This is a genomic window from Bradyrhizobium lablabi (genome assembly GCF_018129385.1).
Classification (GTDB): Bacteria; Pseudomonadota; Alphaproteobacteria; order Rhizobiales; family Xanthobacteraceae; genus Bradyrhizobium; species Bradyrhizobium lablabi_C.
Genome location: NZ_JAFCLN010000002.1, coordinates 626363 through 683779, shown reverse-complemented (window position 1 = coordinate 683779; position 57417 = coordinate 626363). Strand labels below are relative to the sequence as shown.

The 57417-nt window shown below is 63.5% G+C and carries 51 protein-coding genes and 3 pseudogenes (2 of these 54 only partly in view); 39 read left to right on the top strand and 15 right to left on the bottom strand.

Going from position 1 to position 57417, the window contains the following annotated elements:
* From JQ628_RS06575 to JQ628_RS06555, 5 genes are all read left to right on the top strand, one after another.
* Window positions 1-443: the end of an IclR family transcriptional regulator gene (locus JQ628_RS06575; protein WP_212221000.1), read on the top strand. 451 nt of this gene lie to the left of the window's left edge; only the last 443 of its 894 coding nucleotides appear in the window; its start codon lies beyond the left edge, outside the window; its stop codon occupies window positions 441-443.
* 152 nt (window positions 444-595) lie between these two features.
* Window positions 596-1840, top strand: coding sequence for an ABC transporter substrate-binding protein (locus tag JQ628_RS06570; protein ID WP_212220997.1), 1245 nt, complete (start codon window positions 596-598; stop codon window positions 1838-1840).
* Window positions 1841-1913: 73 nt separating this feature from the next.
* A complete protein-coding gene (locus JQ628_RS06565; RefSeq protein ID WP_212220994.1) occupies window positions 1914-2789 on the top strand; it encodes a branched-chain amino acid ABC transporter permease in 876 nt (291 codons plus the stop codon).
* Window positions 2786-5323: a branched-chain amino acid ABC transporter ATP-binding protein/permease gene (locus JQ628_RS06560; RefSeq protein ID WP_212220991.1), complete on the top strand. Its 2538-nt coding sequence runs from the start codon at window positions 2786-2788 to the stop codon at window positions 5321-5323. The genes JQ628_RS06565 and JQ628_RS06560 overlap by 4 nt, the downstream gene beginning before the upstream one ends.
* 92 nt (window positions 5324-5415) lie before the next feature.
* The gene (locus JQ628_RS06555; protein ID WP_212220987.1) at window positions 5416-6150 is read left to right on the top strand and encodes a DUF3750 domain-containing protein; all 735 of its coding nucleotides are present in this window, start codon (window positions 5416-5418) and stop codon (window positions 6148-6150) included.
* On the opposite strand, the gene JQ628_RS06550 is transcribed toward JQ628_RS06555, so the two are convergent.
* Window positions 6147-7043 (bottom strand): ketopantoate reductase family protein, encoded by an 897-nt coding sequence (locus JQ628_RS06550; protein ID WP_212220984.1) that lies wholly within the window; start codon window positions 7041-7043, stop codon window positions 6147-6149. The genes JQ628_RS06555 and JQ628_RS06550 overlap by 4 nt on opposite strands.
* Window positions 7044-7239: 196 nt before the next feature.
* On the opposite strand from JQ628_RS06550, the gene JQ628_RS06545 reads away from it, so the two are divergent.
* Genes JQ628_RS06545 through JQ628_RS06535 form a run of 3 tightly spaced genes read left to right on the top strand, consistent with a single transcriptional unit; the run spans window position 7240 to window position 10192 of the window.
* Entirely contained in the window at window positions 7240-8208 is a 969-nt protein-coding gene (locus JQ628_RS06545; protein WP_212220981.1) for a Bug family tripartite tricarboxylate transporter substrate binding protein, read from the top strand.
* Window positions 8205-8693, top strand: coding sequence for a tripartite tricarboxylate transporter TctB family protein (locus tag JQ628_RS06540; RefSeq protein WP_212220979.1), 489 nt, complete (start codon window positions 8205-8207; stop codon window positions 8691-8693). Before JQ628_RS06545 ends, JQ628_RS06540 begins: the two co-directional genes overlap by 4 nt.
* A complete protein-coding gene (locus JQ628_RS06535; protein ID WP_212220976.1) occupies window positions 8693-10192 on the top strand; it encodes a tripartite tricarboxylate transporter permease in 1500 nt (499 codons plus the stop codon). The genes JQ628_RS06540 and JQ628_RS06535 overlap by 1 nt, the downstream gene beginning before the upstream one ends.
* Window positions 10193-10200: 8 nt before the next feature.
* Here JQ628_RS06535 and JQ628_RS06530 read toward each other — a convergent pair whose 3' ends face one another.
* Window positions 10201-11610 (bottom strand): PLP-dependent aminotransferase family protein, encoded by a 1410-nt coding sequence (locus JQ628_RS06530; RefSeq protein WP_212220973.1) that lies wholly within the window; start codon window positions 11608-11610, stop codon window positions 10201-10203.
* Window positions 11611-11697: 87 nt separating this feature from the next.
* On the opposite strand from JQ628_RS06530, the gene JQ628_RS06525 reads away from it, so the two are divergent.
* The 4 genes from JQ628_RS06525 to JQ628_RS06510 all read left to right on the top strand — a co-directional run bounded on the left by JQ628_RS06525 (window position 11698) and on the right by JQ628_RS06510 (window position 15202).
* Window positions 11698-12114: a cupin domain-containing protein gene (locus JQ628_RS06525; RefSeq protein ID WP_212220971.1), complete on the top strand. Its 417-nt coding sequence runs from the start codon at window positions 11698-11700 to the stop codon at window positions 12112-12114.
* A gap of 26 nt (window positions 12115-12140) precedes the next feature.
* On the top strand, window positions 12141-12608 hold the full coding sequence (locus JQ628_RS06520; RefSeq protein WP_212220968.1) for a carboxymuconolactone decarboxylase family protein: 468 nt from the start codon (window positions 12141-12143) through the stop codon (window positions 12606-12608).
* A 155-nt stretch (window positions 12609-12763) separates the two neighbouring features.
* The gene (locus JQ628_RS06515) at window positions 12764-14047 is read left to right on the top strand and encodes an MFS transporter (protein WP_212220965.1); all 1284 of its coding nucleotides are present in this window, start codon (window positions 12764-12766) and stop codon (window positions 14045-14047) included.
* A gap of 219 nt (window positions 14048-14266) precedes the next feature.
* Window positions 14267-15202, top strand: a complete 936-nt coding sequence (locus JQ628_RS06510) for a catalase (protein WP_212220962.1) — start codon at window positions 14267-14269, stop codon at window positions 15200-15202.
* Window position 15203: 1 nt separating this feature from the next.
* Here JQ628_RS06510 and JQ628_RS06505 read toward each other — a convergent pair whose 3' ends face one another.
* Complete coding sequence (locus JQ628_RS06505) at window positions 15204-16133, bottom strand: helix-turn-helix domain-containing protein (RefSeq protein WP_212221154.1); 930 nt, start codon at window positions 16131-16133, stop codon at window positions 15204-15206.
* Between the two features lie 479 nt (window positions 16134-16612).
* Between JQ628_RS06505 and JQ628_RS06500 the strand changes: the two genes are divergently transcribed.
* The 16 genes and pseudogenes from JQ628_RS06500 (at window position 16613) to JQ628_RS06430 (ending at window position 32532) form a co-directional block, all read left to right on the top strand.
* The gene (locus tag JQ628_RS06500; RefSeq protein ID WP_212220959.1) at window positions 16613-17263 is read left to right on the top strand and encodes a response regulator transcription factor; all 651 of its coding nucleotides are present in this window, start codon (window positions 16613-16615) and stop codon (window positions 17261-17263) included.
* Window positions 17264-17345: 82 nt separating this feature from the next.
* On the top strand, window positions 17346-17747 hold the full coding sequence (locus JQ628_RS06495; RefSeq protein ID WP_212220956.1) for a response regulator transcription factor: 402 nt from the start codon (window positions 17346-17348) through the stop codon (window positions 17745-17747).
* On the top strand, window positions 17747-19831 hold the full coding sequence (locus JQ628_RS06490; RefSeq protein ID WP_212220954.1) for a PAS domain-containing sensor histidine kinase: 2085 nt from the start codon (window positions 17747-17749) through the stop codon (window positions 19829-19831). The genes JQ628_RS06495 and JQ628_RS06490 overlap by 1 nt, the downstream gene beginning before the upstream one ends.
* 212 nt (window positions 19832-20043) lie before the next feature.
* Window positions 20044-20994 (top strand): helix-turn-helix transcriptional regulator, encoded by a 951-nt coding sequence (locus JQ628_RS06485; RefSeq protein WP_212220951.1) that lies wholly within the window; start codon window positions 20044-20046, stop codon window positions 20992-20994.
* Between the two features lie 270 nt (window positions 20995-21264).
* The gene (locus tag JQ628_RS06480; RefSeq protein WP_212220948.1) at window positions 21265-22215 is read left to right on the top strand and encodes a helix-turn-helix domain-containing protein; all 951 of its coding nucleotides are present in this window, start codon (window positions 21265-21267) and stop codon (window positions 22213-22215) included.
* A 99-nt stretch (window positions 22216-22314) separates the two neighbouring features.
* Window positions 22315-22605 carry a hypothetical protein gene (locus tag JQ628_RS06475; protein ID WP_212220945.1) on the top strand — a complete coding sequence of 97 codons (291 nt, stop codon included), beginning with the start codon at window positions 22315-22317 and terminating at the stop codon, window positions 22603-22605.
* Window positions 22606-22737: 132 nt separating this feature from the next.
* On the top strand, window positions 22738-23952 hold the full coding sequence (locus tag JQ628_RS06470) for an NAD(P)/FAD-dependent oxidoreductase (RefSeq protein WP_212220942.1): 1215 nt from the start codon (window positions 22738-22740) through the stop codon (window positions 23950-23952).
* 68 nt (window positions 23953-24020) lie between these two features.
* Window positions 24021-24962, top strand: coding sequence for an MBL fold metallo-hydrolase (locus JQ628_RS06465; RefSeq protein ID WP_212220939.1), 942 nt, complete (start codon window positions 24021-24023; stop codon window positions 24960-24962).
* 131 nt (window positions 24963-25093) lie between these two features.
* Window positions 25094-25888, top strand: coding sequence for an acetoacetate decarboxylase (locus tag JQ628_RS06460; RefSeq protein ID WP_212220936.1), 795 nt, complete (start codon window positions 25094-25096; stop codon window positions 25886-25888).
* Between the two features lie 31 nt (window positions 25889-25919).
* Entirely contained in the window at window positions 25920-27098 is a 1179-nt protein-coding gene (locus JQ628_RS06455; protein WP_212220932.1) for a DUF3734 domain-containing protein, read from the top strand.
* A 43-nt stretch (window positions 27099-27141) separates the two neighbouring features.
* Window positions 27142-27924, top strand: coding sequence for a 3-hydroxybutyrate dehydrogenase (locus tag JQ628_RS06450; RefSeq protein ID WP_212220929.1), 783 nt, complete (start codon window positions 27142-27144; stop codon window positions 27922-27924).
* A 15-nt stretch (window positions 27925-27939) separates the two neighbouring features.
* Window positions 27940-28968, top strand: coding sequence for an HlyD family secretion protein (locus JQ628_RS06445; protein ID WP_212220926.1), 1029 nt, complete (start codon window positions 27940-27942; stop codon window positions 28966-28968).
* Window positions 28965-30572, top strand: a pseudogene (locus JQ628_RS06440) (DHA2 family efflux MFS transporter permease subunit); the annotation flags it as partial. The gene JQ628_RS06445 and the pseudogene JQ628_RS06440, both read left to right, overlap by 4 nt.
* A 75-nt stretch (window positions 30573-30647) precedes the next feature.
* Entirely contained in the window at window positions 30648-31226 is a 579-nt protein-coding gene (locus JQ628_RS34690; RefSeq protein ID WP_433996113.1) for a TetR/AcrR family transcriptional regulator C-terminal domain-containing protein, read from the top strand.
* Window positions 31227-31331: 105 nt separating this feature from the next.
* Entirely contained in the window at window positions 31332-32078 is a 747-nt protein-coding gene (locus JQ628_RS06435; RefSeq protein WP_212220921.1) for an SDR family NAD(P)-dependent oxidoreductase, read from the top strand.
* A gap of 127 nt (window positions 32079-32205) precedes the next feature.
* On the top strand, window positions 32206-32532 hold the full coding sequence (locus JQ628_RS06430) for a hypothetical protein (RefSeq protein ID WP_212220918.1): 327 nt from the start codon (window positions 32206-32208) through the stop codon (window positions 32530-32532).
* Between the two features lie 24 nt (window positions 32533-32556).
* Here the strand turns inward: JQ628_RS06430 and JQ628_RS06425 are convergent, their stop codons facing one another.
* Window positions 32557-33624, bottom strand: a complete 1068-nt coding sequence (locus JQ628_RS06425; protein WP_212220915.1) for an AraC family transcriptional regulator — start codon at window positions 33622-33624, stop codon at window positions 32557-32559.
* Between the two features lie 130 nt (window positions 33625-33754).
* On the opposite strand from JQ628_RS06425, the gene JQ628_RS06420 reads away from it, so the two are divergent.
* Window positions 33755-34291 carry a carboxymuconolactone decarboxylase family protein gene (locus tag JQ628_RS06420; RefSeq protein WP_212220912.1) on the top strand — a complete coding sequence of 179 codons (537 nt, stop codon included), beginning with the start codon at window positions 33755-33757 and terminating at the stop codon, window positions 34289-34291.
* A 40-nt stretch (window positions 34292-34331) separates the two neighbouring features.
* Window positions 34332-34835: a YkgB family protein gene (locus JQ628_RS06415; protein ID WP_212220909.1), complete on the top strand. Its 504-nt coding sequence runs from the start codon at window positions 34332-34334 to the stop codon at window positions 34833-34835.
* Window positions 34836-34927: 92 nt separating this feature from the next.
* Here the strand turns inward: JQ628_RS06415 and JQ628_RS06410 are convergent, their stop codons facing one another.
* Window positions 34928-35734 (bottom strand): DUF2066 domain-containing protein, encoded by an 807-nt coding sequence (locus tag JQ628_RS06410; RefSeq protein WP_212220906.1) that lies wholly within the window; start codon window positions 35732-35734, stop codon window positions 34928-34930.
* A gap of 84 nt (window positions 35735-35818) precedes the next feature.
* On the opposite strand from JQ628_RS06410, the gene JQ628_RS06405 reads away from it, so the two are divergent.
* Window positions 35819-36907 carry a mandelate racemase/muconate lactonizing enzyme family protein gene (locus JQ628_RS06405; protein ID WP_212220903.1) on the top strand — a complete coding sequence of 363 codons (1089 nt, stop codon included), beginning with the start codon at window positions 35819-35821 and terminating at the stop codon, window positions 36905-36907.
* A 29-nt stretch (window positions 36908-36936) separates the two neighbouring features.
* On the opposite strand, the gene JQ628_RS06400 is transcribed toward JQ628_RS06405, so the two are convergent.
* The 3 genes from JQ628_RS06400 to JQ628_RS06390 form a co-directional block, all read right to left on the bottom strand.
* On the bottom strand, window positions 36937-37560 hold the full coding sequence (locus JQ628_RS06400) for a thioredoxin family protein (protein WP_212220900.1): 624 nt from the start codon (window positions 37558-37560) through the stop codon (window positions 36937-36939).
* 30 nt (window positions 37561-37590) lie between these two features.
* Window positions 37591-39573, bottom strand: coding sequence for a protein-disulfide reductase DsbD family protein (locus JQ628_RS06395; protein ID WP_249127508.1), 1983 nt, complete (start codon window positions 39571-39573; stop codon window positions 37591-37593).
* Between the two features lie 275 nt (window positions 39574-39848).
* Window positions 39849-40802, bottom strand: coding sequence for a cyclase family protein (locus JQ628_RS06390; RefSeq protein WP_212220894.1), 954 nt, complete (start codon window positions 40800-40802; stop codon window positions 39849-39851).
* A gap of 143 nt (window positions 40803-40945) precedes the next feature.
* On the opposite strand from JQ628_RS06390, the gene JQ628_RS06385 reads away from it, so the two are divergent.
* A complete protein-coding gene (locus JQ628_RS06385) occupies window positions 40946-41308 on the top strand; it encodes a hypothetical protein (RefSeq protein ID WP_212220891.1) in 363 nt (120 codons plus the stop codon).
* A gap of 17 nt (window positions 41309-41325) precedes the next feature.
* Here JQ628_RS06385 and dinB read toward each other — a convergent pair whose 3' ends face one another.
* Both dinB and JQ628_RS06375 read right to left on the bottom strand, forming a co-directional pair.
* Window positions 41326-42888, bottom strand: a complete 1563-nt coding sequence (gene dinB / locus JQ628_RS06380; protein WP_433996109.1) for a DNA polymerase IV — start codon at window positions 42886-42888, stop codon at window positions 41326-41328.
* 879 nt (window positions 42889-43767) lie between these two features.
* Window positions 43768-44238 carry a hypothetical protein gene (locus JQ628_RS06375; protein WP_212220887.1) on the bottom strand — a complete coding sequence of 157 codons (471 nt, stop codon included), beginning with the start codon at window positions 44236-44238 and terminating at the stop codon, window positions 43768-43770.
* Window positions 44239-44673: 435 nt separating this feature from the next.
* Here JQ628_RS06375 and JQ628_RS06370 point away from each other — a divergent pair, with 435 nt between their 5' ends.
* The gene (locus JQ628_RS06370; protein ID WP_212220885.1) at window positions 44674-45138 is read left to right on the top strand and encodes a hypothetical protein; all 465 of its coding nucleotides are present in this window, start codon (window positions 44674-44676) and stop codon (window positions 45136-45138) included.
* A gap of 25 nt (window positions 45139-45163) precedes the next feature.
* Here the strand turns inward: JQ628_RS06370 and JQ628_RS06365 are convergent, their stop codons facing one another.
* The 3 genes from JQ628_RS06365 to JQ628_RS06355 form a co-directional block, all read right to left on the bottom strand.
* Window positions 45164-46237, bottom strand: coding sequence for an AI-2E family transporter (locus tag JQ628_RS06365; RefSeq protein ID WP_212221151.1), 1074 nt, complete (start codon window positions 46235-46237; stop codon window positions 45164-45166).
* Window positions 46238-46548: 311 nt separating this feature from the next.
* On the bottom strand, window positions 46549-47520 hold the full coding sequence (locus JQ628_RS06360; RefSeq protein WP_212220882.1) for a helix-turn-helix domain-containing protein: 972 nt from the start codon (window positions 47518-47520) through the stop codon (window positions 46549-46551).
* 44 nt (window positions 47521-47564) lie between these two features.
* The gene (locus JQ628_RS06355; protein ID WP_212220879.1) at window positions 47565-47870 is read right to left on the bottom strand and encodes a hypothetical protein; all 306 of its coding nucleotides are present in this window, start codon (window positions 47868-47870) and stop codon (window positions 47565-47567) included.
* Between the two features lie 567 nt (window positions 47871-48437).
* On the opposite strand from JQ628_RS06355, the gene JQ628_RS06350 reads away from it, so the two are divergent.
* From JQ628_RS06350 to JQ628_RS06325, 6 genes and pseudogenes are all read left to right on the top strand, one after another.
* Entirely contained in the window at window positions 48438-49373 is a 936-nt protein-coding gene (locus tag JQ628_RS06350; protein ID WP_212221149.1) for a formylglycine-generating enzyme family protein, read from the top strand.
* Window positions 49374-49414: 41 nt separating this feature from the next.
* The gene (locus JQ628_RS06345; RefSeq protein ID WP_212220876.1) at window positions 49415-49723 is read left to right on the top strand and encodes a hypothetical protein; all 309 of its coding nucleotides are present in this window, start codon (window positions 49415-49417) and stop codon (window positions 49721-49723) included.
* Between the two features lie 86 nt (window positions 49724-49809).
* The gene (locus JQ628_RS06340) at window positions 49810-51600 is read left to right on the top strand and encodes an arylsulfatase (RefSeq protein ID WP_212220873.1); all 1791 of its coding nucleotides are present in this window, start codon (window positions 49810-49812) and stop codon (window positions 51598-51600) included.
* Between the two features lie 89 nt (window positions 51601-51689).
* Window positions 51690-51893: pseudogene (locus JQ628_RS06335) on the top strand (haloacid dehalogenase-like hydrolase); the annotation flags it as partial.
* 83 nt (window positions 51894-51976) lie between these two features.
* On the top strand, window positions 51977-54100 hold the full coding sequence (locus JQ628_RS06330) for an adenylate/guanylate cyclase domain-containing protein (protein WP_212220870.1): 2124 nt from the start codon (window positions 51977-51979) through the stop codon (window positions 54098-54100).
* Window positions 54097-55098 carry an ABC transporter substrate-binding protein gene (locus tag JQ628_RS06325; RefSeq protein ID WP_212220867.1) on the top strand — a complete coding sequence of 334 codons (1002 nt, stop codon included), beginning with the start codon at window positions 54097-54099 and terminating at the stop codon, window positions 55096-55098. Before JQ628_RS06330 ends, JQ628_RS06325 begins: the two co-directional genes overlap by 4 nt.
* A gap of 41 nt (window positions 55099-55139) precedes the next feature.
* Here the strand turns inward: JQ628_RS06325 and JQ628_RS06320 are convergent.
* Window positions 55140-55949, bottom strand: a pseudogene (locus JQ628_RS06320) (Mrp/NBP35 family ATP-binding protein); the annotation flags it as partial.
* A gap of 47 nt (window positions 55950-55996) precedes the next feature.
* A protein-coding gene (locus tag JQ628_RS06315; protein ID WP_433996112.1) for a 4Fe-4S binding protein crosses the window boundary here: on the bottom strand, window positions 55997-57417 show its 3' portion. It continues 568 nt past the right edge of the window; 1421 of the gene's 1989 nt are visible here — the last part of the coding sequence; its start codon lies off the right edge, out of view; its stop codon occupies window positions 55997-55999.

The following is a 57417-nucleotide window of genomic DNA, read 5'->3' as shown; positions in this document are numbered from 1 at the left end:
TCGTCATCGCCCGCACCAGCGGCTCCGGCGCATTCCAGCTCACCGACCGGGTCGGCGTGGTGCGGCCGGCGCATTGTACGGCGCTCGGCAAGATCATTCTGGCTTCGCTGCGCCCGGACCAGCTCAAGCGCTTTCTGGAACGCGTCGAGCTGAAGCCGTCGACCAAGAAATCAATCACCGACCCGAACGCGCTGCTCCGCGAGATCGCCGAGGTCCGGCGCAACGCCATCGCCATTGACGACGGCGAATTCAATCCGGAAGTCCGCTGCGTTGCGGTGCCGGTCTATAATTTCACCGGCGACGTGATCGGCGCGATGGGGATATCCGGCCCGATCTGGCGGATGACCGACCAGGTGCTGCAAAGCCGCGCGAAAAGCGTGCAGGCGGCGGCGAATCGCCTGTCCGCCGAGTTCGGCGCCAAAGGCGCCGCCAAGGTTTTCTGACGACAATCGACCTTCGCCTGCGGCGCATTTGGCGTTGACAGGACCCCTTGCGTCCGGAAATATCATCCAACAATAAAAAAACGTCTCTCACAATCTCGCATACTGGAGATCGGAGGCAGGACGTCGTGACGCGCGCCCAGGGAGGAGACACCATGACCCGCACCAGCCGACGTACGTTATTGAAAGCCGGCGCCGCCTTTGCCGGCGCCTCCGCCATCGGATTTCCCGCGATCGTCCGCGCGCAGCCTGCGCGGATCAAGATCGGCCACCTCGTGCCGCTGACCGGCTTCCTTGGCGCGATCGGCGGCTACGCCCAGCTCGGCATCAGGATGGCCGCTGAGGAGATCAACGCGGCCGGGGGGATTACGGGCAGACAGATCGACCTGATCTCGGAAGACTCGGTCAATCCCGCCACCGCCTCCACCAAGGCGCAGCGCATGATCGAGCAGGACGGCGCGGTGGTGCTGCTCGGCGAAATCTCGTCCGCGTCTTCGCTGACGATCATGCAGGTCGCCGAGCGCAACAAAAAGGTGTTCTTCTCGACCGGCGCCCGCTCCGACGCGCTGCGCGGCAAGAACTGCAACCGCTATTCCTTCCACTGCGACATCCCGAACACGGTGATGGTCAACGCGGTCGGCACCGCGCTCAATCAAAAGGGCATGGTCAAGGGCAAGAAATTCCACACGCTGACCGCCGATTACATCTTCGGCCATGACCTGTTGAAGGCGGCCAAATCCTTCTTCGATGCCAATGGCGCTACGCTGGCCGGCGACGAACTGATCGCGACCGACGTTACGGATTTCAGTCCCTATCTTCTGAAAGTGCGGCAATCCAAGCCTGATGTCGTCTGCTGCAATCTCGCCGGCAACCAGGTTACCAACCTCGTCAAGCAATATGCCGAGTTCGGCTTCCCCTATCCGCTGGTCGGTTTCAACCTCAACACCGGCGATGCCTGGGCGATGGGCGAAGGCAATCTCAGCGGCACCTGGCCGACGGTCTGGTATCACACGCTCGACAATCCGGCCTCGAAGGCCTTCGTCGAATCCTTCACCAGGAAATACGGCAAGCCGCCGGAAAACCACGCCTGGATCGAATACATCACGCTGAAGGCACTGGCCAAGGCCATTGAAGATACCAAGTCGACCGAGAGCGAGGCGCTGATCGCCTATTTCGAGAAGCAGACCGAGCTCGACATCATGAAGGCGCGCAAGGGCTATTTCCGTTCCTGGGACCACCAACTCGTGCAGGAGGCCTATCCCTTCACGGTCAAGGCCAAGGGCGAGATGAAGGACAAGTGGGACATGCTGGTGCTGGGCGATGCGGTGCCGGTGGCGGGCCAGCCGCTGGAAACGATCTACCCGACCAGGACGCAAAATCCCTGCGAGATGAAGGCATAGCATCAACACTCGCGCGCATGTGCGGCGCCGGCATCAATCGCCGGCGCCATTTTTGTAGAGATCGCGGCATCCCATGCAGTTCGCCTTCTTGCTGGAACAGGTGGTGAATGGCCTCGTGCTCGGAGGCTATTACCTTCTGATTGCGCTGGGGCTGTCGCTGATCTTCAGCGTCGGCGGCGTGGTCAATCTCGCCCATGGCGCCTTCTACGCGCTCGGTGCCTATCTCTCGGTCGAAGCTACAAAATATCTCGGCTTCGGCGCAGCGGTGGTGATTTCGCCGATCGCGGTCGCCTTGCTCGGAATCCTGTTCGAGCGCTTCATCCTGCGCCGCTTCTACACCGCCGACCCGATCCTGAGCCTGCTCGTGACCTTTGCGCTCGCGATGGTCGCCGAACAGGCGATCCGCATCATCTGGGGCTCGCCGCCGATCCCGGCCTCGATCGCTCCAGCTTTCCGCGGCTCGGTCATCATCGGCGATTTCCTGTTCTCGCGTTACCGCCTGCTGATCCTCGCCGTGGTCGCTGTCGTCCTGATCGGCGTCTGGCTGCTGCTGCACAAGACCTCGTTCGGCCGGGTGGTGCGCGCCGGCATCCAGCGGCCCGACATGGTGGCCGCGCTCGGCATCCGATTGCAGCCCTACATGACCGCGATCGTGATGCTCGGCGTCGGCATGGCCGCGCTCGCCGGCGTGTTCTTTGCGCCGATCTCGACCGTGCATCCGGCGATGGGATCGGAGATCATCACCATCGCCTTTGTCGTGGTCGTGATCGGCGGCCTCGGCAGTTTCTGGGGCGTGGTAATCGCGGCGCTGCTGGTCGGCGTTGTGCGCGGCATCACGATCCATTTCGAGCCGGCCGCGGGCGAAGCCTCGATCTACATGCTGATGTTCCTGGTGCTGCTGGTGCGCCCGCGCGGATTGCTCGGCGAACGGATCGAGAAATTCGAATGACGGTGTCATCGGGGACAAAATACCGGCCATTGTTGATCGCGACGCTCGCGGTGGTCCTGCTGCCGTTCGTGCTCTATGCGCTCGGGCTCTCCTACAACACCGGCACCATGATTGTGGCGCTGGCGGTGGCCGCGATGGGCCTCAATCTCTGCGTCGGCTATACCGGCCTCGTTTCGTTCGGCCACGGCACCTGGTTCGGCATCGGCGCCTATGCGGCGGGGCTGATCCAGCTCAACTGGTTCCGCGGCGAAATCTGGCTGCCGCTGCTGCTATCCATGGTGATCGTCGCCGCGGCGTCCGCCTTTGTCGGCGTCGTCATCCTGCGACGGCGCGGCGTATATTTTTCGCTGCTGACGCTGGCGCTCGCCGCGCTTGCCTACACCACAGCGTTCCGCTGGACCTCGCTCACCGGCGGCGAGGACGGCCTCGGCGGGCTGAAGCGCGGCAGCATCGGGCCGTTCAATCTGGATAACGCACTCAACTATTACATCGTGGTCGCGGTGATCTCGCTCGCGGTGCTTTACCTGCTGCTGCGGCTGGCGCGCTCGCCATTCGGCCACGTGCTGGTCGCGATCCGCGACAACCAGTTGCGCGCGACCTTTCAGGGCTATCCGGTCGAGCGCTACAAGCTCGCGGTGTTCGTCATCTCGGCTGTGGTAACGGGACTCGCGGGCGGACTGATCGGCTTCCAGAATTATCTGGTGTCGGCGGAATCCGTCTCGGTGCCCTTCTCCGGCGAACTGCTGGCAATTGTCGTGATCGGCGGCATGCGCAGCATGCTGGGGCCGGCGCTGGGCACGCTGTTCTTCATCCTGTTCCGCGAGCTGTTTTCGATCTGGACGCCGAACTGGCTGCTGTGGTTCGGGCTGATCTTCGTCGCCTTCATCCTGTATTCGCCGGGCGGTCTCGTCGGCATCTGGGCCACCGTCCGCCGCCGCTTCTGGCCACCGCCGGAAGAAGCCGCCGCGATGAGCAGGCGGAAAATCTACGAAGGCCTGCCACTGCCGGCTTTTTTGCGGCCCGAGGGGTTGAAGGGAACGGTGCTGGAGGTCGAAAGCATCTCGAAAAAATTTGGTGGCATCCGCGCTGTCAGCAATGCCAGCCTGACGGTCGGCGCCGGCGAAATCCACGCGTTGATCGGACCGAACGGTGCAGGCAAGACGACGCTCTTCAACCTCGTCTCCGGCCTCTACGCGCCCGACGGCGGCACCATCCGCCTCAACGGCAAGGAGATTCAGGGCACGCCGTCCGACCTGATCTGCCATCAGGGGCTGGCGCGCTCGTTCCAGATCACCAATTTGTTCCGCGAGCTCACCATCTACGAAAATCTGCGGCTGTCGCTACAGGCGCGCCATCCGATGCGCTTCAACATCTGGCGTGATATCGACTCTTATTCCGAGGTGCACGCTGAGGCCGCAGAACTGATCAAATTCCTCGGACTGGAAGGCATCGAGACAATCGAGGGCGGCGAGCTGTCCTATGGCGGGCAGCGGCTGGTTGATCTCGGCATCGCGCTCGGCTCCAAGCCGCAGGTGCTGCTGCTCGACGAGCCGCTGGCGGGCCTTGCGGCTGCCGAGCGCGAGCGGGTGTCGAACCTGATCAAGAATATCTCGCAAAATATTCCCGTGTTGATCGTCGAGCACGACATCGACCGCGTGCTCGGCTTCTCGCAACACGTCACCGTCATGAACCAGGGCGAAGTCCTGATGACGGGTTCGCCCGCCGCCGTGCGCAGCGACCGCCGCGTCCAGGAGATCTACACCGGCACCGGCATTCCCGAAGTCGAGCACAGCCGCAGCGATGCTGCAAAGGAGGAGGCTGCGCAGATCCTTCGCTTCGAGGGCGTCAACACCTTCTATGGCAAGAGCCATATCCTGCACGACGCCACGCTCGACGTGCGCGAAGGCGAGATCGTCGCCCTGCTCGGCCGCAACGGCGCCGGCAAGTCGACGCTGCTGAAGACGCTCGCCGGGCTGGTGCCGCCAGCTTCCGGCGCCATCGAATATCAGGGGCGCGCTATCGCCGGCCTGCCGGCGCCGGATATCGCTCGCATGGGCATCGGCTACGTGCCGCAGGGGCGCGGGCTGTTTGCCGGCATGACGGTGCGGGAAAACCTCGCACTCGGGCGGCTGGCGCGCAAGACTGACGGCAGCAGCGGCGTGGTATGGAGCGAGGAACGCATCCTCGAATATTTCCCGCGCCTCAAGGCGCGGATGGATGTCGCGGCGGATTATCTCTCCGGCGGCGAGCAGCAGATGGTGGCGGTGGCGCGCGCGATGTCGGGCAATGTCAAGCTGCTGCTGCTCGACGAACCGTTCGAGGGCCTGGCGCCGGCGGTGATCCTCGAACTGTTCAAGGTGTTCGATCTCCTTCGGCAACACGCCTCCATCGTTATTGTCGAACACAATCTCGACCTCGTGCTGGCGCTCGCCGACCGGGTCTTTGCGCTGGAGCGGGGCAAGGTATTTCACCAGGGACCGGCCGCCCCGCTGCTGACCGACCTGGAATACCGCAAGAAGATACTCTGGCTTTAGAAACGGCGCGGCGCCATGCCGCTGGCGCACGCGGCGGGCAGACCTATATTGAGCCGAGCATCCCGTTCCGACTGTCCCCCTTGAGAAAATTCGTGCTCATCTTCCTGCTTTTGGTATTCGTGCCGATCGGCGTATCGGCCGCGCAATATTTTTGGGCCGGTGACGCCAGGGGTAGCTGGCAGACGGCGGACCGTTCCAGCGCCGGACTATTGCCGCCGGCCACTGAGAACCCCGACGCCCTCATCCGCATCTATGCCGCGCGCACGCTGCGCTGGAAGAGCATCTTTGCGGTCCATAGCTGGATCGTCATCAAGGAAAAGGGCGCGAACCGCTATACGCGATACGACTACACCGCCTGGGGCGAGCCGATCCGCACCAACGGCTTTGCCGCCGATGCCCGCTGGTTCGGCGCAGCGCCCGAGACCGTGGTGGCCGTCGACGGCGAAAAAGCCGCCCTGCTCATTCCAAAAATCCGCCACGTCGTCGAGAACTACAAGTTCCGCGCCTATGGCGACTACAGCCCCTGGCCGGGACCGAATTCGAACACCTTTGTGCAGGCCGCGCTCAACGCCGTTCCCGAACTGAAGGCGGTGCTGCCGCCGACCGCGATCGGCAAGGATTTTCCTTATGACGGCGATTGGTTCGGGGTAACCGCATCCGGCACCGGCGTCTTTGCTACGCTCGGCGGCTATATCGGCCTCACCATCGGTTGGGTCGAAGGCTTTGAGATCAATTTCCTCGGAGCGGTGCTCGGCCTCGACATCCGCCGGCCGGCGCTGAAATTTCCGGGCATCGGCCGGCTCGGCATGACGGCTGGTCCCGCTTAGCCGGCAAGCTTGCGCTCGCGCAGCTTGACCATGACCTGTAGCGCCAGATTGGTCGGCGTTGATATGCCGAGGCTTAAACCCTTTCGCACCACATAGCCGTTGAGATAGTCGATCTCGGTGGTCTTGCCGCGCGCGAGATCCTGAGCCGTCGAGGAAGACTGGCTCGGCATGTTGCGCGCGACGGTCAGCACCCTCTGGACAATGTCATCCGGCACGGCGACGCCGCAGGCGCGCGCAACAGCGGCGCATTCCGTCACGGCGTTGCGCATGACGTCCCTTGCGCCCTCCACCTCCACCATCGCGCCGTAAGGAAGCTGCGAGACCGCCGACATCGCGTTGTAGGCGCAGTTGGTGATCAGCTTGTGCCAGAGGATTTCCGCTACGTTCGCGTCCACACGCGAGGGATGGCCGGCCTCCGATATCAGCGCAGCGAGCTTGTCGCTTTCCGGCCCGGCGCCGATCACGAGTTCGCCGGGACCGTGATGCCTGACATGTCCCGGCCCCGCCATTTCCGTGCCGACATACACCACCGTCGGCGTCACGGCGCGGCCGATGACCTCTGAAAGTCTTTCGGCGTTGTCGACGCCGTTCTGGAGGCTGAGCACGGTTGCGCCTGGCTTGAGATGCGAAGTCATCGACCGCCCGGCGCTCTCGGTATCCTGCGACTTGACGCTGAACAGGACGAGGTCTGCATCGGCGATCGCGGAAGCATCGGTGGAAGCGCGCGCGGGAAGATAATCGCGGAACGTTTTGGTTTCGAGCAGCAGACCATTTTTGTTGATGGCCTCGACATGGACGGGGCGTCCAATCAGGACGACGGAATGACCGGCGCGCGCCAACAGCGCTCCGAAGTAACAGCCGATGGCGCCGGCGCCCATGATCGCGACGTTCATGATCTCTCTCGTACTGTTCCGTTGCGGCCTCGATGACCCCTGTGGATTTCTATTACGCTTTCCGCATCGCCGTTTGGCACGACTGAGCGATGCGTCTGGACAGCGGAGGCTTTTCCGGCTGAAATGCGACGAATTGACGCGATGCGGCAGCTCATCGACAGCGGCCGCGCCGCCAAGGCTCTCGGAGGAAACCTCAATGATCCCAGTACCCAGGCGCCTGTTTGGCGCTGCAATCGCCTTCACCCTCGCGGTCGCCTCCCCGGCGCTCGCCCAGCAGCTCGAACTCAAGCTAATGGCGCCCGCGGCCCCCGGTGGCGGTTGGGATCAGACGGCACGCGCGATGCAGCAGGCGCTGGTCGCCGCCAAGATCGCCCGCAGCGTGCAGGTCACCAATGTGGCCGGCGCCGGCGGCAGCGTCGGCATTGCGCAGTTCGTCAACGGCGCCAAGGGCGACGGCAACCAGATGATGGTGAACGGCTTTGTCATGGTCGGCGCGCTCGCCATGAACAAGTCGCCGGTGACGCTCGAGCAGGTAACGCCGATCGCGCGCCTCACGGAAGAGATTCAGGTGATCGTCGTGCCCGCGAGTTCGCCGCTCAAGACGGCGCAGGATCTGGCCAATGCGCTGAAGGCCGACATCGCCAAGGTGACTTTCGCCGGCGGCTCGGCCGGGGGCGTCGACCACGTGATGGCGGCGCTGTTCGCTGGCGCGGTCGGCGCCGATGCCAAGAAGGTCAACTATGTCCCGTTCTCAGGCGGCGGCGAGTCGCTTGCCGCCATTCTCGGCGCCAAGGTCACGGCCGGCATTTCTGGCCTGAGCGAATATGAAGGCCAGATCAAGTCAGGCAAGCTGCGCGCGATCGGCGTAAGCTCGGAGAAGCGTATCCCGGGCTCTGATATTCCGACCTTCAAGGAGCAAGGCATCGACCTCGTGCTGGCCAACTGGCGCTCGGTGGTGGCGCCGCCCGGCATCACCGCCGAACAGCGCAAGACGCTGAACGACGCGGTGGAAAAGATGGTCAAATCAGACGCCTGGAAGGACATCCTCAAGCAAAAGGGCTGGGATGACGCCTATCTCTCCGGCGATGCCTTCCAGGATTTCCTGAAGAAGGAAATCGTGCGCGTCACCGACGTGCTGAAGTCGGTTGGCCTCGTCAAATCATGACCGATGGGACATCCAACAGGCCGGCGCCACGGCGCGTCGATCGCGCCGGCCTTGTCATTGCGCTGGCGCTCGCGGTGCTCGCCGCGGTGCTGGTGTGGGACGCGAGCCAGTTGCAGTCGGCGACGACCTACGGAATGGGCCCCGGCGCGATGCCTGTCGTCGTCGCGGTCGGGCTCGGCCTGCTCGCAATCGGCAACCTGATCGACGCGCTGCGCGGCAACCTGCCGCCGCGCGAGAGCGCCGATGTCAAGGCGGTGCTGCTGATCCTCATCGGGCTTGCGCTGCTGATCGCCATCATCGGCTTCGGCGGCGGCTTCATCCTTGCAACGTCGGCCTTGTTCGTCACCACGTCGGCGGCGTTCGGGCGGCGCGCGATCGTCACCGACATCGTGATCGCGCTGGTGCTGACCACGCTGATCTATCTCGCCTTCGACAAGCTGCTGACGCTGAGCCTGCCCTCCGGCCCGCTGGAAAGACTGCTGTAATGGAAACCTTTGCCGCGCTCGCCCATGGCATGGCCGTTGCCGTGCAGCCGATGAACCTGCTCTATGCGCTGATCGGCGTCTTCCTCGGCACCGCGGTAGGCGTGCTGCCCGGCATCGGCCCTGCTCTCACCGTCGCGCTGCTGCTGCCGGTGACCTACAAGCTCGATCCCGGCGGCTCGCTGATCATGTTCGCCGGCATCTATTACGGCGGCATGTATGGCGGATCGACCACCGCCATCCTGATCAACACGCCCGGCGAAAGCGCCTCGATGGCGACCGCGCTCGAAGGCAACAAGATGGCCAAGGCCGGCCGCGGCGGCCCGGCGTTGGCGACCGCCGCAATCGGCTCGTTCGTCGCGGGCACGCTCGCCACGATCGGTCTTGCCTTCCTTGCGCCGTGGCTGGTCGACGTCGCCGTGCGTTTCGGGCCTGAAGATTACTTTGCGCTGATGTGCGTCGCCTTCGTCACGGTATCCGCAACCTTCGGCGATTCACCGATCCGCGGTCTCACCAGCCTGTTCATCGGGCTGACGCTTGGCCTCGTCGGCATCGACAAGCTCACCGGCCAGCCGCGCCTTTCCTTCGGCGTGCCCGAACTGCTCGACGGCGTCGAGGTCACCACGCTCGCGGTCGGCCTGTTCGCGGTGGGCGAAGCGCTTTACGTCGTCTCGCGCCGCCATCATGCCGAGGAAAAGCTGGAACCGGTGCGCGGCTCGCTGTGGATGACGGCGCAGGACTGGAAACGCTCCTGGAAAGCATGGCTGCGCGGCACGATGTTCGGTTTCCCCATCGGCGCACTGCCCGCCGGCGGCGCCGAGATTCCGACCTTCCTGTCCTACTCGACCGAGCGGCGGCTCACCAATTACCCGCAAGAATTCGGCAAGGGCGCGATCGAAGGCGTCGCCGGGCCGGAAGCCGCCAACAACGCCTCCGCTGCCGGCACGCTGGTGCCGCTACTGACGCTCGGGCTTCCGACATCGGCGACCGCCGCGATGATGCTCGCCGGCTTTCAGCAATACGGGCTGAATCCTGGGCCGCTGCTGTTCGCCGAGCGGCCCGACCTGGTGTGGGGCCTGATTGCGAGCCTGTTCATCGCCAACGTCATGCTGCTGGTGCTCAACCTGCCGCTGGTGGGCCTGTGGGTGAAGCTGCTGGCGATCCCGCAGCCCTGGCTGTATGCGGGCATTTTGGTGTTCGCGACCATGGGCACGATCGCGGCGAAACCATCGGTGGTCGAGCTGTCGATGCTGGCGGGCTTTGGCGTGCTGGGCTTTTTGATGCGCCGGTTCGATTTCCCGATCGCGCCTGTTGTCGTCGGGCTCATTCTCGGCCCGATTGCCGAGAGCCAGCTTCGCCGCGCGCTACAGATCAGCCTCGGCGATCCCATGACGCTGCTGCAAAGCCCGATGTCGGCCACCCTGCTCGCGATCGCCTTGATTGCGCTGATCGCGCCGTTTGTGATGAAGGGACTTGGGCGGTTCAAGGCGAGCGAAGATTAGGGTCGGGTTCATCTAAAGCGATCGATGATCCCCCAAAGGCGGTCGCAGGCTCTCGCGAGATTCCTCTTCGGTACCGTCGCGACGCCCAGAAGAAGCCCCGATCGGCCGGCCGGACGCATGTACCAGGCTGACAGCGGAGGCGGCGCCAATCCAAACGCCAGGCATTCCCTCGCAATGGACGTGTCCGGCGAACCATCGGGCAAGCGCAGCAATACGCCCAGGCCCGCGGTTGTGATGGCTGCATCCTTTGCGTGCGGCAGCAACTGCTCCAGCAGCGCGTCACGCTGCGCCGAGTAGGCCCGCTTGGTGCGCCGCAGATGGCGCAGATAGTGGCCTTCGCGCATGAACTCGGCGACTGCGAGCTGCACGGATGGCCCGGGCGGCGGCGCCAGACATGCGGCGACCTCGGCGAAGCGCGACATCAGCGTAACAGGCGCGACGAGGAAGCCGAGCCGCAACGTCGGGCTGATGGTCTTGCTGAAGGAGCCGATGTGGATGACGCGCCCTTCGCGATCGAGCGAGGCAAGCGCCGGCGCCGCCCGCCCCTTCAACTGCAACTCGCTCAAATAATCGTCCTCGATCACCCAGACGCGCGCACTAGAGGCCCAGTCGAGCAGGCGCAAGCGCCGCTCCAGCGACATCGTCACACCGAGCGGCGCCTGCTGACCCGGCGTCACCACAACCATCTTCGCATCCGGAAAACGGCGAAGCCCATGATCGACGTCGATGCCGCTGGCGTCGACCGGTATCGGCGCAAGCGATAGTCTTGCGAGTTCGAGGCCCTTCCGGGTGAAGGGGAAGCCGGGCTCTTCCACCCAGGCCTTTTGTCCTTCGAGGCCGAGCACGCGCAGCGTCAGTCCGAGGCCACTGCTGTATCCGCCTGTGATGAAGACTTGCGAGGGCGAACATTCGATGCCACGCGCGATGGCGAGATAGGCGGCGATCTCGCGCCGCAATTCAAGTTCGCCGCGCGGGTCGGCATAGATCGGCGGCGCGGCGGTTTCCGCGCGAACCGCATGGGCGCGGATGCGCGCCAGCAGCGTAGCGGGAAATGTGTCCGTTGCAGGCACGCCCATCTGGAAGATGGCCGGGCCCTGCGTCAGCTCCTGGTACATCTCCATGAACGAGCCGGGATCGGGACGCCGTTCGGGCCGCCGCGCGGCGCGAGGCCGCTCCGCAACACGGGTCCCGGCCGAGCGCGATGCCACGATCAGTTGCGCCGCGGACAGCTTTTCATAGGCCGTGCGCACGGTGCCGCGCGCGACGCCAAGTTGTGCGGCGAGGTCCTGCCACGACGGCAGGCGCGCGCGCGGTGCGAGCACCCCGCTTTCGATCGCCGTGGCGAGCGCCCTTCGGATTTGCTCGGCCAGCGGCGTCTTCGCGGCCCGGTCGATCTTCAAATGAAGCGGTTTGGCCATACCGCCGTAGTACACGATTTCTGTCGGTTTTTGGTTCTTTTTTATAACCCACAAAAGGCGCATCTCTTGGCGAGAAGGAGAACAGCCATGAAGATGAAAACCTTTATCAGGGCGGCCTGGGCCGCCATTGCCCTCGCGACCATTACGCCGGCCTTCGGGCATGACACCGGCGACAAGGTCACGCAAAACTTCGAGCAGGCGATTCCGAACGTTCCTGGCAAGTCGCTGATCGCTTTTGTCGTCGACTATGCGCCGGGCGCAGCCTCCGCGCCGCACACCCACGCGAAATCGGCCTTCGTCTACGCCTATGTCATTTCCGGAGAGATCGAGTCGAAGGTGAATGACGGCACGACGCGCATCTACAAGGCCGGCGAGAGCTGGTCCGAGCCGCCCGGCGCCAGCCATCCCGTCAGCCGCAACGCGAGCAAGACCAAGCCGGCAAAGCTGCTCGCGGTTTTCGTCGCCGACACCGGCGACAAGCAACTGACCACCTACCTCAAATAACGACTGAACATTTACGGAGAACGATAATGACCAAACGTCTCGAATACGACCAGATCGCGCCGAATGGCGTAAAGGCGCTCGGCAGCGTGTACGGCTACATCATGCAGAGCGGCCTTCCCGGCGAGCTGGTGAATCTCGTCTATCTGCGCGTCTCGCAGATCAACAACTGCGCCTTTTGCCTCGACATGCACACCCGCGACCTCCTCAAGCAGGGCGTCAGGACCGAAAAGCTCGCGTTGCTACAGGCCTGGCACGAAGCCGGCGACCTCTTCAGCGAGCGCGAGCGGGCCGCGCTGGCCTGGGCCGAAACGGTGACGCGCGTCGCCGAGACCGGCGTGCCGGAGGAAGATTTCCAGGCCGCGCGCGCCGTCTTCTCGGAAAAGGAGCTGGCAGATTTGACGATCGCGATCGGGCTGATGAATACCTACAACCGGCTGGCCATCAGTTTCCGGAAAACGCCGCAGGCCGTGCTTCAGAACGCGCGCGCTGCGTAAACGGCCACGTGGCATCGTCATGAAATAGTTGCAGCGCACTATCGGTGGACCTCCGCCGGTGTACGCTGCTTGAATTGCTCAGCAAGCCCGCTTAGGCTCGGCAAAACCAGACCGCCACAGATCCTTCCCAACAAGAAGCGGGACATACCTCACCGATGCAGTCCTCCGAGCGGCGCCCTTTCCCCCTCCGCCGGGGCCTGATCATCGTCGCGACATTGGCCACCGCCTATGTCGGCAGCCATTTCTTCCGCGCCGCCAATGTCACCATCGGCCTCGACCTGATGCGCGACCTCGCGATCGGGCCGGAAGCCCTCGGCGCGCTGACGGGCGCGTTCTTCTTCGGCTTTGCCGCGATGCAGATTCCTTGCGGCCTCCTGTTCGACCATTTCGGCCCGCGCCTCACCGTGGTCGGCATGCTGATCCTCGCTACGACCGGTGCGGCGATTTTTGCGCTGGCACCGACGTGGCCCGTCCTGCTCACCGGCCGTGTGATGATGGGCGCAGGTTTCGGTGTGATGCTGATCGGCAGCATGGTGGTGATCTCGCGCTGGTTTCCGCCGGATCGTTTTTCCACGCTGACCGCGATGGTGCTGTCGATCGGCCTCGTCGGCAATCTCGTCGCCACCACCCCGCTGGCCTGGGCTTCTCAGGCGATCGGCTGGCGCGCAGCGTTCGGCGCCGTCGTCGTGTTCATTGCGTTTGCCACCATCGCCGTCTGGCTGATCGTGCGCGATGCGCCCCCCGGCCACCCTTTCCTCGCGCGCAAGCCGGAATCGCCGGGCCAACTGCTACAGGGCCTGATCGAAGTGCTCGGCAATCCCCGCCTGCGGCCCATCCTGGCGATGAATTTCTGCAACTACGCCTGCGTCTTTACAGTGCAAGGCCTTTGGGGCGGGCCTTATTTGCGCGAGGTGCACGGCTTTACTCCGATCGAGGCCGGCAACGTCCTGCTCGCCGCCGTCATCACCTATCAGTTCGGGATCGTTGCCTTCGGTCCGCTGGACCGCCGGCTCGATACCCGCAAATGGATTGCCATCGGCGGCACGCTCGCGATCGTCTGCACGATGGCGGTGCTGGCGCTCGCATCCAGCGCGCCGGTCTGGGTCCCGGTCGGCGCCATCCTTTGCATGGGCTTCTTCGCGGCGTCCAGCACGATGGTGATGACGCACGGCCGCGGCATCATTCCGGACCGGCTGATCGGGCGCGGCATGGCGACGATCAACACATGCGTGATGCTGGGCGTCGCCTGCATGCAAACCTTTTCCGGCATCGTCATCGGTTCATTCGAACCACTGGCCGACGGCGCGCGCAGCGAGAGCGCCTACCGCGCCCTGTTCGGCGTGCTGACCGTCGTGCTGATCGCGGCGGTTGCGATCTACAGCCGCTCGCAGGACATCAAGCCGTCGGAAGAGATGCGGGCGCGTCAGCAGGCGGCGTGAATTCGCTTGCGCTGGCGCAAGGATGCGTCGCATGGAACCTTGCGCGCTATCGTACGAGGGGTTCGCGCTCCTATCCCGTGGTCCAGGGTCGATCAGCCGGACGGCGCATGCCGCGGCAAACCCGAAGCAGGATCGGACAAGTCATGGCGGCTTTGGGAAAGACGGCCTGGTGCACGGCAACTACAACGCGTACCTAACGCGCTAAACCAAAGGTTCTTCGTGTCCCGGTTTCCTGCCGGCGCCGCCACGCCCGCATCCATCGTCGCCGCCCTCAAAGCCGTATCCGGCGGGCTGCCAAAGGCGCGCGCGCACTTCGTCAAAGGCCAATGCGTTCGCGGCACCTATGCCGCCTCCGACCAGGCGAAGGAAATTACAAAATCCCGCAGCTTCACAAGGCCATCCCGCGTGCTGGCACGGTTTTCGATTGACGGAAATCCCGACGCGCCTGACGCCAACAGCCTTGCACTGCTCGGCTTCAGTTTCAGGCTCGGTGGGGCCGACCATCGCTCGGACATATTGGTCGAGAGCGCGCCGGTCCATTTCGCGAAAACGCTCGACCAGATGCTGGCTTTCCTGGAAGTGCGCATTCCGCGGGTGGACGGCAAGCCGAACATCAGGAAACTGCGGGCGTTCTCCGCCGCCAATCCGGAAACGCTGCGTCAGGCCGACTACCTCGCGGCCCATCCGCCGCCCGCCAGCTTTGCCGGCACCACCTATTGGGGCGTTCATTGTTTTCCGGCGACAAACGCAAAGGGCGAGACGCGCTTCATCAAGTTCAAGGTCGTCCCCGCCGGCAGAGAGGTCAAGCCGGCCAGGAACACAGCCGGGACCAAGGCCATGTCCGCCGCCTTGCTGCATGACGACCTCGAAAGCCGGATCGCCACGGGGGATGTCCGCTTCAACGTCATGGCGCTGCTTGACCGTCCCGGTGATCCCGTCATGGATGTGACCGTCCGCTGGCCGGACGAGGACCGCCGCGAGGCGGTACGGCTCGGGACAATCGTCATCACCGGGCTTGAAGCGGACGAAACCTGCGATGCGCTTGGATTCGATCCGGCAAATCTGGCGGAAGGCATCGACCGGCCGCCGGACGAAATCTTTGCGGCGCGCGGCATTGCCTATGCCATCTCACCGGCAAAGCGCGCCGCCAGGTAGATCAACCTGCGGCTTCGTTAGCGCCCTGCACCTCACGGCGCCACGCCGCCGGGCTGACCCCGGCCACGGCCGAAAACACCCGCGTAAAGTGGCTTTGATTGGCAAAGCCGGCCGAGATCGCAATCTCCGACAGCGGCAGGTCGCGGACGCTCATCAACTGCTTGGCCGCCTTGATGCGCTGGCGAAGCAGCCACTGATGTGGCGGCAGGCCGGTAGAGATTCGGAAAGCGCGCGAGAAGTGGCTGACCGAGAGATCGAACTCGGCGGCGATCTGCTCCAGCGAAAGTTTGCCGCTGAGGTCGGACTCAAGCTTTTCGCAGGCCCGCTTCACCTGCCACGACGCAAGGCCGCCGCGGGCCGGCTCGGCGCCGGGCCGCAGTCCGCCATAGGTCTGGGTGACGTGGGCCGTGAGTGCAAGCATCATGTGGTCGACGAAAAGCTGATTGGCTTCTTCCGGCCGCCGCAGTGCCTCGACAAACGACGTACCGAGATGCCGGACGACGGTGTCGTCATGGCCGATGCCGGGCTCATAGGCGAGTTCGCCGGTCCACGGCTTGCGGGCCTGCCTTGCGATGTCATCGAGCGCCGAGCGCGGCAGATAGAAAAAGAGCGAGTGGAACGGCTTGTCGATCACGTAGCGCGGATCGCGCTTGAGGTCATACAGATAGGTCGCGCCGGCACGGACATCGGTCTTGACCACGCAGCGGCCGCGTTCCCAGCACTCGCAGTCCGGGTAGTCGCGGAATTTGAGGCTTACCATGTAGGCATCGTCGGCGGGAAATGCGCCGCAAAGGCCCGGCACCGGATCGTCGTCGCGCGTTTCGGTCACTGCGAGCTCCGCGCTGCGCAACGAGCGCGTGATGAGCGAGGGCGCGTCCTTCAGGTGCAACGGCCGCCCGAGCATTTGTCCGATAGAGGGCGCCTGCGCCATATGAATCGATCTCATCCGTGGGGACCCGTGCAGGTCATGCCCTGCGAGGTCGCGACTCCGCACCTGAATATCAGTGAGCGGCAATGCTCGCTTGTACAAAACGAGCATCTCTGTGGGTGTGCGAAAATGTCAGTGGTGTTGCCCAACCGCAAGAGTGCCACGCATCACAAGCACTTGTAGCCCCGGCCGTCTGGCTCGACAGCGGTAGGCCGCGACCGTTCGCCGCGCTCGATTACGACTTTGGTCGCAAGGCGGCGCGTCACGGCGGCTTGGAGCAGGTTCCGGCAAAGGATAGCGGCTTTGGGAAAGACTCCGGAGCCACCCGGCGCCTACAAGACATCCCGAGAAGAGGGACTTCAAGATCCCTTGCTGAAGACGGTGACGACCAGGGAGCCGAAGGGACTTAAGGAGACCAGGCCATGTTTGGGACAACTGCATCCGCCGGCACATCTGCACGACCCTACCCGCCCCGCCTTCCCATGAGCACAACTGCCGACCATAGCGAGCGTCCGCTCGTCCTGATCGTGGACGATGACGAGGAAATCCGGCTGGCGCTCGAGGAACTCCTGCTGTCGGTCGGAATCGATGCATGCTGTTTCGGGTCGACGCAAGAATTGCTACAGGCTGATCTACCGGACCGGCCGGGCTGCCTGATCCTCGATGTCCGCATGCCCGGCGCGAGCGGCCTCGATCTCCAGCAGCACCTCACCGCCAACGGCAATACGCGGCCGGTCATCTTCCTCACCGGCCATGGCGACATCGCCATGACGGTTCAGGCCATGAAGGCAGGCGCCGTCGACTTTCTGACAAAGCCGGTAAGAGACCAGACGCTGCTCGACGCGGTCACGGTGGGAATCGAAAAAGACGTCTCGCTGAGGAGCGCAGCCCGGAACATCAAACAGCACGTCGACCGCTACGCGAAACTGACGCCGCGCGAGCGCGAGGTCCTGCGCGAAGTGGCACGGGGACGGCTGAACAAGCAGATCGCGTTCGATCTCGGCATCAGTGAGGTCACCGTCAAGCTGCACCGCGGCAGTGTGACAAGGAAAATGCAGGCCACGTCCGTTGGCCAGCTCATCCGGATCTGGGAGATACTCCCTGCGGATATCCGGGAGGAGAAATCACCCTAGACCAAAGGATGGTTACGATCAGGCCGGCAACGGATCAGATGAGGGAATTGGCCGTCCGGCCGCCCTAGCGAGAGCAGTCCGTTTGTCCAAAGCGCCCTTAGTCGCGATCGTAGATGACGATGAAGCCGTCCGGGAGGCCCTCTCGGACCTCCTTCTGGTGCTGGAACTGTCGTGTCGCACGTTCGATCGAGCGGAGGCCTTCATGGCGGAATACGTCCCGGGCAGGTTCGATTGCCTGATCACCGACGTGAGCATGCCGGGCCATAGCGGCCTCGACCTGCTACAGCACCTGCGAACCATCGGCTCCCGGATTCCGGTCATCATCGTCACAGCCGATACCACCAGCGCAACCCGGTCGCGCGCCATCCACGGCGGCGCGCATGCCTATCTGACCAAGCCGGTCAGCAGCGAAGCCTTGCTTGGTCATTTGCAGTCCGCCCTGGCTGGCTCTCGCTGTGGCGATGACGGACGGGAAGTCTCCTGATGGCTAGCTTCGTCCACAAGGAGGTGAGGAGCCGGAGCGAGCCGGCCTTCACGTCTCCACCGGGAATGGAGCTGTCCGATTTCGCATCCGAAAGCGTGATCGTCCGCGACGGCCACGGCGTCATCAAGTACTGGAATGCGGCGTCGGAAGCTCTCTACGGATGGCCTGCCATGGCCATGATCGGACAGAATCTGGCAACGCTCCACCCATCCGGCGGCGACGACGCCGGCCATGCGAACGCGCTGATACGGGAGGGCCGATGGCAGGGCGTGGTCCGCCGCCGCTGCCTGACCGGCGCGGAAGTTACAGTCGCTATCAGGCAGACCGTGAGGCGTGACGCAGCCGGCACGTTGCTCGATATCGTTGAATTCGGACGAAATGCCGGAGAGATGTCCGAAGCGGCAACCCTGCGCATGGATGCCGAGCTTCAGGCTGGCCTTGCCGCCTGTTGGGAGCTCGATACCTCGTCCGCGCGCTCTGTGCTCCGAACCATCGGCGAACTCAGAAACCGCGGCATCATCGACAATCTCGATGAACACCCGGAATGGGTCGAAAAACTGCTGACTGCCACCCGCATCTCGGCCGTCAACAACCGCGCGGTGCGAATGTTCGGGGCGCATGCCGGTCTCGAGCAGATGGTCGGTCAACCCGTCGGCGCATTCTGGCCGGCCGAATGCCGTTCCGCGCTCGCGGCCCTGATCGAAGCCGTGGCCGATGACAGCTCGCGCCTCCATCGGCGCAAGATGGTCGCGGGCGGAACCATCCGCAACGCGGTCGTCAGGGCATGGCGTTGTGGCGAGCCAAAGCCGCCCGGCACCGTATTCGTGACGATCAACGGCGAAGCGAATGACGATCGCACCTCCTGGGAATTGCAGGCGAGCGAGGAGCGGTACCGCAAGCTGATTCAATATCTGCCGACCGCCCTGTGGCAAATCGATTCCCGGCGCATGGGAGAGGCGTTCGATCAATTGAAAGCAAACGGCGTACGCGACATCGCTGCCTATCTCGACCGGAATCCGGAGCTTGTCAGGCATTCCGGAGAGCTGGTGCGTATCACGGAAGTAAACCGGGATGCGGTATCGCTGTTTCGCGCCAAAAACGCCGCCGACCTCATCAAGCCCATTCGATATCTGTTTGTCGCCGCCAACGGGCTCGCCAAGCGGATCATGATCGCTCACTTCGAAGGCCGGCGGAATTTCTTCGAAGAGACCAGGATCCGCGCCTTTGACGGCACGGTGATCGATGTCCTGCTGACAGTCACATATCCGAGGCCACCCGAGCAGCTCGATACCACCTTTCTGACCATGCAGGACATCAGCGAAAGAGTGAACGCAGAGCAGCAGCTTCGAAAATTGCAGGCCGACTTCACCCATTGCGGCCGCATCGCGACGCTGGGCGAACTGGCCACCTCGATCGCGCACGAGATCAACCAGCCGCTCGCGGCGATCATGACCAATGGCGAGACCAGCCTGAGATGGCTGGCGCGCGACGATCACAACATCGAGAAGGTCACACAGCTCACGTCCCGGATCGTATCGAACGCGCGCCGGGCGAGCGATATCATTCATCGCATGCGCGGCATGGCGGCGAAGCAGGAAGGCGAGAAACATCTCGTCGACTTCAACGAGATCGTTGAAGAGGCTCTGCTGTTCATCCGTCATGACATCGAATCGAAGTTTGTTACCCTATCGATGTCGTTCGGCTCCGGCCTGCCCCGCGTCATGGGCGATCGAATCCAGTTGCAGCAGGTAATCATTAACCTGCTGGTCAACAGCATCCAGGCCATCACCCAGTCAGGGCAGCCGGTACGCCAGATAGATGTGCAGACATCGCTGGATCAGGATGGCTGGGTCGTGTTTTCCGTGCTTGACAACGGGCCGGGCCTTGCCGCCGCGGATATCGATCGCATCTTCGAGACTTTCTTCAGCACCAAGGAAGCCGGCATCGGCATCGGTCTCGCCATTTGCCAATCGATCATCTCCGCACATGGCGGCCAAATCTCGGGCTCGAACCGTCCGAACGGCGGCGCCCATTTCCGCTTTACGCTGCCGGTGCCGACGATTGTCGAGGCCGCCCCGCTGTAGCGACTTAATTCGGCCCTCTCAGCACGGTTGATTCACGACGCGATCGTTTGCACAACAGCGGACACTGCGTCCACCTATCCCAAGGTACGGGTCGATCTACCCGCCAAACCAGCGTCACTAGTCCCGCAGCATCCCTCATCATGGTGCGGGCCCTTCGCCCCGACGCAGTCTGCGGAGGGAGCGTCATGGCTTCCCCGATGCGAGCGCGATCCATGAGTAAACCTATCGTAAACGCTTCCTTGAACGATCAGCCGGCCGCTCCCGAGCAGCGCCAGCACCAAACGGCACTTGCCGACCACCGTTCTGCCAATGCGGAGATGGCGCGCGTACTCAGGACCGAACCGTTCCGCATGGCATTGGATGCCTCCGGCGCGGGCATTGCGCACTGGAAACATGAACCATTGCACGACGTCGTCGAGCCGATGAGCCACCACGTCATCATGGCTTACAATGGCACCATGCAGCGCATGGAGCGGCGGTCAGGAAGATCGGTTGCGATCGGAACGTTTCGCCCCGGGGTCGTGATCATCATTCCGGAGGGGTCCAGCTCCCGATGGGATATTCCGAAACCCGTCGATGTCGTGCAGCTCTACCTTCCTCACACAACGCTCGCGCGCGTTGCCGACGAGGCCAACGCCGCCGCGCCGATCAATCTCCTGGAGCGAACGGCGCATCCCGACGCCATTACATCGCGCTTGCTCCTGAGCGCAGCGGATGCCGTGGAGGGCAACGGGGCCCTGGATACGCTGTTCAGGCAGCAACTGACCGACTTGCTGGCGACGCGTCTCCTGGCTGCGCACACCGGCTCGCCAGCCACGGTCCAGCCGACCATGGGCGGGCTTTCGCCGAAGGTGCTGATCCGCGCTATCGAACGGTTGCGCTCGGACAGCGATGCGGACGTCTCGCTCTCGGCGCTCGCTTCGGAAGCCGGTCTGTCGCGCTTCCATTTCTGCCGCGCCTTCAAGGAAAGCGCCGGGCTTTCACCGCATGCCTGGCTGCGGCAGTACCGCCTCGAGCAGGCCATGGAGATGCTGCGCAACCCTGATGAGTCGATCGTCTCGGTCGCGGCCGCGCTTGGCTATTCCTCCCAGACCGCCTTCGCCGCGGCGTTCAAGAAGCTGACGGGCGAAACGCCGAGCGATTGGCGCAGGCGCATCCGCTAGCGCGGAGCAGACGCCACCGACGGCGACTTAATTCGGCCCGCTCACCAGGCTTTTGCTCGAGGGAGCGAATGACTGCGCAATAGCGGGCATCGCGTCCACCTATCCCAAGGTACAGGTCGAGCTACCCGCCAAACCAGCGTCACTAGACTCGCTGCACGATTCCGCGGCGCTGCGCCCCCCTTCATACTGCGACCACACGGAAGGCAATGGGGCCTTCGCCCGGCGCGATCGCGGAGTGGGCGCATGACCTTGCCGATGCGAGCACAGTCCATGAGCAAGCTGATCGCGAACGATCCTTCGAAGGCTCCGCCGGGCGCTCCCGAGGAACGCCAGCACCCATCAGCGCCTGCCGATCGACGTCCCGCCGATGCCGAAATGGAACGCGTGCTCAAGATGGCGCCGCTCCGCACGGCTTCAGACCCGTCGAATGGCGTGATTGCATACTGGAAACATGATCCCCTGCACGACATCGTCGAACCGATGGCTGATCACGTGATCATGACCTTTCCCGCCGGACCACAGCGGTTCGAGCGCCGGTCCGGAAAATCGGTTGTCGCCGGGACGGTGCGTTCGGGGACCGTGACGGTGATTCCGGCCGGATCGTCATCCCGATGGGACGTCTACGAGCCGCTGACGGTCGTTCACCTCTACCTTCCGCAGGCAACGCTCCAGCGGGTTGCTCTCGAAGCCGGCCTGGCCGGTCCCGGCGATCTCCTGGAGCGGACCGGGCATCCCGACCCCGTTACATCCCGGCTGCTCCTCAGCGCCACAGATGCGATGGAAGGCAGTACGACATTGGATGCGCTGTTCAGGCAGCAACTGACGGATCTCATGGCCACGCGCCTTTTGGCCGCCCACGCAGGTTCGCCTGCCGCCATACAGCCCGTCATCGGCGGGTTGTCGCCGACGACACTCCGCCGCGCCGTCGAGCGCCTGCGCTCGGACAGCGATGCGGACGTCTCGCTCGCGACGCTCGCTTCCGATGCCGGCCTGTCGCGCTTCCACTTCTGCCGCGCCTTCAAGGAGAGCACCGGGCTTTCGCCGCATGCCTGGCTGCGCCAGTACCGTCTCGAGCAGGCCATGGACATGCTGCGCAACCCCGAGACCTCGGTCATCTCGGTCGCAGCAGCGCTCGGCTACTCCTCCCAGACGGCTTTCGCCGCGGCCTTCAAGAAGCTGACGGGCGAGACGCCGAGCGATTGGCGGAGGCGCATGCGTTAGCAGCAATCTCTCTACAGGTACGGCAATCGCTCTGGGGCGGTCGAATATCTGGTTCGTTAATCATCGCAGTGTCCACACAACGACGTTCGGAGACAAACGATGGACTGGAAACACCTTGCAATTGCACCGCGACGAAGGGCCGTCGGGACCGCGCTCGTGTACGGACTTTCATTGACCGTGCGCTTCACTTCACCAACGGGCGAAGAAACGCCGATACAGGCCACGCACGGCGCCAATCCCCTGACCTCGATCATGATCAACAACGGCTCGCCCTCGAGGCCGGTGCTGCCGATCGCCCTGCGCGGCTGGCCGCTGGGTCCGAGAAGCTGCCGCGCGACATGTGAGGGCCCCGCGCTGATGTCGTCACTGCCCAACTGCGCCGCTCCGTAAGGACGCTCCGGTCCTCGTTTCACAATTCGCGTCATCGTCGATCGCAAGGCATGGCCGCCAAACGGCGGGCGGTGGTGACGCGCGCAAGTGCCTAGAAAATCCAACCCAGATCCAACCCCAGGAGTAAACCACATGCGACTGATCATCATCGGCGCCGGCTTCGCCGGCATGTACGCCGCCCTTTCTGCCGCCCGCCTGCGCGATGTCCAGGGCGTTTCGCCGCAAGAACTCGAGATCGCGCTGGTCGCGCCCGAGCCGACGCTGGTGGTCCGCCCGCGGCTCTATGAACCGAAGCCGGAAACCCTGACGGCGCCGTTGCTGGATGTCCTCAAGTCGATCGACGTCGACTACGTGCAGGGCAGCGCAGAGACCATCGACACCAAGGCGCAAACGGTGCAGATCGCGACCTCAAAGGGCACGCGGAAGACGTTGTCCTACAACCGTCTGGTGGTAGCCACCGGCAGCCGTCTGTTCCGTCCCAACATTCCTGGCCTTGCCGAGCACAGCTTTAGCGTCGATTCGCTCGATGACGCGGTCGCGCTCGACAAGCATTTGCATAGCCTGCCCGACCGGCCGGCCGTGAACGGGCGCGACACGGTCGTGGTTGCCGGCGGCGGCTTCACCGGCATCGAGGCGGCGACCGAGTTGCCCGCGCGGCTGCGGAAAATCTTCGGCAAGGACGCCAAGACGCGCGTGATCATCGTCGACCGCAACAGCGCGATTGCCCCCGACATGGGCGAAGGCCCCCGCCCCGTCATCGAGGAAGCCCTGCGCAAGCTTGGCGTGGAGACCCGGCTGGGCGCCGGAGTCGCCTCGCTCGACAAATCCGGCGTCACGCTTTCCAGCGGCGAACACATCGAAACCGAGACCGTGGTCTGGGCCGCCGGCATTCGCGCCGCGCCGCTGACCCAGCAGATCCCCGCCGAGCGCGACAATTTTGGCCGGCTGCTGGTCGACCGCTGCTTGCGCGTGCCCGGAGTGTCCGGCGTGTTCGCTACCGGCGATGCCGCGCGCGCGGCATGCGACGATGTCGGCAACTATGCGCTGATGTCGTGCCAGCACGCCACGCGCATGGGCGCGTTTGCCGGCAACAACGCCGCCGCCGAGCTGCTGGGCGTGCCGACCAAGCCGTACCACCAGAAGGCTTACGTCACCTGCCTCGACCTCGGTGAAGCCGGCGCGCTGTTCACGAACGGCTGGGAACGCAGGGTCCAGATGGTCGGCGATGTCGCCAAGAAGACCAAGCAGGAGATCAACACCGTGTGGATCTATCCGCCGAAGGCCGAGCGCGCCGCCGCGCTCGCCTCCGCCGATCCGGAGCGCGTCACCGACGTAAGCGGCTTCTAACACAATAAGGGCCGCGTTTCCCCGCGGGAAGCGCGGCCCGCCCGGGATCAAACGCAGGAGTTTCAAAAATGAATCAGATCATCCGCAACACTCAACAGGAGACGAACATGAACCTGCACATCACATCAAAGACCGAAGAGTTGGTCCCGTCGCGCTACGCGGTGCGGATCGGCGAGATCGACGTGCTGGTGGTCAGCGATGGCGTGCTGCCACTGCCCACCAAGATGCTGGCCCACAACGCCGACCCGGCCGACCGAGCGGCCTGGCTGCACGACATGTTTCTGCCGCCGGATGCGTTCGATTGGGCGCTGAACGTCGTCGTGGTGCGTAGCGGCGACCAGACCATCCTGATCGACGCCGGGCTGGGGTTCGACCCGGACTTGCAGTTGCCGCGGGCCGGACAGTTGATCAAGCGACTGGAGGCTGCCGGCATCGATCTTGGCGCCGTGACCGACGTGGTGCTGACCCACATGCACATGGACCACGTTGGCGGACTGATCGTCGACGGGGTGAAGGAACGGCTGCGTCCGGACCTGCGCATCCACGTGGCGGCCGCCGAGGTCAAGTTCTGGGAGTCGCCCGATTTCTCGCACACCAATATGCCGCAGGGATTCCCGGATGCGCTTCGGTCGGCCGCCAAGCGCTTTACGAAAGAATACGGCAGCCATCTGCGGACGTTCGAGGAGCAGCACGAGGTGGCGCCAGGAGTCGTCGTCCATCGGACCGGCGGCCACACCCCCGGGCACAGCGTAGTCCGCATCGCGTCCGGCGGTGACGCGCTGACATTCGCCGGCGACGCCGTGTTCGCGGTCGGGTTCGACGAACCCAACTGGCACAACGGTTTCGAGCACGACCCCGAGGAGGCCGCGCGCGTTCGCATCCATCTTTTGCGGCAGCTCGCCGAGAGCGGCGAGATGCTGGTGGCCACTCACCTGCCGTTCCCGTCTGTCGGCAGGGTGGCCGCCGATGGCGACGCCTTTCGCTGGGTGCCGGTGTTCTGGGACTACTGACCGCTTGCCGGGTCAGGCGACGGCCGATCCGGAGCGTGTGACCGACGGTCAATAGCCTCGCACCAAACAGGACCGCGCTCCCACGAAAGGAGCGCGGCTTGGACACAATCGTCAAACCAGGAGTTTTAGAGATGACCAAGCTGACCGTCGGCAAGACGGCCTTCGCCATGCCGCTGACGAATCCGGCCTTCCCGCCCGGCCCCTATCGCTTCGTCAACCGCGAATATTTCATCATCACGTACCGGACCGATCCCGAAGCGCTGCGCCGGATCGTGCCGGAACCGCTCGAGCTCGCCGAGCCGGTGGTGCACTACGAGTTCATCCGCATGCCCGACTCGACCGGTTTTGGCGACTACACCGAGAGCGGCCAGGTCATCCCGGTGTCGTACAAAGGCCAGGCCGGCGGCTTCGTCCATCAGATGTTCCTCAACGATCATCCGCCGATCGCCGGCGGACGCGAGTTGTGGGGCTTTCCCAAGAAGCTCGCGCAACCGAAACTTGCCGTCGAGATCGACACGCTGGTCGGCACGCTGAACTACGGTTCGGTGCGTATTGCCACCGGCACTATGGGCTACAAGCATCGCGCTCTCGACGCGTCGGTCGAAGCCAGAAAACTCGCCGCACCGAACTTCCTGCTCAAGATCATCCCGCATGTCGACGGCACCGCACGCATCTGCGAGCTGGTGCGCTTCCATCTCGAAGACATCAATGTGAAGGGCGCGTGGACCGGACCGGCGGCGCTCGACCTCTACTCGCACGCCCTCGCCCCCGTCGCCGAATTGCCGGTGCTGCAAGTGCTGTCGGCCAAGCATCTCGTTGCCGACCTCACGCTCGGGCTCGGCACCGTCGTCCACGACTACCTGGCTCCGGACGCTGCCGTACGCGGATCCCAGTCCAGGGTCCTCATCGAAGCGAATGCCGGCTGATCGGTCAGCCCCAATGCAAGGAGTTTTGGCAATGCTTAACGTCATGCGCGAACAGACTGATCCTGCGCCGCAGCAGTCCGGCAAGCCGCTGCCCTATGATGTCGTCGCCCTGGTGCTGCAAGGCGGCGGCGCGCTCGGCGCCTATCAGGCCGGCGTCTATGAAGGCCTGCACGAAGCCGGCATCCGGCCGAACTGGCTGGCCGGCATTTCGATCGGCGCGCTCAACGCCGCCATTATTGCGGGCTCACCCGAGGAAGAACGCGTTGCACGGCTGCGCGAGTTCTGGGAGATCATCTGTGCCCATTCGATCGAATGGCCCGCCGGCGAGGGACTGGCCGATGCCTTGCCCTTCGCGTTCGACATCAAGTCGGTGCGCAACGCGCTGGCGGCGACAAGAGCGCTGGTCCAGGGCCAGCCCGGCTTCTTCAAGCCACGCTTCCCCTCACCGCTCTGGTCGCCATTCTCGGGCGATGCCGCGACCAGCTTCTACGACACTGCGCCATTACACCAGACGCTGGAGCGGCTCGTCGACTTCGACCGGCTGAACTCGGGCGAGGTCCGCGTCAGCGTCGGTGCGGTCAACGTGCGCACCGGCAACCTGACCTATTTCGACACCGCCGAGCGCAAGCTTGGACCAAAGCATTTCATGGCATCCGGCGCCTTGCCGCCGGGATTCCCCGCCGTCGAAATCGAAGGCGAGCACTATTGGGACGGCGGCGTGGTTTCGAACACACCGCTTTCCCGCGTGTTGTCCGGCGAGCCATGCGACACGCTGACATTCCAGGTCGATCTCTGGTCGGCCAAGGGCCGCGTGCCCTACGACTTGATGGAAGTGTCGAGCCGGCAGAAGGACATCCAGTATTCCAGTCGCACGCGCGCCGTCACCGACCAGGTGCTGCGGACGCAGAAGATGCGTCAGGCGTTGCAGCGGGTGATGGAGGAACTGCCGGAAAGCGCCAAGGCGAAACCCGAGATCCGCGCCATCGCGGATATGGCACGCCATCGCTCCCACAACATCGTTCACCTGATCTATCAAACCAAGCTCCACGAAGGCCATTCGAGGGACTACGAGTTCGGACTGAGCGCGATGCGCGCGCATTGGCAGAGCGGACTCGAGGACATTCGCCGCACGCTGTCCGATCCGCGCCGTCTGGACCCGCCGCCGCCGGAGCTTGGCATCGTCACTCACGACGTTCATCGCCGCGATTGATCGCTCGGCGCGGTTTATCTGAAAGCATCGAAAGGAAATTGCCATGTTGAAGGGCAAAGTGGCCATCGTAACGGGGTCGACCAGCGGCATCGGCCTCGGGATCGCGCAGGAACTCGCAAAGCTCGGCGCTGACCTCGTGTTGAACGGCTTTGGTGACGCCGCCGAGATCGAAAAGATCCGCGGCGGAATCGAACGCCAGCAAGGCGTGCGTGTCGCCTATGACGGCGCCGACATGTCGAAGGGCGAGGCCGTGCACGGGCTGATCGAGACGACGGTCGAAAAGTTCGGGCGTCTCGACATCCTCGTGAACAATGCGGGCATCCAGTTCACCGCGCCGGTCGAGGAATTCCCGGCCGCCAAGTGGGATGCGATCCTCGCGATCAACCTGTCGGCCGCGTTCCACGGCACCGCGGCCGCAGTGCCGCAGATGAAGAAGCAGCGCTGGGGACGCATCGTCAACATCGCTTCCGCGCACGGTCTCGTCGCCTCGACGCACAAGGCGGCCTATGTCGCAGCCAAGCACGGACTGGTCGGACTCACCAAGGTGGTCGGCCTCGAGACCGCCGGCAGCGGCGTGACTTGCAATGCGGTCTGCCCCGGCTGGGTGCGAACGCCGCTGGTCGAAAAGCAGATCAGCGACATCGCCGCGCAGAAAGGCATCAGTCAGAAGGAAGCGACCAACGAGCTTCTTGCCGAGAAGCAACCGTCGCTCGAATTTGCGTCTCCGGAGCAGCTTGGCGGCACAGTCGCGTTCCTGTGCTCCGCCGCGGCGGACCAGATCACGGGCACCGCGATCTCCGTCGATGGCGGCTGGACCGCGCGGTAGCGAAAGGAGAGGAACATGTCCTCACCAGGGAAGAAGGTGGTCGGCTTGCTCTTGTGCGTCAGCGCGGCGGCGCTCGTCGCTGGAGGATGGGTCTGGTATCGCGCCGGCGAATCGTCGACCGACAACGCCTATGTCCGCGGCGACGTGACCTCGCTCGCGCCAAAGGTCGCGGGATACGTCACGGCAGTCGAGGTCGAAGACAATCAGTCCGTCCGGGCGGGCGACGTGCTGTTCCGGATCGACGATCGCGACTACCGCGCCAGGCTTGCGCAGGCAGAGGCCAACGTCGAATCCGCCCAGGCTCGTCTCACCAATGTCGATGCCGAGATCCAGCTTCAGCACGCGCTGGTCCGGCAGGCCGAGGCCCAGAAGCTTTCGACCATGGCCGAAAGGCATCTGGCGACCAAGGCCTCCGATCGCCGCCGTGAACTGATCCGCACCAACGCGGTCAGCCAGGCCCAGGTCGACGAAAGCGACGCCGCGCTGGCGAGAGCCGAAGCGGGCGTGTCGGCGGCATCGGCAACGGTAGAGGCGCAACAGCAGCGCATCGCGGTGCTCGCCACGCAGCGCGAAGCTGCCGTTGCCGCCGTGGCGCAGGCAAAGGCCGCACGCGATCTCGCCCAGATCGATCTGGACCACACCGTGGTGCATGCGCTGGTCGACGGCGTGATCGGCAACCGCCAGGTCCGCCTTGGCCGGCTTGTCGCGCCGGGCGCCTCCCTGCTCGACATCGTTCCGGTCAACGACGTGTGGGTGGTGGCGAATTTCAAGGAAACCCAGATCGAGAATATCCGGCCCGGTCAGCGCGTCCGCATCACCGTCGACGGATATCCGGACAAGACGATCGAAGGCGTGGTCGACAGCTTTGCACCCGGCAGCGGTTCTGCCTTCAGCATGCTGCCGGTGGACAATGCGACAGGCAATTTCATCCGCGTCGTTCAGCGCGTGCCGGTAAAGATTCGCCTTGCCGGCAACCCGTTGCCGGGCCGTATCGTGCCCGGGCTGTCCGCGCGCGTCGAGATCGACCGGGGAAGCGGCTCATGACCACGACGATTGCGCTGATGCCGGGCCGCGACAGGCCTGCGACCGGGTCTCTTCTGATCGCGGGCATCGTGCTTGCGACGCTGACGGAGGCGATCGCAAGCACCGTCCTGTCGCTCGGGCGCAACGATATCATCGGCGACATCTACGCAACGCCCGATGAGTTCGCCTGGCTGGACATCGGATACACCGCCGCGAAGCTTGTCGGATTCATGGTCACGCCATGGCTGATGAGCCGTGTCGATCCGTACCGCCTGATCGTCTGCGCGACTCTGATCATGGGTGTGGCTTGCGGCATCGCTGCGATCACAACCCGGCTCGACGTGCTGGTCGCGCTCCGCCTCATGCAGGGCTTCTCCGGCGGCGCCCTGCTTGTCAGCGGCCAGGCGATCATCTTCGTCGCTTACCCGCGATCTCGCCAGCCGATCCTCCAGGCCCTGTTCGCGATGGGATCGGTGGTCGCTCCCGCGACGATCGCCCCGGCGCTCCAGGGTTGGTTGATCGACAGCCGGTCCTGGATATGGATCTTCCTCAGCGTCATCCCGGTAGCCGCGGCGGCCACCGGATTGCTGTTGATGGCTGACGGTCCGAGGCGCGTTGCAACCGCACCTCGTCCGTTTGACTGGATCGGCGTCTCGCTGATTACCGTCGCCCTCTTCTGCCTCACTTACATCTTCAGCCAGGGAAGCCGATGGAACTGGTTCGATGAACCTCGTATCCTCTGGCTGACCGTGATCGGTGCAGCCAGCCTGATGCTATTTCTCGGCCAGCAGCTCATGGCCGACGGCCGTGGCCTTATCGACTTCACCATATTCCGCTCCGACGATTTTTCCTTCGCCTTCATCGTCAGTTTTGTCGCAGGCGCCGCATTATTCGGCAGCGCGTTCCTGATCCCCTCCTTTGCCGTATCCGTTCTGGCGTTCACGCCGACCGACGCCGGCCTGCTGCTGTTGCCGAGCGGGGCGCTCTTCGTCGGCGCGCTTCTGTTGGCCGCCTTCCTCATGCAGGCCCGCGGCGCGCCGCCGATCGCCACGGTGCCCTTCGGCATCCTGCTGATCATGCTTTCGATGTGGATGCTGTCGGGCTCGACCAGCGAAAGCGGCGCCCACGATATGATGCCGGCCATCCTGCTGCGCGGCTTTGGTCTCGGTTTCCTGTTCCTGTCGATCACCCTGATCGCCTTCAGCAACCTCGACAAGCGCAACCGCGCAGCGGGCATTGGTCTGTTCAATGCGGGCCGTCAGCTCGGCGGTCTCATGGGGGTCGCCGGACTTCAGACACTGATCGATCACAACGTGGTCAACAACGTCGCGGTACTCGGCGCGAGCGTTACTGCCGGCGCTTCTGCCGTCAGCGACCGGCTGGCGGCGATGTCCGCCATGCTCGCCGCAAAGGGAATGGACACCGTGGCCGCCGGCCGGGCCGCCACGATGCTGCTGGGCCGGGTCGTCACCGGTCAGTCCACCGTGATCGCCTTCGACACCGCGTTCAACGCCATCGCCCTGCTGTTCGTATTCGCCGCGCCGGTGCTGGTCGCCATCAAGATCGCGATCGCCCGCTACGCGAAGACGCACGCTGTGCGCAGTGAACCGGCATTGAGGAGCCGCGACACGAAACATCCCGCGCTGATTCCCGCATTACCGGACATTGCCGGATGGAGACCTGATGCGCGCGCCGAGGTCGTGCTGGCGATCAGCGCGACGCTCGCGCATCGCCGCGGCGCGCACGCTGATCTCAACAGTGTCCTCAAGAACTGCGGATACTCAAAGCAGGATATCCTCTCGGCATTCGAGAATATCGATGATGCCTTCGTTGCGGTTGCCGAACGCAAGGCCTCCCTCATATCCGAGCCGTTGGCGGCGCGTCCCGCTACCGTCGCCGATGTACGCGACACCCTGATCGCCTTCGGACGCATCGCCTGGAAGGAATATTCGACGACACTGGTCGGGCTTCTTCGGGTGGTGATGAGCGAAGGTACGCGCAACGTGCCGCTCAGGAAGCGGGTGTATGAGGCTGGGCCCGAGGCCGTCACGCTGAGGCTGCGGGAGTTTCTGTCGGAAGCGAACGAAAAGGGCGTCCTGTCGATATCGAACGCACACCTGGCCGCCGAGCAATTGATCGGGCGGCTGAGGGAGCCGCTTTATCAGGCGCTGATGCTGAATCCCGCAGCGAGCAGGGAAGAAGCACCCGCCGACAGCATCAAGGCCACCATCGACAAGTTCATCCATGGATGTGCGAGCCCGAGCAGCGCCGGCCCATGATCGATTTCTCGACGGCGCCAGGCCCAACGACACGCACCTTCTCACAGCCGGCAATTCACTGCTGACCCGGCTATGCCCTTTCTCAACAGTCCAAGGAAATCGAATATGCAGAATGAAAAGGTCGTCATCATCACGGGCGGCAGCTCCGGCATCGGGCGGGCAGCAGCGCTGCGCTTCGCCGGACAAGGCTACAAGGTGCTCATTACCGGCCGCCGTCCCGGCCCCATCGAAGAAACAATGTCCGAGCATGCCAACATCGCAGGCACGATGGCGGATAGCGCTTCCGCCGAGGATGCGAAGCGAACGATCGCCAAGGCGCTCGATAGCTGGGGCAGGATCGATGCCTTGGTCAATAATGCCGGCGCGGGCGCGATCCTTCCTCTGGCTGACACGACAGCCGAGCGGATTACGGACATCTTCTCCGTCAATGTGCTCGGCCCAAGCCTGCTCGCCTCTGCCGCGCTACCTCACCTGAAGGAGACGCGCGGAACGATCATCAACATCTCCAGCACATTTGGCCACAAGCCGGCGGCTGGGCTCGCCCATTACTCCGCCAGCAAGGCCGCCTTGGAACACTTGACTCGCTGCTGGGCGCTCGAGCTTGCACCGCTCGGCATTCGCGTGAACGCGGTTGCTCCGGGACCGACGGAGTCAGGCGCGTTGACCGGCATGATGGGGCTGTCCGCTGAACAGGCCGCGGCTGTCGAGGAGCAGGAGCGTGCGAGCATCCCGCTCGGCCGCCGCGGCGTTCCGAACGATATCGCGGAATGGATCGTGCAGCTTGCCGGCCCCGCTTCGCAATGGATGACGGGTCAGGTGATCGCCATCGATGGCGGCTTGGGATTGGCCTAGGACCGACGTCGCGCGGTGAGACGAACGAGCATATCTTCGATCCCGGGCGGCATTCAAGCCTGGGACCGTACGCGTACGGTGACACTCAACGGAGCCCATTCCGGGTCTCCTGCCAAGGAGTGTCACCATGTCCCGCCTCTCGATCGCAAAGCGCTCAATCAGCACCGCGGCCGCAATTCTCGTCTTGATCAGGCTACTGTCGCCGGCAAATGCAATGGAGCTGCCCGCGTCTGTTTCAGTCAGCGCGGCGTCGTATTACGCCGCCGCCCGGGCCGACGGGCAGAGCCGGCCCGTCATCGTGAGTTCGCGACTCCCCTGGCCTGCTCCGGTCGGCCATCGGCAACCGCGCCTCGCCGATATCCCGCAATCGAGCGGCCTCTCCGCATGGGAGCGCGAGCAACAGGTCCTCGACCGGGAGCTCGACCGCAAGCTGGTTATTTGCCGCGGATGCTGATCTCCATGCAATGCCGCGTGTTCGCTAATCCCGCGATTTCAACGAAACGGGTGCCGCCCCGGCACCCTTCGTCGGCCTGCGACTGGCGGGAGGATTCGCTTCCGCGCTCTCCGCAGGTTCAGCATCCGCATGCGTTTCGGGTCTTGCAAAGACCTCACGGCCGGACGGCTGCTGCGTCTTGCGCCACTGCGCCGGCGTGATGCCCATGTGGCTCTTGAATGCGCGCTGGAACGCCGCTTCCGACTGATACCCGACAGCCTCCGCCACGGCGCCCGTGGAGAGAGAAGATTTCTTCAATTCATTAGCCGCCACCGTCATCCTTATATCGGTCAGGAGATCGCTGGCCGATCGCCCGAGCTTCTCCTGGAATTGCCGCGCCATCGTCGCGCGCGACATGTTGGCGAGACGCGCAAGTTCGGGCAGCGACCATGCGCGGCCCGGCTCGTTGAACAGTGCGGCCACCGCCGGCGCCAGGCGCGGGTGACCGGCCAGCGCCAGCAGACCGCGCGGCGCATTATCCGTCTCACTCGCAAGCCGCAGCACCAGCGCGAACATCGCCGTCGAGAGCGCATTCAGCATCGCGCGGCCGCCGAGGCGATCATCCGCGGTCTCGCCGCGCATGAGCGAAACGATGCCGCCCAGCCGCGCGGCGGTGCCCTCCTGTCCGCTCCTGTCACCCGCATGCACGATGAGCAGCGGCGGCAGATAGCTGCGCAGCAGGCGATCGTGCGGGGGAGTGATCGCGAAGTGGCCGCACAACAGATCGAGCCGGTCGTCCGAACCGGGATTTTCAGAGATCGTGAAGTTGAGCGATGCGCGATTGCGCGCCGGCAACGGCGGCGCGCCGCTTCCGTCGTGCATGACATGACGCGGGTTGCCGGGAAGCAGAAGGATATCGCCCGCATTCAACTGCACCGGCCGGCCGCCCGAGGGATCGTCCAGGATCGCCGAACCGGCGAGCACGGCGTGATAGGGCATTTCGTTCGACGCGGCGGGGCCTTGGTCGATGCGCCACGGCACACCGTAGCTACAGCGCAGATCGAGCCGCCCGCGCACCGGCATCACCTCGAACAGCCGGCTGAGCCAATCCATGGCGGCCTCCCGAAACATCCAACGTGAGACGAATGAGCATATACTAGAGATTTTACGACATTCAAGGTCTCAAATTCGAACCCTATTGTCACTCCGTACTCATTCACCACCCCAACCACGGAGTGACATCATGTCCCGTCTTTCAGTCCCCAATCTCGAATCCGACACCGGCCCGTCGGGCCAGGTTTATGCCCAGATCAAGAAGGCGATCGGCAAGGTCCCGAACACGTATGCGGCGATCGCCGCGCACGGCCCCGCCGCGCTCAAGTCGGTGCTGGCCGCCGATGCGGTGCTTGCGGCGGGCACACTGAGCAAGCGTGACCAGGAGGTCATCAAGCTCGTCATCAGCGGCGCCGCCGGCTGCGACTACTGTGTCGCCGCGCACTCCTATCTCGCCAAGCTCGCCGGGCTCAAGCCCGAGGTGCTGAAGCAGATCCACGACGGCCGGCCTACCGGAGACGCCACGCGCGACGCGCTGATCGGCTTCGTCCGCAAGCTGGCGCAGTCCAGCGGCACCGTGAGCGATGCGGATTTCGCCGCGATCAAGGCCGCCGGCTACAGCGACGCGCAACTGGTCGAGATCAGCCTCGCGTTCGCGACCGTCGTCTTCACCAACGTCTTCAACCGCATCAACGACACCGAGATCGACTTCCCCGCAGTCGCGTGAAGCAACTGCATTGGAAGCAAGCATTCAAAGGATCATGACCATGACCACGATTTCCAACACCATGCAAAATCCACTCGTCCGCGCACTGCGCAACTCCGGCCTGCTTGCGGAGGACCTCGACTACCACATCGTTCGCACCTCGATGGTGATCATGTTTTTCTTCTTCGGTTACCAGAAGTGGTTTCCGTACGAGTTCGAACGGCTGGTTCCGTTTATCAGCAACGGGCCGCTGATCTGGTGGCTCTATCCCGTGTTCGGCCACGCCGGCGCGAGCTACTTCCTGGGTGTCTCCGAGTGGACGTTCGGCGCTCTTCTGCTCGCAGGCTTCTGGGACAAGCGGCTCGGCGTTCTCGGCGCGCTCGGCGCTACCGGTACCTTCATTGCGACCGTCACGATCATCCCGTTCATGCCCGAAGGTTGGGACGTCGCAGCGGGCGGTTTTCCTGCGATGACTGGCAACGTGCCTTTCCTGATGAAGGATGTCGTTCTGCTCGGCGTCTCGCTCTACCTCCTGCGGCAGGACGTGGTTCGCCTCATCCGGTAACGGAGTGACGGACCTGTATGCCGCGCGGCGACGGCCGGCCTGCTCTCCGAGGGCCGGCCGTCTGCTTTTATAATCGACGTTGAATTCCATCGTTATCGGCCGGCCGGATCGCCATTGCCCGACAATATCTGGGCGGCGCCGCCGAGGCCGCGACGGAAGGCTTCATCAAATGTGACGCCGCGAACCTGCCAGCGATGCGGGCGGCCCTGCCATTGCAGCTCCCAATCGGTGGCCCATCCGAGCGCGCGGTCATCCCACACCAGATGTCCGGTCAATGGCAGTATCGGGCCTTCCCCGGCCGGCGCCTCGAATCGCCCGGCCCACGTGCCCCGCGCTTCGATCTCCTTCGGCGGCAACACAATGGCCATCCCGCGCCTGTCGGCCGCGTCAAGCAACGCGTCCCGCTGTAGATCGGACTTTGCGCCATCAGCCGTGACGAAAAATTTCCGCGCTCCCTGCTCCATCTCGGCAAGCACGAAGAGGCGCGGACGCGGTGAAAGCCACGGCTTGAGGCCGAGCTTACCAAGCAGATCGTCGATTTTCTTTTCGTCGAAATCGACGGTGAGATCATAGGGCCGATCACGCGTGCCCTGTTCGTCGCGAATGGGCTTGCCCTCGAACTGATCGCGATAGCTGAATGCCTTGACGAAATCTTTTGCGTTCGATTTGTGAACCGCAAGCCGGCGATCGCCCGCCAGCTTCTGCGCGCCGGATACCTTGATGAGCACGTCCTCGAGACACCTGCCGAATCCGATCAGGCGATTGGCCTCGCCCTGCCCTGTGACGACAGTCTTGGTGCGATAGAGATCGGCTGCGTTCGCCGCCATCGCACCCGCGCACCAGATCAGGAACGCTGTTACGAACATCCTGGCGATGGCGAGACTCCGGTATCGCTTCATTTGCCTTCTCCGCGTCACTTGCCGCAAGCATTGCTCTGTCGACTCGGCCGGCCTACGATGTCATGAAATGATGGGTGGAAGCGAATGGCACTGATCAAATCAATCGAGACCGGATTCTACCGGATTCCGCTGACGGTTACTCTTTCAGACAGCACGCACGGCGAAATCAAGGCGTTTGAACTCGTGACATGCCGCGTCCGCGATTCCGACGGAGCTGAAGGCGTCGGCTATACCTACACCGTCGGCCGCAACGGCGGCGCGGTTGCCGATATTCTCAGGCGAGAAATTCCCGAGCTGGTCGCAGGCCGCGAGGCTGATGATACCGAAGCGATCTGGAATCACGTGTGGTGGGGCCTGCATTACGGCGGCCGCGGCGGGCCGGTCGTGCTCGCGCTTTCGGCGCTCGACATCGCGCTGTGGGACCTGAAGGCGCGCCGCGCCGGTCTGCCGCTGTTTCGCCTGCTCGGCGGCTTTGACGCGCGCGTGCCCTGCTATGCCGGCGGCATCGACCTCGATCTTTCGGTCGAAGCTTTGCTGAAGCAGACCGACGACAATCTCGCCAAGGGCTTTCGCGCCATCAAGATGAAGGTCGGCCGCCCCGACCTTGCTTCCGACGTCAAGCGCGTGCAGGCGATGCGCCGGCATCTCGGCGAAGGCTTTCCGCTGATGGCCGATGCCAACATGAAATGGACGGTTGAGGAAGCCATTCGCGCCGCGCGCGCCTTGCAGCCATATGATCTCACCTGGCTCGAGGAGCCGATCATTCCCGACGATATCGCAGGTCACGCCCGCATCATGTCGGCCGGCGGCGTGCCGATCGCGGCAGGCGAGAATTTGCGCTCGCTCTGGGAGTTCAAGAATTATATCGAGGCCGGTGCGGTCTCCTATCCGGAGCCCGACGTCACCAATTGCGGCGGCGTCACCTCCTTCATGAAGATCGCGCGGCTGGCGGAGGCATTCAATCTGCCAGTGACCAGCCACGGCGCGCATGATGTCACGGTGCATCTGCTCGCGGCCTGCCCGAACCGCTCCTATCTCGAGGCGCACGGATTCGGGCTTGGCCGCTACATCGAGCACCCGCTGGTGCTCGAACAGGGAATGGCCATAGCTCCAACGCGACTTGGCCATGGCATCACCTTCGACTGGGACGGACTGGCAAAACTCTCGCCGTAGCGCGTACGGCGAGAGCCGGGTCGCGGAGCCTATGACGAGTACTTCACCGTGCAGCCATAGGCGCGCGTCGCGGGATTGGAGACCGACTTTCCAGCCTTCAATTCGGCCAGCGCATCGTCGACAAAGTTCTTCGCATCCTTGACGTCAGCGGCGCGCGTCGTCGGCTTGTCGTCGATACCGCCGGCATAGGCGAGCACGCCGTCCGGCTTGATGATGTACATGTGCGGGGTGACGGTCGCGCCATAGGCGCGAGCGACCTGCTGCTTGGGATCGAGCAGCACTGACGATGGCTTTGCGTTGCGCTCCGCGGTGAGGGATTTGGCGCGGGCGGCATCCGCAAATCCCTGTTCACCGGGCGGCGAGGAGATGACGGTCAGCCAGACGATGCCCTGCTCGGTCCATTTCTTCTGTAGCGCCTGCATGTTGCCGGTGCCGTAATGCTTGCGGACATAGGGACAGCCGTCGTTGGTCCACTCCAGCACGACCGTCTTGCCTTTATAATCGTTGAGATTGACCGTCTTGCCGTCGGTGTTCACGGCCGAGAATGCGGGAGCCGGCGTGCCGACCTTCGGTTCTGCCTGCGACGGCGTACCGGCCAGCAGCAGAATGGCGGCGGAGGAAGCGAACATCGTCGTGAACGTGCGTCTATCCATTGTCTGTCTCCAACTTCGATGCGATCGGGTTCAGATTTGCTTGAGTGCATCCAGCACGAGCGATTGCGTCAGGATCTGCGGCAACACCACGGGTTCGCTGCCGCTGCGATATAGCACATAAAGCGGCACGCCGCTGCGGCCGAATTTCTCGAGCAGGCGCGTGATTTCCGGATTGCGATTGGTCCAGTCGCCCTTGAGATAAGCAATGCGCTTGGACCCGAATACCTCGCGCACGGCGCCCGTCGACAGGGCGGTCCGTTCGTTGACGAGGCAGGTGATGCACCAGGCCGCCGTCATGTTGACGAAGACCGGCTGCCCGGAAGCCAGCAGCGCATCGAGCTTCTGCTGGCTGAAGGCTTCGTAGCCGGCCTTCGACGATGCGGCCTGTGCGGTCGATTCAGTCGGTCGATTGAGGTCAATCACCACGGCAAGCGCGACCACACCGGCAAGCGCGATGGCGGTCAAGCCTTGAAAGGCACGCCTCGCTCCACTCGCATGCCCTTGCGACAGTCCATAAGCCCACGCGCCGAACGCGATCAACACAAGCGCTGCCAGCGCGGCGAGCAATCCCGTCGCGCCGACCTGAAAGCTGAGAACCCAGATCAGCCAGGCCACGGTCGCGTAGAGCGGGAAAGCAAGAAGCTGTTTCAGCGTTTCCATCCAGCGTCCTGGCTTTGGCAGCAGTCGTTGCAGGCCCGGGACAAAGGCCAGAATGAGAAACGGCAATGCGAGCCCAAGCCCGAGCGCGAGAAATACCGCTAGCCCAACGGCAAACGGCTGCACCAGCGCAAAGCCGATCGACGCCCCCATGAACGGCGCGGTGCATGGTGTCGCCACCACCGTTGCCAGCACGCCGGCAAAGAAAGAACCCGGCAGGCCGCCCTGTTGCAGAAGACGGCTTCCGCCGACGCGGGTCAGCGACGCGCCGACGGCCAGGATACCGGAAAGACTCAAGGCAAGCGCGAACAGGATGAACGCCAATGATGCGACCATCAGCGGCGACTGGAGCTGAAAGCCCCAGCCGATCTCGGCGCCGCCGGCGCGCAGCCCATACAGCACTCCTGCCAGAATGGTGAAGCAGGCCAGTATCCCCAGCGCATAGGCGATGCCATGCAGGCGCACGCGGCGCGGCGTCTCGGCTCTTTGCTCGGTCAGATGCAGGATCTTGATCGACAGCACCGGGAAGACGCAGGGCATGAAGTTGAGGATGACGCCCGCGATCAGCGCGAACATCATGGCGTAGAGCAGCGTCATGCCGCCCTCGCCTGCCGCCGGGCCGGCAGACGGCGTCGCCTCGATCGCAAAGGCATGCGGGACAGTCTTGCCGCCGATGTCCTCCTCCAGCACCAGCACGCCGTCGATCGCTTTTGGAATCGTTTTCGCGATCTGGCTGCGTTCGATGGTGATCTGCGTCGTCTGCCCATCGTTGCGCAAAATCTGCTTTGGGGCATTTTCGATCAGCGAATTGTCGTAGGGGAAGAATGTCGCCGAGCGGATGGCGTCGCCGCGCAGGTCGCTGGCGTGCAGCGACAGCGTGATTGTTTTCGCGTCGGTGCCAAAGGTCGCGTTCCAAGGCGATGGTTGCGGCAGCTTGCCGCGGGCCGCATCGAACAAGACATTGGTCTGGGACGGCGCGCCCGGCTGCGCGACAGGAACCGCGAGCGAGACCGAGGCCTCACCGGGGATGCAGATTTTCTCGCAGACGAGATAGCCGACATCGGCGGCGAGATTGGCCGTGGTACCAGGCGCAAGGTCGCGCGGCGGCGTGATACGCGCCAGCAGGATCGTTTCGCCCTCGTAGCCAAAGTTTGCGGCCGGCCCGACCCGGATCAGCGATGGCGCTGGCCATTCGATATCGCCGGCCGAAAAGCCTTGCGGCAATTTCCAGGTCACCTGCGTCGGCTCGCCGGAGTCGCCGGGATTTCGCCAGTAGGTGTGCCAATGCTGCTTCATCGTCAGCTTCACGCCGACGCTGAAAGGCTCGCCCGGCACGATGGCCGCGGGCTCGGCCAACAACTCAACCTTGACGAGGTCAGCCGCGTTCTGCGCCCGCGCGGACGTGAACGCGAGGGCGAACAGGCATAGGCCTAAGGTCAAGGCGCGGACAAGATGACGAACGATCATAAGCCTCAGCGAGAATGAGAACACGGTGAATAGCCAATCCTGGGCAACGTCCTATGAAAAACCCCGCGATGCCGCAAACTGTGGCATCACAAGCCGGTGAACCAGCTCCCTGCAAGCCGGGAGCTTGCAGGGAGTCGTAATCGTTAACGGCAAAGGCGCCGCCGCTACCGCACCGCGATCGGCGACACCGTAGAGCCGGAGCCGCCCTGGATCTTCAGCGGCTGCATCACGAAGGCGAATTCGCTGACGCCCTTTTGCACGAGCTCGTCGAGCTTCATGTTCTCCAGCAGGTGAACGCCGTTCACGACCAGCGCGAGCTGATGCACCGGCAAGGACAATTGCTTGTCGGGGTTGGGCGCGACCTCGACCGGCCAGTTGTCGGCACCGAGCAGCATCGGGTCCTTTGCTATGATCCACTGCGCGGCCGGCACACCGAGCCCCGGGCAGGATTTGACATAGCGGGGGTTGTCCTTGCCGTAGAGCTTGCCCCAGCCGGTGTGGATGACGACGGCATCGCCCGCCTGCAATGTCAGGTTCTGCTTCTTCAGCGCGCCCTCGAGATCCGCCACCGTGATCTCGTAATTGTCACCCAGCATCTCGACGCCCTTGAAACCGGCGACGTCGATCAGCACGCCGCGCGTGAACAGCGCGCCAACATTGTGAATGCCGAACTTCTTGAAGCCGGTGCGGTCGGTATTTTCGGCCACCTTCTGGCAATTGTACCAGCTATCGAGATGGGTCTGGTGCGCAAAGCCGTCGAACTGCGTGCCGACCTGGCCGAGTTCGGTGATGATTATCTCCTCGTTCGATCCGCGCATGTTGGAGAATTCGTTCATGAACGTGCGCTTGGTGTGCATGTCAAACCGCCGCGTTCCGAAGAACGCCATGCTCGGACCGAGCACATGCGCAAGCTCGATCACTTCGCCGGTCTTGATCAGTTTGGCGGCGTTCAATACGGCCGCAGGCTTCTGGTGATTGGCCGAACCGCGCTCATCGGCCGCGCCCCATTTCGACGGGCAGCGCGCACTTTCCGGCGGGACCGTCCAGCTTGGCGCCTGCGCGCCGGCAACGGTGGAAAAGGCAAGCGTGATCGCCGCACCCAACAAGAATGCTCTCATCTGTCTCCTCCCATGACAGGGCGCTCTGCTACCGGCACCCCCGAGACGGATAGTGCGGTTCCATTCGCGGCGGTTTCAAGTCCCGGCGCGCGCCGCAGCGGTGTGGCGTCTGCGCACACACCACGCCAGCCCGACTGTGGCACGTGAACCTGACCGCCGCCCTCGAACGACAAAGGCGCACCATCTCTCGAATTGCACCGCAGCATCGTGAACCATCGGCCGGCACAACGCGTTACAGGACCACGACAAACGAGAAGACGATGATCAGCACCCGAATTGTTCAACTGTTCCTTGCAGGACTGCTGGGCCTGATATGCGCCAATACGCCGGTGCATGCCTTCGACCCCGCGCGAGGGGTTCGGGAATCGATCACGCAAAGTGTTCGTGACGACGTCAGGCGGCAAATCCGGGCACGCGAAATCCGCGAGCAGCGCTTCCGCGACAGCCGTGCGGAATTTCGCAGCCACAAGGGCAACATGTCGAAACGCAAGATTCGCATGCGCTGAGGAGCAAGGCGGCAACGTCACAAATCCTTCTCGGCAAGTTCACGAAACGCATCGGGAACGGAACGGGCGATACCCAGCGCGACCGAGCCGTAGCCGATGGCGTCCCATCCGAAACGATCGCGGATTTTGTCGACGGCGCGATCGGCCGCCCACCGCGCCATGCCTGTTTTGCTGCCGGGACGGCGGGGTTCATCGGGAAGTCCCAGCGGCAGTTCCAGCTCCAGGTCCCAGTGCTCCTCAAGGTGCGACACCGAGATCGCCAGCAGCGAGATGGTCTGTTCCTCGGGATGTTCTGCGAGCACCGCCCGGACAAGCTCTTCGGCAAGCTCGGCGAGGATCACGGTCGCGGAGATCGGCGCATCGAGCGTGACCGAACGCGTCACCGAGTTCAAATTGGCGAAACGAACGCGCACCGTCACGGTCCGCCCGGGCTTCGATCTGGCCCGGAGCCGGGTGCCAATCCGGTCGGCAAGGTGAAACAGGGTCGGCCGGAAAATCCGCGCCTCGACCGGTTTCCTGCCGATCGCCGACTGCGCGCCTACGGAGCGGGCACGACGGTCGGTCTGGATGGCGCGTGGATCGCGGTTCCATGCGAGCGCGGCAAGTTTCTCTCCCGCGGCAGGACCGAGCAAATGTTCGAGCGACCATCCAGGCAGCCTTGCGAGCTGTCCGATCGTTGCGACGCCGATCCCGGCCAGTTTGGCCCTGGTGACGGGGCCTACGCCCCACATCAATTCGACCGGCAGGTGATGAAGGAATTGCAATTCGGTGCCGGGATCGACCACCACCAGCCCGTCCGGCTTGGCCACCTGTGAAGCGATCTTCGCCAGATGTTTTGTGCGCGCCACGCCAACCGAGATGGGAAGGCCCAGCTCCACCCGCACACGCCGGCGGATCGCCGCAGCAATTTCGGCGGGCGAACCGAACAGGTGCGTGCAGCCCGCCACATCGGCGAAGGCCTCGTCGATGGAAATCCGCTCGATGCTCGGCGTGAAATCGCCGATCACCTCGATGGCGGCATCGCCCAGCCGCTGGTATTCCCTGAAATGTCCTTCGACAAAAATCAGATGCGGACAGAGCTCGCTGGCCTGCCGTCCCGACATGCCGCTGTGGACTCCGAACGCCTTGGCCTCGTAGGAAGCCGCCAGCACGACTCCGCCGCCCACGGCAACGGGCTTGCCGCGCAGCGACGGCTCAAGCATCTGCTCGACCGAGGCATAAAACGCATCGAGATCCGCGTGGAGGATGGTGGCTGTCATTGCCATGCCGACCGTTCGCCCCCAGCGAGATTTTTGCGTAGAGAACATAATGAGAACACGGGTGGTGAGTGTCAAGCCGAAGGCGGCGTAGGACACTGTTGCCGCGACGTCAGTCGTCATTCCCCGCGAAGGCGGGGAATCTAGTACGCCGCGGCTTCTCGGTTCAATCACAGCTGTCTCTGGAATACTGGATCCCCGCCTGTGCGGGGATGACGAGTGAGTGTGTGTTCTCGTTCTCGCGACGCAATTTGCATCCGAGTTTTGAAATTCGTTGCCCCTCTGAAGCCAGAGGGCGCAGGGAATGCCGGGTGCGCGCTGCACCCGCGGTCTCGTGTGCCTGATGCGCAAGCACAAAAAGCTGCACACGAGCATACAGGTGAGCGGAGAACACTCCGACATCCCCTGCGCAATGGTGTTACGGCTTACTTCGTGATCTTCCCGGTGGGGCGAGCTCGTTGTCACCGTCATCCCTGAGAAGCGCCAGCTTCTCACGAACTTGACGCCAGCCTCGCGGCGTCAGAACCACACGACTTGACCGTACGCAGCCCGGCTTCGCCAACCGCCTTCGTCCGAAGGCGGACTTCGGCGGGTCAGGAGAGGCTTCGCCGGGCATGGCCCGTGCAGTCCTCTCTTGAAGCGCAACGCCACTCGCCTGTGGCGCCACTGCGTCCATCGCATCCCGCGCCCAACGTGTCGTGACGATGGCGATACGCCCCTCATGTGGGTGCGAGACGGGTGGGTTATACTTCTGATTTTCAGAATCGTAAAGCGAAATATTTTGCACGGCGATCTGGACGAGCCAAATCAGCTTGAGATTGCTCGGGAAATTCGATTCCGTGCGCAACGGAATTCGCGGCCAGTTCGTGTGCATAAGGCCGGCATGATTGGCGCCGCGCAACAGGGAAAGGGCAACGTCGACGGGATACGCCGATCGTTCGAACATCCAGCACTGTGCGCCCGATTTAATTCATCCATCGGGCGATCCTTCACCTCGACAAGCGTTCGTTTCACGTCGGCGAGCCGCGGCTTTCTTGTCCCGCGGCCGAGGCGATGCGCGAAGTTGATCGACCGTCCGTCAGACCTGTTTCCCAAGTTCGGGAAACATGCGCTCACGTCCGATTTGCCGGAGCTTCTTTCCACCGCTCGATACGCGTTGAGGGGCTGACGACGGACAGCTACCTCGCCCCGCGGACGCCCAACCTACGGCTGAACGACGCCCACTATTTTGCAGGTTATTTGGCCTGTGCCAACGGCCACCATGTTGAAGTATATCGCTGGGTATTTTCCCTCCCCAAACAGGAAGTTGGTCTTGAATTTTGCGGCGGAGAAGGTGTTGCCCGCCTGGGCGTTACCGGTTTGCGCGGGGAAGTACTCAAATCGGCGAAATGGTCCGGACGTTGGACTGTCGGACACGGCAATCGCCGATTGCGCAATCGGTTGGGTGTGAGTGAACAGGCAACTAACGTCTGTGATCAGAATCTTGTTCGTCGGCGGTGCAGGATTGAAAATCAGATGGCAGGCCGAGTTGCCTGCACCAAAGCATGACGCAGACTTGGTCTCCTCGTAGAGGTTGCCGACGATTATGACCCCTTGGGCTGAAGCGGAGGTGACCGCCATCGTTGAAGCAAGCACGGCCAGAACGAGAGAAACAAAAAAACAAACCAATTTCATTTTTTACTCCGCGGTTTTTTGTCGACGCTCTACCGCGCGGCAAGTCAAAAATTCGGATCGCCGCGGATAAACACGGTCCGAGCAGTTTGGCTGGCTTTCCCCCTGCTGGCAATTCGAGGCGCTCTGTTGCGCCTGGAGGCTGACCCAAATACCGCAGCCGCCAAGTCCGGGCAGATAGCTTTACCGCGCTCGAACCGACTGCGACCTCATGGTGGAGCAGCCGGAAGAAAGATCGAGAAGCGCAAGCGGTGCGGGCGGCAAATTTCATTTGCCGGTGTCCATGCGGTGCGCGGATGTGCCGCGCCTGATCTCGGGCCACCAACACCCGCACGGCAGCGCTTTCAAGAGAGGGCCACAAGAAGAGCGATGGCTGCTCTATTGACGCTCCCGCGACGCTAGGATTAGCTGCCATTTTTACTTGAATGGAGATTAACGGTGTTTTTTCGTCGCCTAGCTCTCTTTGCGACCGTTGCCAGTGCGCTCGTCGTCGCTACCCAGGCCAACGCAGCCCCCGTCATTGTCGGCACTTACTGGGACGAGAGCGCGTCCGGGATGTGTAGCGCGTCTCTTTGTCCGGTCTTCTTCTCGCAATTGCCGCCAAACAAACGCCTGATGGTACGTGAAATCAATTGCAATATTCTGACGGCATCCCAGCCGCGCCGGGCGATTCTACAAATTTCAACAGTAGCAAATGGCGCTGATACCCTTGCTCGGGTTTTGCCGATTCCAATCCCGTATGTCCCGCCGGTAGCGGGCGGTTTCTACTACACCAGCGCGAACCTCCAGACACGCTGGTTGATAGGTGAAGGGCGATTTCCATACCTGTTGGTTGAGCAAAATCAGTCGGGGACTGCCGGTGTTACCTGCACCATGATCGGCGACCTGGTCGATCCGGCCTAGCCGAGATCAATCTGCCCCTGTCGGGTCATTCTTTGGGGGCGGCTGGCTGGTCGCCTGCCGTCTGCCTGGAAGAAGAAAAGATTTCCCAGGTGACCATGAAGATGGCTGCGATCAGCGGGCCAATGACAAAGCCGTTCAGGCCGAAAACCTCGATGCCGCCCAGCGTTGAAATCAGCACGACGTAATCGGGCAGCTTGGTGCCTTTGCCGACCAGGAACGGACGAAGGATGTTGTCCACCAGTCCAATGACGAGCACGCCGTATGCGATCAGGCCGATGCCCTGCCACACGGCTCCGCTGGCCAGAAGATAGATTGCAGCGGGAAGCCAGACCAGGGCGGCGCCGACCGCGGGCAGCAGGGACAGGAACGTCATCACCACCGCCCAAAGCAGCGGTGCATGGATTCCGAGAAACCAGAATGCGATGCCGCCGAGCGTGCCCTGGACAATGGCCACCAGGATTCCACCCTTGACCGTCGCGCGAACGACGTCGGCAAATCGGGCAAACAAGGCGGTCTTTTGATCGGCGTGCAGTGGAATGGCCTGCTTGACCCGTTCGGCCAGCGCCCTGCCGTCGCGCAACAGAAAGAACAGCAGGTAAAGCATGATGCCGAGGCCGATCACGAAATCCAGCGTGTTCATGCCGATGCTCAGCGCCTGGGGAGCGACGAGCTGTCCGCCCCTCATGAGATTGGCCGCCAGTTTTTCGCGAACGGCTGCGAGGTCGGTCAGGTTGAGGCGATCCAGTATGCCGGTTACCCAAGCGGGCAGGGCCTCGAATATCCGCTGGATGAAGCGGCCGAAATCGTACTCACCCGACTGGAGCTTGGCGTGAATGCCGGAAGCTTCCTGAATCAGGGACGCCGCGATCATCGCGAGCGGCAGAATGACCAGTGTCAAAATGATCAGGACAGTAGCCGCGGCCGCAAGGCTTGACCTTCCGCGCATGGACGTCAGCAATGCCCGATTGAGCGGGGCAAAGATCACCGCGCCGACGATGGCCCAGAGCACGGCGCCATAGAAGGGCAACAGGATCCAGGCGAAAGCGACGGTAACGGCGAGCAGCAGGATCAAAAAGCTTTGGTTCTCAAATCTAAGCACGCTTGTCTCGCTTTCATCAGCTTCTGCATCTTGCGAAGTCATCCGTAGCATCCGGGCCGATTGAGAGAGCCTGCAATCCGTCTCCGGCGGTCGCCCGTCCATCGCCTTATGATACCACGGCGCTTCGAGGGGCTTCCACGCTCACTCGATCACGATTCGCCGCGGCGACCGGCCTTGGCGCCTGGGATGATGCGGTTCATCCGTCGCGGGAAATTTCGGCATAACGCCTGGCTTGGCTGCCATTCAGCTTGATCGCGGACGATCGGGTGGCGATCTGCCGGTGTTCGGGATGCTAACGCGGTCGCGAGCGTTCAGTTCAATGCCGCGCGCCGGCCGCGCAGCCCAAGCGTCTCCGACGGGTACTCGCCGAACAGCTCGCGATAATATTGCGAGAAGCGGCCAGGTTCGGCAAAGCCTTGCTGCATGGCGACCTCTGCAACGGTGGTCTTGCCGGGCGCGCTTTCCTTTAGCGCGGAATGGATCGCGCAGAGGCGCTTGTGGCGCAGGAACGTGACAGGGCCGATGCCGAACACCTCATGGAAGGCGCGGTGCAACCCGCGCCGCGATACGCGGAACGCCGTACAAATCTCCGACACATGAACGGGGCGTGCATCGGCGGCGGCGAGATAGTCCTCGACATTGTGGACGAGCCGCAATGCGGACGGCAGCGTGCCGAGGTCGTCGGGCGGCAGTGACTGGACGATCGTTGCGGTGATGCAGTCGATGATGGCACGTTTCCAGAAATCGGCGGATGCCTGGTTCAGCGCGTGCTGATGTTGCGTAAGGCGGGATACGATTTGCGGCAGGCGGCCGGCCGTCATGGCGGCGATGGCGGGATCGGCGCGAAAGCGATTCCTCTCGCACCAGGTCGCGGGGTCGCTCAGGCGTGCCTCGCCGGCAAACATGGTGACGACCTCGTCGAGGTCGAATCGCAGTGCCGCGTAGGATGATGCGCCATGGAAGATGCCGTCATGCTCTACCGCGGGCGGAATCACCAGCACGTCGGCCGGGCTCATGTCGAAGGCAAAATGGGTGACGCGGTCTTCCGCCGACAGCAGCATGCCGACGATCAGTTTTTCGTCGCTGGAGGTGCGCTGGGTGCGGACGCCGAGATTGAACGAGCCGACGCTGAGCGAGAAATCGCCGATACCGACATGCGATAGCGTGCCGCGCAGTCTGCCGCGCCGTAGCTGCATGACATCGACATGCGAACCACGCACAGCTTCGTGCAATCCCTCGAAGCTGTTCAGGTCAGCGCTGCTGACTGAAAGCTGTTCGCCCATGTAACGCGCCTCGAACTGCCACGCGAGTACAATAGGTCACACAACTAACTGGCGACAATGACTTTTTTGCAACGGCGACAATTTGCGCGATCCGGCGTGCGTTCTGCATTCGGGAATTTTTGGCACATAGTGCACTTGTTACCCGCGTCGCCGAGGCTAGCCTTGCGTGCATGGGAAATGAACTGCTTTACCGCATTGCTGTGATCGTGGTGGGCTCCATACCTGTGGCTTTGCTGGCTCTGACCTTGTTTCGCTAAGCCGGTTTGACGCGGCACGATGTCGTTGCCACGCAAGCCCTTGCAGCTTGCGCCGAAAAACTTCGGCGACTTTTCATAAAAGGTGATTTGCATGACGCCGATCGATTGATCGACGTCCAGCCATTTTTCGTTAGGTGTGACATGGCCCGGCCTGCATTTGGCACGAACTGCACATCACAGACCCTTCGCGCTGATCTATCTTAGCAATTTCCAGGGAGCTGAAGCACGTCTACGTTGCATCACCAGCGTGGGCCGACAGAGGAGGAGTATGCGCAGCGCGTGCGCATGGAAAAAGGAAAGTGGGGCTGACTTGTTTCCTTCGTCCGGACAGTCCGGCGGGGTTGAAAATGAAAGGGCTCGACAAATGCGTTCATCAAAGACGACGGCTGATCGTCGGGGACGTGACTTTTCCAACATTCTCGGCGGTCTGGCTTGCGGCGTAACACTTGCGCTCGGTGCGTCATCCACTCCCGCTTGCCCGATGAATATCGGGGCGGCGCGCGCGCTCGGCACGCAAGCTGCCTCGGACCAATCATCCCGCACGCAGGACTTTTGGGACTACTGCCAGTAGGCCGCCAACATGCGTGGAGGGGCGTAGCCGTGCAGCCGACGGAAATCGGAGACAGCGAAGCGCAGCCGGATGAGCGCCAGACCGACGAAATGGTCTGGATCGAAGGCGGCACCTTCCGGATGGGATCGAACGATCATTATCCGGAAGAGGCGCCGGTGCATCGCGTATCGGTGGACGGCTTCTGGATCGACCGTACGCCGGTGACGAACCGGCAATTCAAGGATTTTGTGAGGGCGACCGGCTACGTCACCACGGCGCAGGTCCCGCCCGATCCGAGGGATTATCCCGGCGCTTTGCCGCACATGATCTATGCGGGATCGCTGGTGTTCTCACCGCCGCGGCGCGTCACCGACCTGCGCGACTGGAGCCAGTGGTGGACCTTCATGAAAGGGGCTGACTGGCGGCATCCCTACGGGCCGAAGAGCAGCATCAACGTATCGGACAATCATCCCGTCGTGCACGTGTCCTTTGCCGATGCCATGGCTTTCGCAAAATGGACCGGCAAGGATCTGCCGACCGAAGCCGAATGGGAGTTCGCCGCGCGTGGCGGCCTCGACGGCGAGGAATATGCCTGGGGCAATGCGCTCGCGCCGGGCGGCCGGCACATGGCCAATATCTGGCAGGGCAATTTTCCGACCGAGAATCTGGGGCAGGACGGCTTCGAGCGCACCTCGCCGGTGACGGCGTTTCCGCCGAACGGCTATGGCCTTTACGACATGATCGGCAATGTCTGGGAGTGGACCTCCGACTGGTGGTCGACAAGGCATGAAGCCGACGCGCCCAAGGCCTGCTGCATTCCGCAAAATCCGCGCGGCGGCCCGGAGGCCGGCAGCCTTGATCCATGTCAACCCGATATCCGCATTCCGCGCAAGGTTTTGAAGGGCGGCTCGCACCTCTGCGCGCCCAACTATTGCCGCCGCTACCGGCCGGCCGCGCGTCATGCCGAGCCGGTCGACACCTCGACCAGCCACGTCGGATTCCGCTGCGTCGTTCGTCGAACCGGCGCGAGCGAAGGAGCCGCATAAAGGCACCGGAACATCAAGTCGCAACAAAGAGGAGAACCGAGATGTCGGCAACCGTGATCAATCTCATTATTCAGCTCATCGCCGGCGCGATCGGCGGCAACGCGGCTGGGGCCGCGATGAAGAACTTCGATCTCGGCGCGCTCGGCAACACGATCGCCGGTGCACTCGGCGGCGCGGGCGGCGGCACGCTGCTCACCGCGTTGCTGCCGATGCTGCAGGGCGCCGCAGGGGGCGACATCGATATCGCGGCCCTGGCCGGGCAGGCGGTCGGCGGCGGCGTGGCCGGCGCGATTGTCACTGCGATTGTCGGTCTCATCAAGAACTCGATGGCCGGCGGCAGGGCAGCCTGAACGCCATGGTCCGGCCGATCCTCTGCTGACCACGCGTGCGGAAGCCCGCGCGAAGTAGGGGTGTCCACATTACAGGGAGCGTCGAAATGAGCGATGAACCGAAAGGCAAGACCATCGACCGCCGTAATCTCTTGCTCGGCACCTCTACTCTCGTTGCAGCGGCCTCGCTGAACTCAGAGGCGCTGGCGCAGGCCCAAAAGACCGCGCCGGCAGCAGCACCCGCCGTAGCACAGCCCGCAACGCCGTCCGGCCGCAAGCCAAACATCCTCGTGATTTTTGGCGACGACGTCGGCATTGCAAATATCAGCGCCTATTCCAACGGGTTGATGGGTTACGAGACGCCCAACATCGACCGTATCGCCCGCGAGGGCCTCAAGATGCAGCACTACTACGGCGAACAGTCCTGTACGGCTGGCCGCTCGGCTTTTCTTACCGGCCAGCACATCATCCGCAGCGGACTGAGCAAGGTCGGATTTCCGGGTGCGCCGATGGGTATGAGCCAACTCGATCCCTCGATCGGTGGACTGCTCAGGAATCTCGGCTATGCCACCGGCCAGTTCGGAAAGAATCACGTCGGCGATCGCAACGAATCGCTGCCGACCGTGAATGGCTTCGACGAGTTCTTCGGCAATCTCTATCACCTCAATGCCGAAGAGGAGCCCGAGCTGCCGGACTATCCGAAGGATCCGGCCTACCGCGCCAAGTTCGGCCCGCGCGGTGTCTTGCGCTGCAAGGCGTCCGACCGGGACGATCCGACCGTCGATCCGCGCTTCGGCAAGATCGGCAAGCAGACCATCGAGGATACCGGTGCTCTCACCAAGAAGCGGATGGAGACGATCGACGACGAGACGTCAGCGGCCGCCATCGACTACATGAAACGGCAGCAGGCTGCCGGAAAGCCGTTCTTCTGCTGGTTCAATTCCACCCGCATGCACCTGCGTACGCATGTGCGGAGCAGCCATCGAGGCCGATATACCCATGGCGACAGCGAGTACATCGACGGCATGCTGGAGCATGACGACACCATCGGAACGTTGCTGAAGGCGCTCGACGACATGGGCATCGCCAACGACACCATCGTTCTCTACACCAGCGATAACGGCCCGCACATGAACACCTGGCCGGATGGCGCGATGACCTGGTTCCGCTCCGAGAAGAATACCAACTGGGAAGGGGCATTCCGCGTACCGTGCCTGGTGCGCTGGCCGGGAAACATCAAGCCTGGCACGGTCAGCAACGAGCTCATGAGTCACAACGACTGGATACCGACGCTTTGCGCCATCGCCGGCGAGCCCGACATCGTCAACAAGTTGAAAGCGGGCTACATCGCGAACGGGATAAATTACAAGGTACATCTTGATGGATTCGACCAGTCGCAGTTCCTGCGCAACGTGAGCGGAACGCCCGGCAACAACAACGGCACCAGGAGCGCCCGCGACAAGTTCTTCTATGCCGATGACGACGGGCTGCTGGTGGGCCTGCGAAAGGGTGACCTGAAATACGTCTACTCCGAGCAGCGCAAGCAAGGCACGATGGGACTGTGGGGCGAGCCGTTCACCACGCTCCGCCTTCAGAAAATCTTCAACCTGATGCAGGACCCGTTCGAACGGGCGGACATCACGTCCAATACGTACTGGGACTGGAATTTGAACGAGGTGGGGGCCGTATACGGCACGATGGACGACGTCTTCCAGTTCGTCGCGACGTTCAAGGAGTTCCCGCCCCGATCGTTCCCGCCGAGCTTCAATCCGGCCAATATCATGGAGAGCATGCTCGAGGGCATCAAGCAGAAGAGGGCGCTTGCGGAGGGAATGGACGTCGAGAGGGTCCGCGCCGAACTGACCAGGATCATCCAACAGCAGCTTCAAGCTCGCTGATCGGCAGGCGTCATTTGAACCGGCTCGCCTGAAGGCGGGCCGGCAATGTCGAAGAATCCTGCAACCCCTCGCTGGCGTGAGTGACTGCAATGGCTGCTTTGCTTCCTTCCGTCATCCGACAGACCACCATCGTCGTCTTGTCCGTGCTCTGGCTTGTCTTTCTCCGGGCCGTAGCTTTTGCCCAGAGCGATCCACTACCCTCATGGAACGATGGCGCAGCGAAGAAATCGATCACCGACTTCGTCGCCAAGGTGACGACGCAAGGAAGCGCCGATTTCGTCCTGTCCACCGACGATACCAATCGGCGTCTCATTGAAAGCCACGCGTTGGAGGCGGCGATCTGGGGCTTGTCAGCGGCGAATACCGATTTGATGCGATGACCGACATCCGCTCCGCCTCGCAGCGCAAGTTTCGTGTTGGGTTTCGCACCTCGATCGTCGCGCTGTTCGTGGCCGTGGTGCTGTTCGTCGGATTGACGCTGGTCTATCTCAGCTTCAGCCGCGTCTCGCTGATCACGCAGACGGCGGCGAGCACCTTCATCGACAAGGTCGCGCAACTGGGTGCTTCCAGGATCGATGCGAAATTCCGCAATGTACGCGACAATCTTGAGATTCTCGCCGGACTGCCCTGGATCCAGTCGGCGGAGATCGAGGACAACTCGCGGCTCTACGGCCTGATGGCCTCGATGCTGCGCAACAACCCGCAGCTCTTCAATCTCTATGTCGGCTATGAGGACGGCTCGTTCCTGGAAATGGATGTGATCGACCGCGCCAAGCCGGCGTTCCGGGAAAGCCTCGGCGTCGACGAAGATGCCGCGTTTCGCTTGGTCATCATTTCGCGCACGGGCGCCGCGCCGTCGTCAGCCACGGTGTTCCTGTCGGAGAACTTGATCCAGGTCGGTGAGGTCAAGGGACCGTCCGGCTACGATCCGCGCCAGCGGCCCTGGTATATCGAAGCGTTCAAGGACGAACAGACGCTGCTGACCGGGCCCTATGTGTTCTTTGCGACGGGCCAGCCCGGCTACACCTTGCGTACGCCTCTGAAGGAGGGCCGCCGCGGCGTGGTGGCTGCCGATCTCCTGCTCAATCGCCTCGAGGAAATGCTCTCCGAGCAGAAGCTCGGCAAATCCGGAGTCGCTTTCCTGTTCAACGAGTCCGGCCGGATTGTCGGCCATCCCGAGATGAGCCGGCTGATGGCCGAAATCCCCAAGCGCGAAGACGAGTTGCCTGATATCGGTGCGATCGGGCTTCCGGGCCTTGCGCACGCCATCGATGCGTTGAAGCGGAAGAAGAACGGCACGTCGCAGCAGTTCTTCGCCGACCAGGCAGGACGCACCTATGTCGCGGCCTTTCATGGCATCGAGACGGCGGGCAATGCCAACATCAAGCTCGCGGTGATCGCGGCGCTCGATGAGTTCTTTGCAACGATCATCAAGGAGCGCACCGCCCTGTTCGCACTGGCGCTCGGCTTTGTGCTCGGCATGCTGCCGCTGGCGATCTGGCTCGGTTCGATGCTCGCGCAGAGCCTGCGGAGTCTGGCGCAACAGACTGACGAAATTCAGCATTTTCAGCTCGCGGACCGTCCGCCGGTGCGCTCCGTCATCGACGAGATCAACGAGCTCGGCCGCTCGGTCTTCACGATGCGGACGGTGCTGCGGAATTTCTCTGCTTTCGTGCCGCGGCCGATCGTGCGGCAACTGATCGAATCCGGAACATCGCTGCAGCTTGGCGGAACGCGGCGAGAAATCTCCGTGCTGTTTACCGACGTTGCCGATTTCACGGCCAAGACGGAAAGGGCCGATCCTTCCGAAGTGATGATCTTTACGTCACGCTACTTTGCGGCGCTCTCCGAGACGATCATGCGGCATCACGGCACGATCGACAAATTCATCGGCGATGCCGTGATGGCGTTCTGGAACGCGCCCGACGACGATCCCGATCACGTCGTTCACGCCTGCGAGGCGGTGCTCGCCTGCCTTGAGCGCAACAATGTGCTGAACGAAGCGTTCCGCAAGGCCGGCTGGCCGGCGTATGAAACGCGCTTCGGCCTGCATACCGGCGATGCCGTGGTCGGCAATGTCGGCTCCTCAGACCGCATGAACTACACCGCGCTCGGCGCCAACATCAATCTGGCCGCGCGCCTCGAGGGATTGAACAAGAATTACGGGACGCGGGTGCTGGTCACCGCCGCCGTGAAGGAGCGTGTCGAGGGACGCTTTGTCTTCCGCAGCGTCGACGAGATCAGTCCCAAGGGCTTTGCCGAGGCCGTTCGGATTTTCGAATTGCGCGGCGAGACGAAAGGCGTCTCCGAGCATGCCTTGCTTCAGCGCTGGGAAATCGTCTACGCCGCGATCCGGCAGGACCCGCCGGCCACCGCGCTGGTATGGGTGACTGATTTTCTTACCCAGTATCCAGGCGACGGCGTTGCGCATTACCACGCGGAACGGCTTCGCGCGGAACTGGGCAGAGCACGTCTGGCGTCTGCCGGAGGCGCAAGATGAAGGGACCGATACTGGGCAGGCGCCAGGTGCTCGCCGGTGGGTTCGCGGCGGGCGCCGCGCTTGCGGCCCCCGCGATCGCGCAGGCGCGAACGCGCGTGCGGCTCGGCTATCTGCATGTCGTTGCCGTCGATGGCCAGATATTTACCGGCCTCGATCGCGGCTCGTTCGACAAGCAGGGCATCGATTTCGAACTGGTCGAGCGCAACACCGGGCCGGAAGTGTTCGAGGCCATGGCCCGGGGGGAAGTGGACGTGCTGTCGGCCGGCGGCGTGATCTCGAACTATCTGGCGCTCGGCGCCGGCCGCGCCTTCCTGATCAACGACGTCGAGATCGCCACCGCCCAGCTCTGGGTGCGGCCGGACCGCGGGGTCAGGACATTTGCCGACCTCCGCGGCAAGCGCGTCGCGACGACGGAGCGGACCACGGCGCACATCTTCCTCGATCGCGCCCTGCGCGCCAACGGCCTTGGCCTTGCCGACGTGCAGGTGGCGAGCAGCAGCATGCCGGATGCCGTCGGCGCTTTCATCTCGGGGGAGGTGCCGGCGGTGGCGTTGTGGGTGCCCTTCAACATCCGCGTTCGCGACAAGGCGCCCGGCGCCGTCAAGCTGGTGGATGCTTCGGCGTTCTATCCGCAGTCCGCGGTCGTCGGAGGCTGGGTCGCGGGACATGCCTATTATCAGGCCAACAAGGACGTCGTGCAGCGGATCATCCGCGGTTGGGCGGAAGCCAACGACTACATGGTCCGCAATCCCAAGGCGGCGGCCGAAACACTTCAGCAGCGGCACTACCAGAACGCCTCGGTTGCCGACATCGCCGAAGCGCTGAAAGCGCAAAAGATGTTTTCGTCACGGGAATGGAAACGGCTCTATGCCGACGGAACGGTCGCCAGGTGGTTGCAGCAGGTCAGCGATTTCTTCATGGCGGAAGCCGGCGTTGCGACGTCGACGCCGGCCACGGATTATTTCGACCCCGCGCTGTATCTCTCGACGATCCAATAGCGATTGGCCAGCCGCCTCCACATGTTCTCGGGCTGCCCAGCTTACTCGATGACGATGCGCGGCGGCGGCCGGCTCGCTGCGCCCGAGACAATCGCGCTCCAGATGCCGCGGGCAATGCCGACATAGCGTATGGCGTGGGCGCTGTCCGGCTCGATGGCCACGATCGGGCGTCCTTCGTCCGACGTCGCGCGAATGCCGATATCGAGCGGGATGCCGCCAAGCCAGGGGATGCCGCGCGTTTCGGCCTCGTGCCGCGCGCCGCCATGGCCGAAGATCGGCGTGACCTGATTGCAGGCCGGGCAACAGAAGCCCGACATGTTCTCGATCAGGCCGAGGATCGGGATCTTCACCTTGTCGAACATCGCGATCGCGCGGCGGGCATCGATCAATGCGAGGTCCTGCGGAGTCGAGACGATCAGCGCGCCGGCAAGCGGAGCCTGCTGGGCCATGGTGAGCTGCGCATCGCCGGTGCCGGGCGGCAAGTCCACCACGAGGATATCGAGCTCGCCCCAGGCGACCTGATGCAGCATCTGGGTGATCGCCTGGATCACCATCGCGCCGCGCCAGATCATGGCGAGGTCTTCCTCGACCAGAAAGCCGATCGACATCACCTTGACGCCGAAGCGCTCCATCGGCTCCAGCATGCCGCCGCCGATCTGCCGCGGTTTGCCGCGCAGACCGAACAGCTTTGGCTGCGACGGGCCGTAGATGTCGGCATCGAGGATGCCGGCCTTCAGTCCCATCGCCGCAAAGCCGAGCGCGAGATTGCAGGAGGTGGTGGATTTGCCGACGCCGCCCTTGCCGGAGGCGACCGCAACGACGTGTTTGACGCCGGGAATGCCGGACGCTTTCGAGGTGGCGCGCGCTCTAAGATCGGGCGGTACAGCGGACACGGTCGTTACGATCCGAGCGGATCGTCCTTCTTCTTTTCTCGCGCGCGCAGATAATCCTCCGTGGACATGACGGGCGGACGCTGTGGCGCCGCATGCGGATCAAAGCTCTCGTTCACCACGGCCTCGACGCGGCAATCGGCGCACATCTTGATGACATCGATCCGCCTGGCGTTGGCGCCCTGGAACATCCAATGTTTTTCGCCGAGCTTGGCCAGCACGCGCTCGATCGAGCTTTTGGTGCCGAAGGGCTTGCCGCAGGCGATGCAATGGAACGGCTCTTCTTCCTTCAAGATTTTCAAGGGAGCGTTCCAGGCCTTGAAGTCGAGCTGCGGCTCGATCGTGATGACCTTCTCGGGGCACGTCGCCTGGCACAGCCCGCATTGCACGCAAAGGCTTTCGGTAAAGCGCAGCATCGCACGATCGGGGTTGTCCGACAGCGCATGCGTCGGGCAGGCGGTGACGCAGGCATGGCACAGCGTGCAGCCCTCGACATTGAGCTTGACGCCGCCGAACGGCGCGCCCGGAGGCAGCGCAACGACATCGACCGGCGCGGGCGCGGCAAGATGGAGCTCGCGAAAGGTCGTCTCCAGCACGCTGCGTTTGGCGCCGCGCGGCACGAAGTTCGCCGGCTTTTGTGTTGCGACGCCGGCGGGCGCCGCGTCTAACGCGGCGCGCAACTGATCAGGATCGTCGGTTTCGATGATCCGCACAAGTCCGCCGCCAAAGCCAAGTGCGGAGACGATGGTCTCCGATGTCTCGACCGCGCGGCGAAGGGCGGTGATATCGTGCTTCGGCTTGGCGCGGGTAACAACCGCAGCGCCGCTGCCGCCATAGGCAAAGACACCGGCGATGGCCTCCGGCCCGAGCTGCGTCACCTCATTGACACGCAGCGGCAGCACGTTGGCCGGCAGGCCCGCGCCGAACCGGGCGAGCGCGTCGATGATCTCTTCGCCATGTTCGCCGTCGTGGAACAACACGACAGCATCGCTGCCGCCTGCCTTGCGATAAGTTTGCACCAGCGTGCGCAGCCGGCGCATCAGCGCGTCCGCGCTCGGCAGCGCGTAGGATGCTGCTCCGGTCGGGCAGACCGACGCGCAGGCGCCACAGCCGGCGCAGACATTCTCGTCGATGGCCACCGCATTGCCGTTCGGCGTGATCGCGCCGGTCGGGCACAAATCGAGGCAGCGCGTGCAGCCGGTGATGGATGAACGGGAATGCGCGCAAAGCGAGGCCTCGAAATTGACGTAGCGCGGCTTGTCAAAGGTGCCGACAAGGCCGCCCGCATCCGCAATCGCGCGCTCCACCGCGGCGCGGTCGCGCGGGTCGGCGCGCAGATAGCCGGGGCGCAATTCATGCGCGGGAAACATCGGCGTCCCGCCCGAGAGGTCGAGGATCAGGTCGCAGGTCGAGGTCGCCCCATTGCGCG

Excerpts from the sequence above, each read along its gene's own strand:
- JQ628_RS06570 (WP_212220997.1), top strand. The coding sequence starts at position 596 with ATGACCCGCACCAGCCGACGTACGTTATTGAAAGCCGGCGCCGCCTTT.
- JQ628_RS06565 (WP_212220994.1), top strand. The coding sequence starts at position 1,914 with ATGCAGTTCGCCTTCTTGCTGGAACAGGTGGTGAATGGCCTCGTGCTC.
- JQ628_RS06560 (WP_212220991.1), top strand. The coding sequence starts at position 2,786 with ATGACGGTGTCATCGGGGACAAAATACCGGCCATTGTTGATCGCGACG.
- JQ628_RS06550 (WP_212220984.1), bottom strand. The coding sequence starts at position 7,043 with ATGAACGTCGCGATCATGGGCGCCGGCGCCATCGGCTGTTACTTCGGA.
- JQ628_RS06545 (WP_212220981.1), top strand. The coding sequence starts at position 7,240 with ATGATCCCAGTACCCAGGCGCCTGTTTGGCGCTGCAATCGCCTTCACC.
- JQ628_RS06540 (WP_212220979.1), top strand. The coding sequence starts at position 8,205 with ATGACCGATGGGACATCCAACAGGCCGGCGCCACGGCGCGTCGATCGC.
- JQ628_RS06535 (WP_212220976.1), top strand. The coding sequence starts at position 8,693 with ATGGAAACCTTTGCCGCGCTCGCCCATGGCATGGCCGTTGCCGTGCAG.
- JQ628_RS06530 (WP_212220973.1), bottom strand. The coding sequence starts at position 11,610 with ATGGCCAAACCGCTTCATTTGAAGATCGACCGGGCCGCGAAGACGCCG.
- JQ628_RS06525 (WP_212220971.1), top strand. The coding sequence starts at position 11,698 with ATGAAGATGAAAACCTTTATCAGGGCGGCCTGGGCCGCCATTGCCCTC.
- JQ628_RS06520 (WP_212220968.1), top strand. The coding sequence starts at position 12,141 with ATGACCAAACGTCTCGAATACGACCAGATCGCGCCGAATGGCGTAAAG.
- JQ628_RS06515 (WP_212220965.1), top strand. The coding sequence starts at position 12,764 with ATGCAGTCCTCCGAGCGGCGCCCTTTCCCCCTCCGCCGGGGCCTGATC.
- JQ628_RS06505 (WP_212221154.1), bottom strand. The coding sequence starts at position 16,133 with ATGGCGCAGGCGCCCTCTATCGGACAAATGCTCGGGCGGCCGTTGCAC.
- JQ628_RS06500 (WP_212220959.1), top strand. The coding sequence starts at position 16,613 with ATGAGCACAACTGCCGACCATAGCGAGCGTCCGCTCGTCCTGATCGTG.
- JQ628_RS06490 (WP_212220954.1), top strand. The coding sequence starts at position 17,747 with ATGGCTAGCTTCGTCCACAAGGAGGTGAGGAGCCGGAGCGAGCCGGCC.
- JQ628_RS06485 (WP_212220951.1), top strand. The coding sequence starts at position 20,044 with ATGAGTAAACCTATCGTAAACGCTTCCTTGAACGATCAGCCGGCCGCT.
- JQ628_RS06480 (WP_212220948.1), top strand. The coding sequence starts at position 21,265 with ATGAGCAAGCTGATCGCGAACGATCCTTCGAAGGCTCCGCCGGGCGCT.
- JQ628_RS06475 (WP_212220945.1), top strand. The coding sequence starts at position 22,315 with ATGGACTGGAAACACCTTGCAATTGCACCGCGACGAAGGGCCGTCGGG.
- JQ628_RS06470 (WP_212220942.1), top strand. The coding sequence starts at position 22,738 with ATGCGACTGATCATCATCGGCGCCGGCTTCGCCGGCATGTACGCCGCC.
- JQ628_RS06465 (WP_212220939.1), top strand. The coding sequence starts at position 24,021 with ATGAATCAGATCATCCGCAACACTCAACAGGAGACGAACATGAACCTG.
- JQ628_RS06460 (WP_212220936.1), top strand. The coding sequence starts at position 25,094 with ATGACCAAGCTGACCGTCGGCAAGACGGCCTTCGCCATGCCGCTGACG.
- JQ628_RS06455 (WP_212220932.1), top strand. The coding sequence starts at position 25,920 with ATGCTTAACGTCATGCGCGAACAGACTGATCCTGCGCCGCAGCAGTCC.
- JQ628_RS06450 (WP_212220929.1), top strand. The coding sequence starts at position 27,142 with ATGTTGAAGGGCAAAGTGGCCATCGTAACGGGGTCGACCAGCGGCATC.
- JQ628_RS06445 (WP_212220926.1), top strand. The coding sequence starts at position 27,940 with ATGTCCTCACCAGGGAAGAAGGTGGTCGGCTTGCTCTTGTGCGTCAGC.
- JQ628_RS06435 (WP_212220921.1), top strand. The coding sequence starts at position 31,332 with ATGCAGAATGAAAAGGTCGTCATCATCACGGGCGGCAGCTCCGGCATC.
- JQ628_RS06430 (WP_212220918.1), top strand. The coding sequence starts at position 32,206 with ATGTCCCGCCTCTCGATCGCAAAGCGCTCAATCAGCACCGCGGCCGCA.
- JQ628_RS06425 (WP_212220915.1), bottom strand. The coding sequence starts at position 33,624 with ATGGATTGGCTCAGCCGGCTGTTCGAGGTGATGCCGGTGCGCGGGCGG.
- JQ628_RS06420 (WP_212220912.1), top strand. The coding sequence starts at position 33,755 with ATGTCCCGTCTTTCAGTCCCCAATCTCGAATCCGACACCGGCCCGTCG.
- JQ628_RS06415 (WP_212220909.1), top strand. The coding sequence starts at position 34,332 with ATGACCACGATTTCCAACACCATGCAAAATCCACTCGTCCGCGCACTG.
- JQ628_RS06410 (WP_212220906.1), bottom strand. The coding sequence starts at position 35,734 with ATGAAGCGATACCGGAGTCTCGCCATCGCCAGGATGTTCGTAACAGCG.
- JQ628_RS06405 (WP_212220903.1), top strand. The coding sequence starts at position 35,819 with ATGGCACTGATCAAATCAATCGAGACCGGATTCTACCGGATTCCGCTG.
- JQ628_RS06400 (WP_212220900.1), bottom strand. The coding sequence starts at position 37,560 with ATGGATAGACGCACGTTCACGACGATGTTCGCTTCCTCCGCCGCCATT.
- JQ628_RS06390 (WP_212220894.1), bottom strand. The coding sequence starts at position 40,802 with ATGAGAGCATTCTTGTTGGGTGCGGCGATCACGCTTGCCTTTTCCACC.
- JQ628_RS06375 (WP_212220887.1), bottom strand. The coding sequence starts at position 44,238 with ATGAAATTGGTTTGTTTTTTTGTTTCTCTCGTTCTGGCCGTGCTTGCT.
- JQ628_RS06360 (WP_212220882.1), bottom strand. The coding sequence starts at position 47,520 with ATGGGCGAACAGCTTTCAGTCAGCAGCGCTGACCTGAACAGCTTCGAG.
- JQ628_RS06355 (WP_212220879.1), bottom strand. The coding sequence starts at position 47,870 with ATGCAAATCACCTTTTATGAAAAGTCGCCGAAGTTTTTCGGCGCAAGC.
- JQ628_RS06350 (WP_212221149.1), top strand. The coding sequence starts at position 48,438 with ATGGTCTGGATCGAAGGCGGCACCTTCCGGATGGGATCGAACGATCAT.
- JQ628_RS06345 (WP_212220876.1), top strand. The coding sequence starts at position 49,415 with ATGTCGGCAACCGTGATCAATCTCATTATTCAGCTCATCGCCGGCGCG.
- JQ628_RS06340 (WP_212220873.1), top strand. The coding sequence starts at position 49,810 with ATGAGCGATGAACCGAAAGGCAAGACCATCGACCGCCGTAATCTCTTG.
- JQ628_RS06330 (WP_212220870.1), top strand. The coding sequence starts at position 51,977 with ATGACCGACATCCGCTCCGCCTCGCAGCGCAAGTTTCGTGTTGGGTTT.
- JQ628_RS06325 (WP_212220867.1), top strand. The coding sequence starts at position 54,097 with ATGAAGGGACCGATACTGGGCAGGCGCCAGGTGCTCGCCGGTGGGTTC.